The sequence below is a fragment of the uncultured Microbacterium sp. genome (assembly GCF_947488465.1).
GTDB lineage: Bacteria > Actinomycetota > Actinomycetes > Actinomycetales > Microbacteriaceae > Microbacterium.
Genome location: NZ_CANKZA010000001.1, coordinates 228,719 through 286,389 on the forward strand (window position 1 = coordinate 228,719; position 57,671 = coordinate 286,389).

Sequence of the window (57,671 nt, forward strand, 5' to 3'; positions counted from 1 at the left end):
GCTGCGAGCCGGCTGCGCCAGCGGGCTCGGGGGAGGTGGCGAGGTCGATGAGGAAGGCATGCTCGATGACCTCCGCGCCGCTCGCGCGCAGGCGGGCGACGAGCGCCTTCTCGATCGCGGTGCCGGTGGCGTCTCCGCCGGCGTGGAGGATGCGCGGGTAGGAATGCGCCGCTTCGAGACCCTTCACGTATTCGCCGTCGCTTCCGCGATCGAACGCGACCCCGAGGGCGACGAGCTCGCGAATCCGATCGGGGCCTTCGTCGACGAGAACGCGGACGGCCTCGCGGTCGCTGAGGCCGGCCCCGGCGACGAGGGTGTCGTGCAGGTGATCGTCGGCGCGATCGTCGGCGAACATCACGCCGGCGATCCCGCCCTGCGCGTAGCGGGTGTTTGCGTGTTCGAGGACATCCTTGGTGACGAGGGTGACGCGACACCCGGCTGCGACGGCGTGGAGCGCCGTGAGGAGCCCTGCGATGCCCGAGCCGACGACGACGACGTGCGGGACGGTCACGGCTTGGCCGCCAGCATCCGCTCGAGCGCGAGACGCGCAGGCCCCGCGACATCGTCCGGCACCGTGATGCGGTTGAGGACGTCGCCCGCGACGAGCGCCTCCAGCACCCAAGCGAGATAACCCGGGTGGATGCGGTACATCGTCGAGCACGGGCAGACGACGGGGTCGAGGCAGAAGATCTGGTGCTGGGGATGCTCCGCGGCCAAGCGCTGCACCAGATTGATCTCGGTGCCGATCGCGAAGGTCGTCGGCTCCGTGGCGGCCGCGATCGCCTTGCGGATGTAGTCGGTCGATCCGGCGTCATCGGCGGCATCCACGACGTCCATCGGGCACTCAGGGTGCACGATCACGCGGACGCCGGGGTGCTCTGCGCGGGCCTTGTCGATCTGGTCGACAGTGAAGCGGCGGTGGACGGAGCAGAACCCGTGCCACAGGATCACGCGGGCATCGGCGAGGGTCTCCTCGTTCGATCCGCCCAGGCTCTTGCGCGGGTTCCACATCGGCATCTGCTCGAGGGGCACGCCCATCGCCTTGGCGGTGTTGCGTCCCAGGTGCTGATCCGGGAAGAACAGCACGCGGCGGCCGCGGGCGAACGCCCACTCGAGCACCGTGCGGGCGTTCGACGACGTGCAGACGATGCCGCCATGCCGTCCGACGAACCCCTTGATCGCCGCGGACGAGTTCATGTACGTGACCGGGATCACCGGGACGAGCCCGTCGGCATCCGGCGTGTCGAGGTCGCCGTACACCTCGGCCAGCTGCTCCCAGCACTCCTCGACCTCGTCGATCGAGGCCATGTCGGCCATCGAGCACCCCGCCGCGAGGTTGGGGAGGATCACGGCCTGCTCGGGGCGGGAGAGGAGATCGGCGGTCTCGGCCATGAAGTGGACGCCGCAAAAGACGATCGCCTCAGCATCCGGGTGCTCCAGCGCGGCGTTCGCCAGCTGGAACGAGTCGCCGACATAGTCGGCGTGGAGCACCACCTCTTCGCGCTGATAGAAGTGGCCGAGCACCACGACCCGGTCGCCGAGAGTGGCTTTGGCGGCGCGCACGCGCTCGGCGAGTTCCGCTTCGGATGCTTCCCGGTACTCGACGGGCAGCTCACCCTGGCGGGGTGCACCGGTGGGGATCACATCGCCCATGGATGAGCCGGGGCCGTACCCCGGGCGCGCGTCGAAGTCCCACGGCCCGGCGGCGAGGTCGGTGTTGCACGTCTCTCCCGGGCCGGTACCTGTGACGATGGCCTGGATGCTGTGGTCGACGCTCGCGTCCCGCGGTCGAGGCTGCAGCGTGATGTGGGTGGCGGTCATGTCCGTGCCTTATCTAGCGAAGAGCGAGCGAGGGGTGAGGAAGCGGGCCGCGTTCGGCCAGCTCGACGTCGTGGTCGTAGCGGTACAGCCGTGCCGGCCGGTGCGGGCCGGTCCGGAAGTCTTCGGTCGGGATGAGGGTCCCTGAGTTTTCGACCTGACGGCGGAAGTTCGCGGGGTCGAGGGCGCGGCCGAGGAGCGCCTCGTACACTTCGCGGAGCTCGGCGAGGGTGAACAGTTCCGGCAGCAGCCCGTGTGCGATGCGGCTGTAGCCGACCTTGTTGCGGACGCGCCAGAGCGCGTACTCGACGATGTCGTTGTGGTCGAAGGCCAACTTCGGAAGGGTGACGGCGTCGAACCAGGCGACATTTTCCAGCTCGGACGCCAGCGTTGCATCTTCCCGTACGAGCGCCCAGTAGACGATCGAGATCGTGCGGGCGGGGGAGCGGCCGGTGTCGCCGAAGGCATACAGCTGCTCCAGAAAGCTCGGGGTGAGTCCGGTGGTTTCGGCGAGGGTGCGCGATGCGGCGGGCTCCAGGTTTTCCGTCGCGTTGAGCCAGCCGCCGGGAAGAGCCCACTGCCCTTCGTGGGGGTCGCGGGTCCGGCGCACAAGTGGCAGGACAACACGTGCCGGTTCACCCGCGCGCTCGCGGCGCAGGCTGAAGATCACCGTCGAGACGGCGACCCGGATCTCATCCGTGGGTGACTCTGTTTGTGTCATCATGACCATAACCTCGGGTCCATCTTAGAGTCATACTGACCCGAAGGGCAAAGCGCGGCATCCGCTCAGGATCGCCCGCGCCGCGGTTGCTAGCGTGACCGGCGGAGGTCCTTGTGCTCGTCATCGATATCGTCGCCGCCGCCGCTCTTGTGATCGCTTTCGTCACGGGACTCGCGCGGGGCCTCTTCGCGAGCCTCGGAACCGTCGTAGGCCTGGTTGCGGGAGCAGCTGCGGCCCTCTGGCTCGTGCCGCTCGCCACTCCGCTCATCTCGGACCTCGTACCGGAGGGCGGGTGGCGTACGGCCGCGCTCGCCGGTCTCGCGATCGCGATCGTGCTGGTGGTCACCGCGATCGGCGCAGCGATCGGTGCGACCGTGCGCCGTGGTGTCGATCGCACGCCGCTGCGGGGCCTCGAGCGTTTCCTCGGCGGAGTCACGAGTCTCGTGGCGACCGCCCTCGCGCTCCTCATGATCGCCACGGGCCTGAGCGCCGCGGGCCTCCCGGGAATTTCACCGGCCATCGCCTCGTCGCGGGTGATCGGATTTCTCGATTCGATCACCCCCACTCCCGTCGACGACGCGCTCGCCGCCGCGCGCAGCGCGCTCATCGAGGACGGGCTGCCCCGCCTCGAAGCCGTCATCGGCACGATCGTCACTCCCGAAGGCCCCGAAATCGCGCTCGACGACCCCGAGTTGCAGACCGCAGCCGCCTCGGTCGCGCGCATCAGCGGCACGGCCTACGCGTGTGGAGCGACGCTGACCGGCTCGGGCTTCGTCGCCGCCGACGATCTCGTCGTCACGAACGCGCACGTTGTCGCCGGTGTCGGCACCCCGATCGTCGAACTCCCCGGCGGGTGGGTCACCGAGGGGCGGATCGTGTACTTCGACCCGATCGACGACCTCGCCGTCATCGCGGTCGCCGGTGTGGATGCCGAACCCCTCCGCATCGCCGATCCCGCGGCGCCGGGCACGCAGGCCGCGTTCCAGGGATATCCGCTCGGCGGCCCCTTCCGTAGTGGGACGGCGGGTGTCCTTTCGGTCGGACCGGTCCCGGTGCCCGACATCTACGATGACTCCATCGCGCCGCGACAGGTCTATGCCCTCGACGCCGATGTGCAGCCCGGAAATTCCGGCGGACCTCTGCTGTCGGGGGATGGCGCGGTCATCGGAGTGGTCTTCGCGCGCGGCGCGGAAGGTGAGGGTCGTGGCTACGCCATGACCACGGAGGAGTTGCGTCCCGCGCTCACCGGCCTCGACGGTGGGTCGGCGCCGGTGTCTTCGGGTGAGTGCGTGCGCTGAGCGGGCGCTATGCTGGCAGGGCAACTGAAGACAGGCCGCATGACGTGTGCGGGAGAGCTCCGGCATCCGACCCTCGTGGGATGGCGCCGGGCACCGAAGGAGCAAGCCTCCCCGCCAATCTCTCAGGTCCGCGTACCGCTCACGTCCGGCCACTCTGAAAAGCGATGCTGCGGCATCCGCCGACGGTGAAAGCCCGCGCTCGCGCGGGTGAAACTCTCAGGCTCATGACAGAGGGGGAGTTCACGGATGCCGAGTCCTCGGCATCCGCCCGCCCGATCCCGGGAGAACTCGTGTCAGATCTTCGCTCCACCCCGCTCGCCTCGCGTCACGAGGCCCTCGGCGCCTCGTTCACGGACTTCGGTGGCTGGTCGATGCCGGTGCGCTATACCTCCGACCTTGCGGAGCACCACGCGGTCCGCACGGCCGCGGGCCTGTTCGACATCTCGCACATGGCCGAGTTCACGGTCGCCGGCGCCGGGGCCGGCGCGGTGCTCGACGCGATGCTCGCCGGCCGCATCTCCACCATGAAGGTGGGCAAGGCGAAATACTCGCTGTTGCTCGATGAGACAGGGGGCATCGTCGACGACGTCATCGTCTACCGGCGCGGCGCGGAGGACTTCCTCATCATCTCCAACGCCGGCAACCGCGCCAAGGTGGCCGCGGCGCTGAACCGGTTCTTCGGCGACATCGCGATCAGCGACATCACCGATGAGATGTCGCTGATCGCGGTGCAGGGTCCGCGCGCGCAGCAGATCGTCGCGGCGACTGAGGGCGTGATCGTCGACGGGCTCTCCGATCTCGGCTACTACGCCTGGCTCGGCGGCACCTACGCCCGCGAGGAGCTCTTCGTCGCCCGCACCGGGTACACCGGCGAAGACGGATTCGAGCTGATGGTGCCGAACGCCCTCGCACCCGCGCTCTGGGACGCGCTCCTGCAGGCGGGGACGCCGCTCGGCCTCGTCCCGGCGGGCCTCGCCTCCCGCGACACGCTGCGTCTCGAGGCGGGCATGCCCCTCCACGGCCACGAGCTCTCGACCGCGATCCTGCCCGCGCAAGCGGGACTCGGCCGCGTCGTCGCTATGGAAAAGGAGTACTTCACCGGCAAGGAGGCTCTCGCCGCTGCCCCGGACGGCCTCCCCGTACTCGTCGGCCTCGTCGCGGAGGGACGCCGCGCCGGTCGCGCCGGCTACGCCGTGGTGGATGCCGCGGGCGCTCCGGTCGGTGAGATCACCTCTGGCGCGCTCAGCCCCACTCTTGGCCATCCCATCGCGATGGCTTACGTCGCCCCCGAGCACGCCGCCGTGGGCACCGAACTTTTCCTGGATGTGCGGGGCACCCGCATCCCCGCCACTGTGACCGCACTGCCTTTCTACCGGAGGACGACATGACCGACCTGACTTCGCTTCACTACACCGACGAGCACGAGTGGATCGCCCTCGAGGGCGACGTCGCGACGATCGGGGTGACCGATTACGCCGCCGACAAGCTCGGCGATGTGGTCTTCGTCGAGTTGCCCGCCGTCGGCACGGCGGTCACCGCGGGCGACGTCTGCGGCGAGATCGAGTCGACCAAGTCGGTCGGCGAGCTGTACGCGCCGCTCACCGGTGAGGTGGTCGAGATCAACGACGCCGTGGTCGAAGACCCGTCGCTCGTGAACGCCTCCGCGTTCGGCGAGGGCTGGCTCATCAAGGTGCGTGTGGACGGCGCGGACATCGACGCTCTGATGGATCGCGATGCCTACGTCGCACTCACGGGCGGCGAGGCGTGAGCGCTCCGTTCGCAGAACGCCACATCGGGACCGACGCAGCTGCCCAGCGGCAGATGCTCGAGGCCCTGGACTACGACCGCGTCGAGGCGCTCGTCGAGCGGGCGGTCCCGGCATCCATTCATGTCGACCCGACGATCGACTCGGTTCTTCCGCCCGCGGCATCGGAGGCCGACACGCTCGCGGAGCTCCGCGATCTCGCGTCGCAGAATCGCGTCGCGCGTTCGATGATCGGGATCGGGTACTACGACACGATCACGCCGTCCGTGATCCAGCGGAACGTCCTCGAGAACCCGTCCTGGTACACGGCGTATACGCCCTACCAGCCCGAGATTTCGCAGGGGCGCCTCGAAGCGCTCATCAACTTCCAGACGATGGTCACCGACCTCACCGGCCTGCAGACCGCGAACGCGTCGATGCTCGACGAGTCCACGGCCGTCGTCGAGGGGATGCTGGTCGCCCGTCGCGCCTCGAAGTCGCGCTCGAACGTGTTCCTTGTGGACGCCGACGCGCTGCCGCAGACGCGCGCGCTGCTGGCGCACCGCGCGGCGGCCCTCGGGATCGAGATCGTCGTGACGGACTTCGCGGACGGCGCCGCCGCCGAGGCATTCGGCGCATTCATCCAATACCCCGGTGCGTCCGGACGGGTCTGGGATCCGTCCGACGTGATCACCGCGGTTCAGGCCCAGGGCGGCCTCGTCGTCGTCGCGGCCGACCTTCTCGCGCTGACCCTGCTGCGTTCACCGGGGTCGCTCGGTGCCGATATCGCCGTCGGCACGACGCAGCGGTTCGGCGTGCCGATGGGATTCGGTGGCCCGCACGCTGGATACATGGCCGTACGCGCCGGCCTCGAGCGTCAACTCCCGGGTCGTCTCGTGGGGGTCTCGGTGGATGCCGCCGGGCACCCTGCCTATCGGCTGTCGCTGCAGACCCGTGAACAGCACATCCGCCGCGAGAAGGCGACCTCCAACATCTGTACCGCACAGGTATTGCTGGCCGTCATGGCGTCGATGTACGCCGTCTACCACGGGCCCGACGGACTTCGCCAGATCGCGACCGATGTCGCCGGCAAGGCTGGGCTGCTCGCGCAGTGGCTCGCCGATGCCGGGGCTGAGCGTCTGCACGACGAGTTCTTCGACACGATCGTGGTCCGCACGCCCGGTCATGCCGAGCAGATCGTCGCCGCCGCGCGGGAGCGCGGCTATCAGCTGTGGTTCCGCGACAGCGACTCGGTCGGGATTTCGGTCGACGAGACGACCTCGGTCTCCGACCTCCACCACCTGGTGCAGGTCTTCGGCGGACCGGCCCAGCGGGCGTTCGGCTTCGTTGCCGGCGGGGGGCTCACTCACCTGCCCGACGCTCTTCGGCGGACGGATGAGTTCCTCACGCATCCGGTCTTCACCACGCACCGCTCGGAGACGGCGATGATGCGCTACCTCAAACAGCTCGCCGACCGCGACTACGCGCTTGACCGCGGCATGATCCCGCTGGGTTCCTGCACGATGAAGCTCAACGCGGCGACCGAGATGGCCGCCGTGAGCTGGCCGGAGTTTTCGCGCATTCATCCGTTCGCTCCGCTCGAGGACGTCGCCGGCTACCTCGTCATGATCGAGCAGCTCGAGTCGTGGCTTGCCGAAGTCACCGGCTACGACGCGGTGGCGTTGCAGCCGAACGCCGGGTCGCAGGGCGAGCTGGCGGGCCTTCTCGCGATCCGCGGATACCACCACGCGGCGGGTGACACGCATCGCGATGTCTGCCTGATCCCGTCTTCGGCACACGGCACGAACGCGGCATCCGCGGTCCTGGCCGGCATGAAGGTCGTCGTCGTCGCGTGCGACGAAGCCGGCAACGTCGATCTCGACGATCTGCGGGCGAAGATCGCGGTGCACGCCGCGAATCTCGCGGCCCTCATGATCACCTACCCGTCGACGCATGGCGTATACGAGCAGGGTGTGGTCGACATCACGACGGCCGTCCACGACGCGGGCGGTCAGGTGTATGTCGACGGGGCGAACCTGAACGCGCTTCTCGGCTTCGCCCGTTTCGGCGATCTCGGTGGCGATGTGTCGCACCTGAACCTGCACAAGACGTTCGCGATCCCGCACGGTGGCGGCGGCCCGGGCGTCGGTCCGGTGGCGGCCAAGGCGCACCTCGCGCCGTTCCTGCCATCGCATCCGCTCGCGCAGCGTGCCGAGCACGCGGGCGGGTTCGTGTTCGACGGCGGGCCGATCTCGGCCGCGCCGTATGGGTCGGCATCCATTCTGCCCATCTCGTGGGCGTACATGCGGATGATGGGCGCCGAGGGTCTGCGGTCGGCGACGGGCGCAGCCGTGCTCGCCGCGAACTACATCGCCGTGCGTCTTCGGGACCACTACCCGGTGCTGTACGCGGGGGAGGGCGGGCTCGTCGCGCACGAGTGCATCCTCGACCTCCGGCCGCTCCGGGAGGAGACCGGGGTCACGGTCGACGATGTCGCCAAGCGCCTGATCGACTACGGTTTCCACGCGCCGACGATGTCGTTCCCCGTTGCCGGGACACTCATGGTCGAGCCGACCGAGTCGGAGGACCTCGGCGAGATCGAGCGGTTCATCGAGGCGATGATCGCGATCCACGGTGAGGCTGTGGCGTTGGCCGGCGGACGCTGGCCCGCAGACGACAATCCGCTCGTGAACGCTCCGCACACGGCATCGGCGGTCATCGAGGGGGAGTGGGAGCATCCCTACACCCGCGCCGAGGCGGTCTACCCCGTGCACACCCTGGTGCGCACGAAGTACTGGCCCCCCGTGCGCCGCATCGACAACGCCTACGGCGATCGCAACCTGGTCTGCGCCTGCCCCCCTCCCGAGGCCTTCGCCTGACACCCCCCTGACACCCCCCTGGCACCCCCCTGGTCGCCGAGACACCCATCCTGCACCGAGACACGCGCGGGCATCCGGTGTCTCGGCGCACGGAAGGTGTCTCGCGGCCGAGGGAGGCAGGGTTCAGGGGGCGCCGCGGAGAGCGGCGGCGAGGGTCCGGAGGGGGCCCGCTGCAGCGGGGCGGATGATGGGCAGCCCGGCTGAGGCGAGGATCGTGCGGAGCAGGTCGGGCGCCACCAGATCTTGCCAACCCCAGTGTCGGATCGTCGAGATGCCACGACGCATCAGTCGCGCATCGCGAATGCCGCGGGCGCGCAGAGCCCCTCGCGCGTCCCCGAGCTCCCCGCTGTACTTGATCTCCCCATCCGCTTCACCCGCGATGCCCCACTGCGGCCACGCGAAATCGACGCGATCATCGTCTCCGCCGCCGCGGAACCAGACCTGACACTGCGGCGGCGGAAACCCCTGCCATTCGATGACGGCCAGGCTCACCGATTCCAAAGGTGACTCCGGTGTCGGCGAGGCGCGGTCCATCACCCAACGCGCACGCGCTCGCCCCCGCGACGATGGATGCGTCTCACTGAGCGCCCGCAACCTCCCGGTCGACAGGTCAGGTGTGCGCCGCAACGCCGCATCGACGATGGCAAGGCCGACGGCCGGATGCCGCAATCGAGCCGCGTCGATTGCGACTTCGGCCATCGTCGCGACCTCGATACCTCCCCGCTGTTCGTGCTGCGGCATCCGCTCGGCGGAATGGAAGATGACATCTCCCACCCGCCGGGTCGGTGCCGCCCCGGAATTGATCGCGTGCACCCAGGCGGGTTCGCCGAACACCGGTAGTCCCCGGAGTGCCGCTGCGGAATCGCGGACGAAAACCGCATGGGGATACCGCGAGGCGGCGGCGTGCACGCGGCTCAGATATCGGTCCCACGGCGGCAGGTTCGCCCAGAGCTCGCGTGGTGCATATACGCCGCGTGCCACGCGGGCGAGTTCGCCGCTGCGGACCGCGCGATCGAGGTGCGCGTGCTCGTCACGGCGCAGCAGCGGCACAGGCGAGGGGGTGATCTCTTCGACAGTGATGGTCGGCATCCTGCGATCACACCCGATCCCGTCCCCGCGCGGGCGCTCCACGCACCCTCTCGTGGACAACTCGCCGCAACCCGCCCCTGTGGATATCTCGGTCGGAGCACGTCGCCAGACTGCGAGACACCTTCTGTGCACCGAGACGTCCGTAGGTACCCGGTGTCTCGGCGCACAGAAGGTGTCTCGCGGACGGAGCGGGACGCGGCGGGGACGCGGCGGGAACGCGGGCGGGACGCGGGGGGCGGCGGCGGGGTGGGGGGATGCCGGTCAGAAGAGGGCGGGCCACCACTCGGCGGCGAGGGGGTAGCCGATGAAGGCGATGATGTCGATCAGCACGTGCGCGAGCACCAGGGGCATGACGCGGCCCCAGCGGTGATACGCCCAGCCGAAGACGATGCCCATCGCGACGTTGCCCACGATCGGTCCGAACCCCTGGTATGCGTGGTAAGCACCGCGGAGCGCGGCGGTCGACAGGATGATCGTCCACGTGCCCCACCCGAGTCGGCGGAGGCGGTCGAAGAGGTATCCGATGAAGATGACCTCCTCGGTGAGCCCGGCGCGGAGGGCCGCGAGGAGCAGCAACGGAATGGTCCACCACGACGGGTCGAGTGGGGATGCATCCACCTGCACCGTCATGCCGAGCGCCCGGCCGGCGGCGTACAACCCGAGCCCCGGGAGGCCGATCACGACCACCAGCAACAGCGCCCGCGCGAGGTCGGAGCCCACCCGGCGGAGGTCCAGCCCGATCCGGCGGAAAGCCGAGACCCCGGGCTCCCACAAGAAGTAGATCGCCAGCGCGATCGGCGCGAACGCGAACACCTGGCCGACGATCTGGTTCACGACGTCCCAGAAGGCCTGCGCGTTTGCCCCCGGATTCAGCGACGTCGACTGATCCCCGAGCGACTCCTCCCGGGTGAGCGCCTCCACGAGCGAGAGAACGGAGTACACCGCCGAGCGTCCCACCGACAGGGCGAGCACGATCGCGATCTCCCACCACAGCCGCGAACGTGAAACCGAAGAGGGATGCTGCTGCACCTTGTCAGATTGCCACACGAACGCGAGATTGAGTTAAGGGTATGTAACGTTCTGCGCGGGAGTTTTGACCAAGGCGCCGTAGATGCTTAGTGTTTCCCTATCCGCGCCCCAGCTTGTCCCTAGTTTGCTGTGGGCGCATCACCCTTGCACAGGAGGATAAGTTGAAGCGCAACAAGATCGCCCTCGCGGGCATCGCGCTGTTCGTGGCCGGAGGGCTGGCTCTCGCCGGCTGCGCCGGTACCGGCAGCAGCACCCCGAGCGCGTCGGAGGGCGGAGCCAGCACCGCCATCATCAAGACGAACGGTTCTGAGCCCCAGAACCCGCTCATTCCGACCAACACGAACGAGACCGGTGGCGGAAAGATCCTCGACGAGATCTTCGCCGGCCTGGTCTACTACGACGCTTCGGGCGAGCCCCAGAACGACATGGCCGAGTCGATCACCGTCGACGACGCGCAGAACCTGACGGTCAAGATCAAGGAAGGCCAGACCTTCACGGATGGCACCGAGGTCCAGGCCCACAACTTCATCGACGCCTGGAACTACGGCGCGACGCTCTCGAACGAGCAGCTCTCGAGCTACTTCTTCGAGGACATCGAGGGCTTCAGCTACGACGAGGACTCCGAGCTCACCGGCCTCGTCGAGGTGGACGACTACACCTTCACGATCGCGCTCAACAAGCCGGCCTCCGACTTCGCACTGCGCCTGGGCTACTCGGCCTTCTACCCGCTGCCCGACGTCGCGTTCGAGGACATGGCCGCATTCGGCGAGAGCCCGATCGGCAACGGCCCGTACAAGCTCGCGTCCGAGGATGCGTGGCAGCACGACGTCCAGATCTCGCTCGTCAAGAACGAGGACTACACGGGTGGCCGTACCGCGCAGAACGCCGGTCTCGACATCATCTTCTACGCCACGCAGGAAGCGGCCTACGCCGACCTGCAGGGTGGCAACGTCGACGTGATCGACGGCGTCCCGCCGTCTGCACTCGCGACGTTCGAGGACGAGCTGGGTGAGCGTGCGGTCAACCAGCCTGCCGCCATCTTCCAGTCGTTCGCGATCCCGGAGCGCCTCGCGCACTTCTCGGGCGACGAGGGCAAGCTGCGTCGCGCGGCGATCTCGATGTCGATCAACCGTGAAGAGATCACCGAGGTCGTCTTCCAGGGCACCCGTACCCCCGCCAGCGACTTCACGTCGCCGGTCATCGCGGGTTGGTCGGACAGCCTCGAAGGCGCCGAGGTTCTGGCGTACAACCCCGACGAGGCCAAGAAGCTGTGGGCCATGGCCGACGCGATCTCGCCGTGGACTGGTTCGTTCCAGATTGCGTACAACTCCGACGGTGGACACCAGACGTGGGTCGACGCGGTCGCCAACTCGATCAAGAACACGCTCGGCATCGAGGCGTCTGGCACTCCGTACGTCGACTTCGCGTCGCTGCGCTCCGAGGTCACGGGTCGCACGATCCAGACCGCGTTCCGCACCGGCTGGCAGGCGGACTACCCGGGTCTCTACAACTTCCTGGGCCCGCTGTACGCCACCAACGCCGGCTCCAACGACGGTGACTACTCGAACCCTGAGTTCGATGAGCTCCTGTCGTCGGGCATCTCGGCGACCGACCCGGAAGAGGCCAACGCCGACTTCCAGGAGGCACAGTCGATCCTGCTCGCGGACCTCCCGGTTCTGCCGCTCTGGTACTCGAACGTCTCCGGCGGTTTCGCCGAGGGCGTCGAGAACGTGGAGTTCGGCTGGAACTCGGTGCCGCTGTACCACCAGATCACCAAGTAATCCCGATCGCAGCCCGCGAGGCGGTGACTTCTGTCACCGCCTCGCGGTTTGTCCGGCCAGCCCTCGCGCGCACATCGCGGACGAGGGACGATACTTTAGAGGGCGCTCTTGGACGCGACGATCGCGTCGCGCAGCGCCCCATTGCGTGGAGGGAGAGAGGATGCTCGGTTACATCCTCAGACGCCTGTTACAGGTGATACCTGTGTTCTTCGGGGCAACGTTGCTCATCTATTTCATGGTCTTCGCCTTGCCCGGCGACCCGATCCTCGCCCTCTTCGGCGACAAGACGCCGAACCCGGCGGTGCTCGAGGCGATCCGTGAGCGCTATCACCTGGATCAGCCGTTCATCGTGCAGTACTTCTACTACATCACCGGGATCTTCCAGGGAAACCTGGGCATCACCTTCTCCGGTCAGTCCGTGAACGACGTGCTCGCCCGCACGCTTCCCGTCACCGGCCGACTCGCGATCATGGCGATCGCGATCGAGTTCACCCTCGCGATCATCATCGGCACCGTTTCGGCGCTGCGCAAGGGCAAGATCTTCGACAACACCATGCTGGTGATCGCGCTGTTGTTCGTCGCGATCCCGATCTTCGTCTTCAGCTTCCTGGCCCAGTATTTCTTGGCGATCCAGTGGGGCTGGTTCAAGCCCACGGTCGGCGCGCAGAACGACTGGGGTGATCTGTGGCTGCCGGCGATCGTCCTGGGCTTCAGCCTCTACGCGACGAGCATGCGCCTCATGCGCTCGTCCGTCATCGACACGCTCAACCAGGACTGGGTGCGCACCGCCTACAGCAAGGGCATGTCGCGCAGTCGCGTCATCCCCACGCACGTGCTGCGGAACTCCCTCATCCCGGTGATCACGAACTCCGCCACCAACTTCGGCGTGCTGCTCGTCGGCGCGACCGTCACCGAGGGCATCTTCAATGTCCCCGGTGTGGGCAACACTCTCTTCCAGGCGATTCAGAAGCACGAAGGTCCGACGGTCGTCTCGTTCGTGACCGTCTTCGTGATCATCTACGTGATCGTCAACCTGCTCGTGGACCTGCTCTACGGCCTGCTCGACCCGAGGATCCGCTATGTCAAGTGATGCGAACGACCCCACAGGTCGAAACCACTTCGTCGCCCCCATCAAGGATGCGACCCTGGTCGTGGACGCCGTGCGCGTCGATGAGAAGCCCTCGAACCTCTGGACGGACGCGTGGCAGGACCTGCGTCGTCGTCCCACCTTCTGGGGGAGCCTGGTCGTCGTCGCGATCGTGCTGTTGATGGCGGTCTGGCCCACGCTGTTCACCCAGACGCCGCCGAACGACAACTGCCTGCTCGCCAACAGCAACGGTGGGCCGGCTGAGGGTCACCCGCTCGGGTTCACGTTCCTCGGGTGTGACATCTGGGCGCGCATGGTGTGGGGTGCCCGCACCTCGCTCGTCGTCGGTCTGCTGGCAACCCTTATCGGAACGACGATCGGCCTCATCATGGGGGCGTATGCCGGTTTCTACGGGGGATGGCTCGATTCGCTGCTCTCCCGCATCGGCGACATCTTCTTCTCGATCCCCTACATCCTCGCGGCGGTCGTCGTGATGAGCGTCTTCTCGACGAACCGGAACGAGTTCACCCTCGCGTTCGCGATCGGCGGCTTCGCGTGGGCATCCACCGCTCGCGTCGTGCGCGCCGAAGTGCTGCGCGTGCGCCAGGCCGATTTCGTCACGGCGTCGCGGGCACTCGGACAGTCGCGGTTCATGACGATGGTCACACACGTCGTGCCGAACGCGATCGCGCCGCTGCTGGTCATCACGACCCTGAGCCTGGCGGGAGCGATCGTGGCGGAAGCCACGCTGTCCTTCCTCGGCGTCGGACTCGGTAGCGACGTCATGTCGTGGGGCAATGACATCAGCAATGCGCAGCAGTCGCTGCGCATCGCACCGATGGCGCTCATCTACCCGTCGATCATTCTGACCGTGACGGTGCTGGCATTCATCCTTCTGGGCGAGCTGATCCGCGATGCCCTCGACCCGAGAGCGAGGGCCCGCCGATGAGCGATACGACTCCCCGCGAGATCTCCCGTGAACCGCTGCTGAGCGTCCGCGACCTGCGCGTTGCGTTCAATTCTCAGTCCGGCACCCGCGAAGTGCTACACGGTGTCAGCTTCGACATCTTCCCCGGCGAGACGGTCGCCATCGTGGGGGAGTCGGGCTCGGGAAAGTCCACCACGGCATCCGCCGTCGTGAACCTCCTCCCCGGAACCGGTCATGTCACCGAAGGCAGCATTCTCCTCGACGGTGAAGAACTCACCGGGTACAGCAGGCGCCAGATGGAGTCGGTGCGCGGACGTGAGATCGGATACGTGCCGCAGGATCCGATGTCGAACCTGAACCCGGTGTGGTCGATCGGGTTCCAGGTGAAGGAGGCCGTGCGCGCCAACGGCATCGCCACCGGCAAGCGCGACATCGAAGCGCGGGCGGTCGAGGTGCTGAAGCAGGCCGGCCTCGCCGACGCCGACAAGCGGATGCACCAGTATCCGCACCAGTTCTCCGGCGGCATGCGCCAGCGCGCCCTCATCGGCATCGGCCTCGCCGCCGACCCGAAGCTGCTGATCGCGGACGAGCCGACCTCGGCACTGGACGTCACCGTTCAGCGCGTGATCCTCGATCACATGGCGAAGCTCACGCGTGAGAAGGGCACCTCGGTGCTCCTGATCACCCACGACCTGGGTCTCGCGGCCGAGCGCGCCGAGCGGATCATCGTGATGAAGGACGGTGAGATCGTCGAATCGGGTCCGAGCCGGCTGATTCTCCAGAACCCGCGTCACCCCTACACGCAACGACTCGTGGCGGCTGCTCCGTCGATCGCGTCGCAGCGGATTCAGGCGACAGCCGAGGACCGCGGTATCGAAACGACCGCCGATGTCGCCGGCATCCCGCCGACGCTGCGTGTGCGTGATCTGACGAAGGATTATCAGATCCGCCAGGGCAGTTTCCGGAGCACGCCGTTCCGCGCGGTCGACAGTGTGTCCTTCGACATTCCGCGCGGCAAGACGCTCGCGCTCGTCGGCGAGTCTGGCTCGGGCAAGTCCACGGTGGCCAAGATGGTGCTCGCGCTCGAGGCGCCGACGTCCGGCACGATCGAGATCGACGGCGAGAACGTATCGGGGCTGTCCAAGCGCGCGCTGTTCGACCTCCGCCGCCGCATGCAGCCGGTGTTCCAAGATCCCTACGGATCGCTCGACCCGATGCGCAATATCGGCAACACGATCGCCGAGCCGCTGAACATCCACAAGGTCGGTGACACCGCTTCGCGCCGTGCCCGCGTGCGGGAGCTGCTCGACCAGGTGTCGTTGCCGCAGGCGCTCGCGTCGCGATACGCCAACGAACTCTCCGGTGGGCAGCGACAGCGTGTCGCGATCGCCCGGGCACTGGCGCTGAAGCCCGACATCGTCATCCTCGACGAAGCCGTCTCGGCACTCGACGTGCTCGTTCAGGATCAGATCCTGGAGCTGTTGGCGGAGCTCCAGTCGGAGCTCGGACTGACCTACCTGTTCATCACGCACGACCTGGCCGTGGTCCGTGTGGCCGCCGACCTCGTGTGCGTCATGGAGAAGGGTCGCGTCGTCGAGCAGGGCACCGTGGACGAGATCTTCGCCCGACCGACCCAGGAATACACGCGGCGTCTCCTCGACGCGATCCCCGGAGCCTCGATCCCGCTGGGCGGGAACTGACTCGGTGAGCTCCGACGGACGGGATGTGCTGCGCGCGCCGTCCGGGACGATCGCGATGATCGTCTCGGGCGTCGTCGCGCTCTTTCTTCTGGGCGACGCGGTGCTTCGTGCCGGATGGGGGGAGACGCTCCTCCTTGCGCCGTGGGTGCTGCTGGCGGTGTGGTTCGTCTATCTGTTCGTGTACGCGTCGGTCATCGAGACGGATGCCGGTGCCGTGACCGTGCAGAACTTTCTCCGCCGTACCCGCGTGCCGTGGGGGACGGTGTCCGATATCCGCCTGCGATACCAGGTCGTCTTCGTCTTCGGCGAAGGGCGTGAGCTCAGGGCCTTCGGCGGTCCCGTCGCCGGCCGGCCAGGACGCCCCAGCCGCACGCGCGCCGATGGCGCCCGCCGGGAACCACCCGCGCTGCACGAGGTCGAGACGATCAAGCGACGGTGGGAAGCGGCGGTGGATGCCGGGGCCCCGAGCGGCGAGCCCACTCGTTCCTGGGACCTGCGGGGGCTCGTCGCCCTCGCGATCATCGTCGTGTGGGCGCTTGTCGCGGTGGTGATCACGGGCGGTCCAGCGTGATCGAACTGATGCCTGTGGCGCCGGAATCTCATGCATTTTGCGTGCAGGTCACGAAATGTTACGGTCCTGCAAAGACTCCCGATGGCTCGCGTTCACCGATGATCGCCGGGTTAGGGTCTATTCACCGGGTACATCAACCGGCGAATCACTGAGTCGCGGCCCACCAGGCGGCGACTGCTGGACGAAAGAAGATCCGTGCAGAGAACAGCCGCCGCTCCCGGGAACCCGGGTGCCGCCTCGTGACCCTCTACATCGTCCGCAGGTTCATCAATTACACGATCCTCTCGCTGGTCGCCACGTGTCTGGCGTACATCCTCGCGAGCGTCATCCTCGACCCGGCAGAGCGCTTCTACGGCATGAACCCGCGGCCACCGCAGTCCTCGATCGACGCATCGCTGAACGCGATGGGGGTCAACCCCGACGTCCCGGTTCTTGTGCGCCTCTGGGACTGGCTCGTGGGGCTGTTCACCCAGTTCTCGCTCGGCACCACCGTGGGCGGCCAATCGGTCACGGCAGAGATCGTCGCTCGGTCGGGGGCGAGCCTGCGCCTGCTGTTGATCGGTTCCATCATCGGCGCGATCCTCGGTGTCATCCTCGGCGTCTGGGGTGCGGTGCGGCAGTACCGCGCGAGCGACCAGATCGTGACGTACGCCTCGTTCCTCGTCTTCGCAATGCCGACGTTCGTCATCGGCGTGCTGCTCATGATCGCCGCTACCGCCTTCAACAACCTGATCGGATCGCAGGTGATCCGCTTCACCGGCGAGTACACGGCGGGTATCTCGGGGTCGTGGTGGGACCTCGCACTCGACCGCGCCATCCATCTCCTCTTGCCCACGATCGCCCTGGCACTGATCGGCGCGGCCTCGTACTCGCGCTATCAGCGCAGCGTCATGCTCGATGTGCTCGGGGCCGACTACATCCGGACGGCGCGATCGAAGGGGCTGCCGCGCAACACCGCCCTCGTCCGTCACGGTGTGCGCATCGCGCTCATCCCGATGACCACGTTCTTCGCCTACAGCTTCGGCACGCTCATCGCGGGCTCAGCGATGCTCGAGATCGTCTTCAGTTGGCGGGGCATGGGTCAATTCACGCTCGAAGCGGTGACCAAGAACGACATCAACGTGATGGCCGGGTCGACGCTCTACATCGCTGTGCTCGTGCTGTTGTCGTCGACGCTGTCCGAGATCCTCTATTCCGCGCTCGATCCGAGAGTGAGGAGCTGACATGACGATCGCACAAGAGGAAGCCGTCGAAGCGTCGCTCGACCCCGCGAACGACGTCGGCCCCGCTCGTCGTCCGATGTCGCGCAACCGACTGGTGTGGCTGCGCCTCAAGGGCATGCCGCGGTTCTGGGTCGGTGCCGCCGTCATCATCTTCATCATCGTGTGGGCCTTCATCGGCCCGGCGCTCTACGCATGGTCACCCACCGAGCGCGACCCGCTGAACATGAACATGGGTCCGACGATGATCCACTGGTTCGGCACGAACGCCATCGGCCAGGACCTCTACGCCCAGACCCTCTCCGGCTTGCAGAAGTCGCTCGTGATCGGCCTGATCGCCGGCCCCGCGGCGACGCTGATCGCCGCCGTCGTCGGCTCAACGGCCGGCTACCTCGGCGGCTGGGTCGACAAGTCCATCGGCTGGTTCGTGCACCTTCTGCTGGTGATTCCGTCCTTCTTCATCCTGGTGCTCCTGAGCCCCATCTATAAGGGTCTCTCGTGGGTCGCACTGACGATCTTCCTGGCGATCTTCAGTTGGATGATCATGGCGCAGGTCGTGCGCAGCCAGACGCGGTCGCTCCGCAACCGCGATTTCGTCCGGGCGGCGCGCTACATGGGCATGCCGACGGGGCAGATCCTGCGTCGCCACATCATCCCCAACATCGCGTCGCTGCTGATCATCGACGCAACCCTCGGCGTCGTGTCGGCGATCATGGCCGAGACATCGCTCAGCTACTTCGGTTTCGGCGTGCAGAAACCCGACGTCTCCCTCGGCACCCTGCTGGCCGACGGCACGGCGGCAGCCCTCACCCGCCCCTGGCTGTTCGTCTTCCCCGCCATGGTGCTCATCATCCTGCTGTTCGCGATCAGCCTCATCGGCGATGCGCTGCGCGACGCCATCGACCCCACGTCCGGAGTGAACCGTGGCTGAACTTTTCTCCCGTACCGGAACACCGCTCCTGTCGGTGAAGGACCTCAGCGTCACCTTCCCGCAACGCGGTGCCGACGCGGTCAAGGCCGTCCGCGGCATCTCGTACGACATCTTCCCGGGGGAGTTCCTGGGCATCGTGGGCGAGTCCGGATCGGGGAAGTCCGTGTCCTCGCTCGCCGTCATGGGGCTGCTGCCCTCGACGGCGCAGGTCGCCGGAGCGATCGAGTTCGAAGGTCGATCCCTCCTCGAGATGAACGATGCCCAGCTGTCCCGCGTGCGCGGCAAAGAGCTCGCCATGGTGTTTCAGGACCCCCTGTCGGCACTCACCCCGGTGTATTCGGTCGGTCAGCAGATCGGCGAGGCGTTGCGCGTGCACGACTCGAAACTCTCGGCGCAGGCCGCCGAGGCGCGGGCGGTCGAGCTGCTGAAGGTGGTCGGCATCCCCGATGCCGAGCGGCGCGCCCGCGCGTTCCCGCATGAATATTCCGGCGGAATGCGCCAGCGGGCCATGATCGCAATGGCGATCGCCAACGACCCCAAAGTGATCATCGCCGATGAGCCGACAACGGCCCTGGACGTGACGATCCAGGCGCAGATCCTCGACGTGCTCGAGCGCGCGAAGGAGATCACGGGCGCCGCGGTCGTCCTCATCACCCACGATCTGGGTGTCGTCGCCGGCCATGCCGATCGCGTCGGGGTGATGTATGCCGGCAAACTCGTCGAGATCGGTAGCACCGAGCAGATCTTCCACCAACCGCACATGCCCTACTCGATCGGGCTCTTGCGCTCCGTGCCGAACATGCTGACCGCCGGCAGTCAGCGACTGGTGCCGCTCGAGGGACGGCCGCCGTCTCTCAGCAGTCTCCCGCGTGGGTGCCCGTTCGCGGCGCGCTGCCCGATCGCCATCGACGAGTGCCGCACGATCGAACCCGACCTCGTCGCCTACGAACCGGGGGTGGAGCCGCCGCACCTGGCCGCCTGCATCCGCTCCGGCGAGATCGCGCGCGGTGAGCTCGACCGCGGCGACGTGTTCCCGCGACCCGAGCCGCTGCCGGCCGATGCACGCGCCGAGACCGATGACGCTCCCGTCATCGTGGTGGAAGACCTCAAGCGCCACTTCCCCCTCATGAAGGGTGCCGTGTTCCCGCGTCGCATCGGCACCGTCCGTGCGGTCGACGGTGTGAGCTTCTCACTGCGTCCCGGTCGCACGCTCGGCCTCGTGGGGGAGTCCGGCTGCGGCAAGACGACCACGATCCTCGAGATCATGGAAATGAGGGGCCCCCACCACGGGCGGATCACAATCCACGGCAAGGATGTCTCCTCGCTCTCGCGCAAAGAGCTGCAGGGCTTGCGCAAGGACGTCCAGATCGTCTTCCAGGATCCGATGGGCGCGATCGATCCGCGGCTGCCGATCGGGGAAGTCATCAGCGAGCCGCTCCTGGTCCAGGGCGCCTCGAAGCAGGCCCGCGATCAGCGTGTCGTGGAGCTCTTGGAGCTCGTCGGGCTCGACCCGGCGATGGCCGACCGCTATCCGCATGAGTTCTCCGGCGGACAGCGCCAGCGCATCGGCATCGCCCGGGCCCTTGCCACGGGTCCCTCGGTCATCGTCCTCGACGAGCCGCTCTCGGCGCTCGATGTGTCGATCCAGGCCGGAATCATCAACCTGCTCGAGGATCTCAAGGAGCGACTCGGCCTGTCCTATGTCTTCGTCGCGCACGACCTCGCCGTCGTCCGGCAGATGGCGGACGACGTCGCGGTGATGTATCTCGGCGCCGTCGTCGAGCAGGGTCCGATCGCCGAGGTGTTCGGGAGCCCGCAGCATCCGTACACCAAGGCACTCATCTCCGCGGCTCCCATTCCGGACCCGCGCATCGAGCGCGGGCGCGCCCGGATCTTGCTGCAGGGTGACCTTCCGAGTCCGACGCAGGAGATCACCGGATGCCGGTTCCGGACGCGGTGCCCGCTCTACGCACTGCTCGACGAATCCCGTCAGGCGCAGTGCCGCGATACCGATCCCGCCCTCGCGCCGCACCATGGTGTGCGGGTCGCGTGTCACCACGTCGAGAAGTCGGCGCTCGTCGACATCGCGGTGGCGCCGGAACCGGCCACCACCCCCTGAACTCCCTCCGCGCGCGGCACCACGCGCCGAAGGGCCCCCCAGAAACAATCGAGAGGAACGATCACATGAGAAATCGGAGTGCCAAGGCGCTCGGCTCTCTGGCGATGCTCGGCGCTGCGGCGCTCATCGTCACAGGCTGTGCAGCCGGCAACACGACCAGCCCCACCGGCGCACCGAGCGAGGCCGCGGAGCTTCCCGCGACCGCGTGGGTCCGCGCAGATGCCGCCGAGGTCCAGGATGGCGGCACACTGACCCTGGCGGTGGGCTCGCTCCCCGTGCAGTTCAACACCAATGAGGTCGACGGGAACGAGGCCGACACCGTCGACATCTCCGAGGCGACCATCGGCGGCCCGTTCAAGATCGGCGAAGACGGTACGCCGGTGCTCGATGAGAACTACGCCACCTCGGCGGAGATCACCGGCGACGACCCCCAGGTCGTCGAGATCAAGCTGAACCCCGAGGCCGTGTGGGAAGACGGCACGCCGATCACGGTCGCCGACTACCAGGCGTTCTGGGCGGCCCAGAATGGCACCAACGAGGCCTACACCCCGGCGTCCACCGCGGGATACGAGGACATCACCTCTGTCGAACAGGGCGCCGATGAGTTCGACGTCGTCATCACCTTCTCGCAGGTGTACGCGGACTGGCAGTCGCTGTTCGGCACGGTCCTGCCGGCGGCGATCTCCAGCGACCCCGAGGCCTACAACAACGGCTACCGCACGCAGGCCGTGCCTTCATCGGGACCGTTCCGCATCTCGAACATCGACGCGACCGGCCAGGTCGTCACCCTCGAGCGCAACCCCGCGTGGTGGGGCGAGACGCCCAAGCTCGAGACCGTCCTCTACAAGGCGGTGAGCCAGGACCAGCAGGGTTCCTCCTTCGCCAACAGCGAGATCGACGCGCTCTACATCTCGGCCAACGCCGACCTGTACGCCACCGCGCAGACCCGCTCCGACGCCGAGGTCCAGACCTCGGGTGGTCTCACGTGGACGCACGTCACGATGAACGCCAAGGAAGGCCCGCTGGCCGACGTCAACGTCCGCAAGGCCGTGGCCTCGATCGTCAACCGTGAGGGGATTGCCGCATCGGCGAACACCCCCGTCGGCGCCCCGCCGGTCACGCAGGGCGACTACATCTTCATGCCCGGTCAGAACGGTTACGAAGACAAGGCACTGCCCTACGACCCCGAGGCAGGCGCAAGCTTCCTCGAGGAAGCCGGCTACACGAAGGACGGCGAGTCGTGGACCAAGGATGGCGAGGCGCTCGAGCTCAGCATCACGGTTCCGGCCGACACCGCCACCAACATCCAGCGCTCCGAGCAGGTCCAGGCCGACCTCGGTGAGTTCGGCATTCCGGTGGAGCTGGAGACCGTGCCCGCGCAGCAGTACTTCAGCGACTACGTCATCCCGGGCAACTTCGAGATGGTGTCGTTCTCATGGGTCGGTACACCGTTCCCGATCTCCTCGTCCGAGGCGCTGTACTACCCGCTCGACTCCGAGTCGAACTTCACCGGCACGACCGACGACCGCCTCGGCGACCTGTACGACCAGGTCAACGCGGAGCTCGACCCGGACGCGCGCGTCGAGATCGCCAAGGAGATCAACGACGTGATCTGGGAGTACGTGCCCATGTTCCCGCTCGCGCCGCTGCCGAACGTCTACGCGGTCAAGGACGGTCTCGTCAACTGGGGCGCCACCCAGTTCGAGACGATCGACTGGACCACGGTCGGTTGGGCCACCAGCTGATCGACTGATCACGCGAGAACGCGGGGCGGGCTCCTTCGGGAGTCCGCCCCGTGCGCGTGTGTCCCGGCATCCGGGCGACCCTCAGGGAAGCCTGCGGTACGCTGAAGTGCGCATGTCTCGCGTTTTCCGCGGACAGCGATCGACTTTCTCTCCCCACTCGGCAAGGACACTTCCATGGCGCACGCCCTCCGTTCGGACCTCCGCAACGTCGCGATCGTCGCGCACGTCGACCACGGCAAGACCACGCTCGTCGACGCGATGCTGCGCCAGACCGGCTCTTTCGGCTCGCACGAGCACATGGAAGAGCGCGCGATGGACTCCAACGACCTCGAGCGTGAAAAGGGCATCACGATCCTCGCCAAGAACACGGCGATCACGTACAAGGGCAAGCACGCCGACGGCGAAGAGATCACCATCAACGTGATCGACACCCCGGGCCACGCCGACTTCGGTGGCGAGGTCGAACGCGGCCTGTCGATGGTCGACGGTGTCGTGCTCCTCGTCGACGCGAGTGAAGGTCCGCTTCCGCAGACCCGCTTTGTGCTGCGCAAGGCGCTCGAAGCGAAGCTCCCCGTCATCCTCCTGGTCAACAAGACCGACCGCCCCGACGCCCGCATCGCGGAGGTCGAAGAGGAAGCCCATGACCTGCTGCTGGGCCTGGCATCCGACCTTGTCGACGACGTGCCCGACCTCGACGTCGACGCGCTGCTCGACGTGCCCGTCGTCTACGCCTCCGGCCGCGCAGGTGCCGCCTCTGCCAACCGGCCCGAGAACGGCGCACTGCCCGACAACGACGACCTCGAGCCGCTGTTCGAGGCGATCCTCCAGCACGTGCCCGCGCCCTCCTACGACGACGAAGCGCCGCTGCAGGCCTGGGTCACGAACCTCGACTCCAGCCCGTTCCTCGGTCGCCTGGCACTCCTGCGCGTCTTCAACGGCACGCTGAAGAAGGGCCAGACGGTCGCCTGGGTGCGCGCCGACGGCACGACCAGCAACGCGCGGATCACCGAGCTGCTGAAGACCCGCGCGCTCGAGCGTTACCCCGCCGAGTCGGCAGGCCCCGGCGACATCGTCGCCATCGCCGGCTTCGAGAACATCACGATCGGTGAGACGATCGCCGACCCCGAGGACGTGCGCCCCCTCCCGGCGATCACGGTCGACGACCCGGCCATCTCGATGACGATCGGCACGAACACCTCGCCCCTCATGGGCAAGGTCAAGGGCCACAAGCTCACGGCGCGCATGGTCAAGGACCGCCTGGACAAGGAGCTCATCGGCAACGTCTCGCTCAAAGTCGTCGACATCGGACGCCCCGACGCGTGGGAAGTCCAGGGTCGCGGTGAGCTCGCGCTCGCCATCCTGGTGGAGAACATGCGTCGCGAGGGCTTCGAGCTCACCGTCGGAAAGCCCCAGGTGGTCACGAAGAAGATCGACGGCAAGACCTACGAGCCGTTCGAGCACCTGACGATCGACACTCCCGAAGAGCACCTGGGTGCGATCACGCAGCTCCTCGCGAACCGCAAGGGTCGCATGGAGAACATGACCAACCACGGCACCGGCTGGGTGCGGATGGAGTTCATCGTTCCGTCGCGCGGGCTCATCGGATTCCGCAGCGAGTTCCTGACCACGACCCGCGGCACGGGCATCGCCAACGCGATCTCGCACGGGTACGAGCCCTGGGCCGGTCAGATCACCACGCGTCAGAACGGTTCGATCGTCGCCGACCGGATGGGTGTCGTCACTCCGTTCGCGATCATCGGCCTGCAGGAGCGCATGTCGTTCTTCGTGCAGCCCACGCAGGAGGTCTACGAGGGCATGGTGGTCGGCGAGAACTCGCGCGCCGACGACATGGACGTGAACATCACGCGTGAGAAGAAGCTCACCAACATGCGCGCCGCGAGCTCGGACTCCTTCGAGTCGATGACGCCGCCGCGTCTGCTGACGCTCGAGGAGAGCCTCGAGTTCGCGCGCGACGACGAATGTGTCGAGGTGACGCCCGAGGTCGTCCGCATCCGCAAGGTCGAGCTCGACGCGACGGTCCGCGGACGCAACGCCTCGCGACTGAAGCGCCAGGACGCCAGCGCCTGACCCACCTCGCCTCCGCCGCGAGCCGCATAGTTCTGCGCGAGCCGACGAGATCCGTACGCAGGGATCTTGTCGGCTCGCGCGTGTCTTGTCGGCTCGCGGGGGTCGGGCGGGTGGAGGGGGTCAGGAGCGGAGGATGCTCGCCATCTTCTTGCCCCGCGCGACCTCGTCGACCAGCAGGTCGAGATAGCGGATCTTCTGCATGAGCGGATCGTCGATCTCCTGAACACGGATGCCGCAGATCACTCCGGTGATCAGCGGCGCGTTCGGGTTGAGGTTCGCCGCGGCGAAGAAGTCCTCGAACGTGGTGCCGTCGGCGAGGTGTGCCTCGAGTTCGGCGGGGGAGAACCCCGTGAGCCACCGCGTGACCTCGTCGACCTCGTCCTTCGTGTGGCCCTTGCGCTCAGCCTTGGCGACGTAGTGGACGTACACCGATGCGACGCTCATCCGGAAGATCCTGCTCATGCGAGCCAGAGTACCCGCCGACACTAAGCTCGGGCAGGTGAGTCAGGATGCCGCCGCGCGCCGCGCATGGCGCGATGGACTGGGCGTGGCGTTCGCGACGAGTGCGTACGGGATCTCCTTCGGTGCCCTCGCGGTGACCTCGGGCCTCGACATCTGGCAGACCTGTGTGCTCAGCCTCGTGATGTTCACCGGCGGCTCGCAGTTCGCCTTCGTCGGGGTGATCGGGGCCGGAGGCCTCGCCGCCGCGCCTGCCGCCATCGCCTCGGCCGGGCTCCTCGGGGTTCGAAATGTGGCGTACGGGCTCCGGATGGCGCCGGTCGTCGCCGGCGGCCCGCTCCGGCGTGTCGCGGCGATGCACTTCACGATCGACGAATCGACGGCCGTCGCACTCGCGCAGACGCATCCGCGCGCGCGGGCGATCGGCTTCTGGGTCACCGGGATCGGGATCTATGTCGGCTGGAACGTCTCCACCTTGGCGGGAGCATTGCTGGGCGATGTCCTGGGCGATCCGCGCGCGTACGGGCTCGACGCCGCCGCCGCCGCGGCGTTCCTCGCACTCCTGTGGCCGCGCCTACGTCAGCGACAGGCCATCGCGGTGGGCGTGGCCGCCGCGGTCATCGCCGCGGTGCTGACCCCCGCGATCATGCCCGGGCTCCCCGTACTCGTGGCTGCGCTCGTGGCGGTCATCGTCGGGTGGACCAACGGGCTCGGCGTCGCCTCATCGGTGCGCCCCGTGTCGGGCTTCGACGCCGAACCGGATGATCTTCCCGAGCGGGAGGGGCTGCCGTGACCCTCTGGACGGCGGTGCTGCTGGCATCCACACTCTGTCTGGCGCTGAAAACGCTGGGGTACCTGATTCCTCCGCGGTGGTTCGAAGCCCCGGCGCCGTCGCGGATCGTCGACCTGCTGACGGTCGCGTTGTTGGCCGCTCTCGTGGCCGTGCAGACCGTCGGCGCGGGTCAGGCGATCGTGATGGACGCCCGCGTACCCGCCCTCGTGGTCGCCGCGGGGCTCCTGATCGTCCGCGCCCCGTTCCTCCTCGTCGTGATCGCCGCCGCGGTCGTGGCGGCCCTCCTGCGTCTCTCGAACCTCGCCGCCTGATCCTGCCCGCGCCCTCGCCGAGACGGCACATCGCCGGTGAGACGGGACGCCTCGCATGTCGTCTCAGCGCGGATGCCGCGTCTCACGCGCGGTGTGGGTGGGCGCCTAGACTTCGGGGGTGGAGTTTTCTTGGGCACGCTTCGGGACATGGGCTGTCGCCCTCGTGATCGGCGTTGTCTACGGCGTCGCCGGCACGATCGGTCAGGCCGCATCGTGGGGATGGATGCCGCTCGGACTCCTCGTGGCCGTCATCGGGGTGGGCGCGCTCCTCGCGGCCGTCCGGCTGCTGACCGCAGACCGCTGGGCGGCGTTCGCGACGGCGATGGGCGTGATGACCGCGACCCTCGTGTTCTCGGGACGCGGTCCGGGGGGATCGGTCGTCGTGCCGGCGCCCGAGGAGGGGGCCCTGTCGACCGGGATCTTGTGGACCATTGCGGTTCCGATCATCGCCGCCGTCGTGATCGCATGGCCGTCGGTGCCCGCGCGAGCCGTCGCCGATGCGTCGGATGTTCCGGACACGCCCGAGGAGGGTCGGCCCACGATCTAGACTGGATGCGTGACGTATGTGATCGCGCTTCCGTGTGTGGATGTGAAAGACCGAGCCTGCATCGATGAATGTCCCGTCGACTGCATCTACGAGGGCGAGCGGTCGCTCTACATCCACCCCGACGAATGCGTCGACTGCGGTGCGTGTGAGCCGGTGTGTCCCGTCGAGGCCATCTACTACGAGGACGACCTCCCGAACGAGTGGCAGGACTACTACACCGCGAACGTCGAGTTCTTCGAAGACATCGGTTCGCCCGGCGGCGCCGCGAAGGTCGGCGTGATCGCGAAGGATCACCCCGTCATCTCGGCTCTGCCCCCGCAGTCGCACTGATGGCCGTTCGCGACCTCGACGACTACCCGTGGGATGCCGTCGCACCCTACGCCCAGACGGCCCGAGCGCACCCTGAGGGAATCGTCGATCTGTCGATCGGCTCACCCGTTGACCCGACGCCCGACGTTGTCGTCGAGGCGATCCGTACCGCGACCGATGCGCACGCATACCCGCAGACGGTCGGGACACTCGCCCTGCGGAAAGCGATTGTCGCCTGGTACGCGCGGCGGCGCGGTGTCTCCGGTCTGTCGGCCGACGACGTGCTGCCGACCGTCGGCTCCAAAGAACTCGTGGCGCTCTTGCCGCTCCTGCTCGACCTCACCGCGGGCGACATCGTCATCCACCCGCGCGCGGCGTATCCGACCTACGCGGTCGGCGCGAAGCTCGTCGGTGCGACACCCGTCGCATCCGACGATCCCGCGCAATGGCCCGAGGGGACGAAGCTCATCTGGCTGAACTCGCCGGGTAATCCCGATGGCCGCGTGCTCGGGGTGCGTGACTACCGCGTGGCCGTCGAGCGCGCACGCGAGCTCGGAGCCGTGATCGCATCGGACGAGTGCTACGCCGAACTCGGCTGGGATGGAGAGTGGGCCGCCGCGCCGGTCCCCAGCATCCTGGACCCGCGGGTCACGGACGGTGACATGTCGGGCTTGCTCTCGGTGTATTCGCTCAGCAAGCAGTCGAACCTCGCCGGCTATCGGGCGGCGTTCGTCGCGGGGGATGCCGGCCTCATCGCCCGACTGCTGACCGCCCGGAAGCACCTCGGACTCATGGTGCCCGGCCCCGTGCAAGCGGCGATGACCGCCGCGCTCGATGACGACGCGCACGTCCAGGCTCAAAAGGAGCGGTACCGAGCCCGCCGCGAGATGTTGCGTCCCGCGCTCGAGGCGGCGGGTTTCCGCATCGATCACTCCGAGGGTGGTCTCTACCTCTGGGCGACCGAGGGGGAGGACGCCTGGGTCAGCATGGGACGGCTCGCGGAGCGCGGCATCCTGGCTGGTCCGGGACACTTCTACGGCACACACTTCCCGCAGCACGTGCGGTTCTCGCTGACGGCGACCGACGAACGCATCGCCGAGGCGGCGCGACGACTCACCGATTCGTAGGCTTCCTCCTACCGAATCCGGCATCCTTTGGCTCGGATCGGAGTAGGCCCGAGGGGCCACTAGGCTGTAGGAACCCCCAAAGAACGCAAGGAGGCTTCGTGAGCGATACGGGAAACCCCCAGATGGCCACCGTCACCGTTGGTGACCGGACTGCCCAGCTGCCGATCCTGGCAGGTACCGAAGGGGTCCCGAGCGTCGACTTCTCGACCTTCACGAAGCAGACCGGTCACACCACTCTGGATTACGGCTTCGTCAACACCGCGGCGACCAGATCGGCGATCACCTACATCGATGGCGATGAGGGCATCCTCCGTTACCGCGGCTACCCGATCGAGCAACTCGCCAAGAGCAGCACGTATCTCGAGGTCGCCTGGCTCCTGCTCTACGGCAACCTGCCGACCGCCGACCAGCTCGGCGAATGGGACGACAAGATTCGTCACCACACGCTGCTCCACGAGGACCTCAAGCGCTTCTTCTCGTCGCTGCCGCACACGGCCCACCCGATGTCGGTGCTGTCTGCGGCCACCGCCGCGCTGTCGACCTACTACGAGGGTCAGTCCGACCCGAACAACCCCGAGCACGTCGAGCTCAACACGATTCGCCTGCTGGCAAAGCTCCCCGTGATCGCGGCCTACGCGCACAAGAAGAGCATCGGGCAGGCGTTCCTCTACCCCGACAACACGCTGAGCTTCGTCGACAATTTCTTGAAGCTCAACTTCGGCAACCTCGCCGAGGTCTACCAGGTCAACCCGGTCACCTCGCGCGCCCTCGAGCGGCTTCTGATCTTGCACGAAGACCACGAGCAGAACGCGTCGACCTCGACGGTGCGTTTGGTCGGATCGACGGGCGCCAATCAGTTCTCGTCGATCTCGGCGGGCATCAACGCGCTGTACGGACCACTGCACGGCGGTGCGAACGAGGCCGTTCTCGACATGTTGGCCCGCATCCGAGACTCCGGCGAAAGCGTCGAGCGCTTCGTCGAGCGCGTGAAGAACAAGGAAGACGGTGTGAAGCTGATGGGCTTCGGACACCGCGTCTACAAGAACTTCGACCCGCGCGCCAAGCTCGTCAAGGAGTCGGCCGACGAGGTGTTGACGGAGCTCGGGGTGCACGACCCGCTCCTCGACCTCGCGAAGGAACTCGAAGAGGTCGCGCTGAGCGACGACTACTTCCGGGAGCGCCGCCTGTATCCGAACGTCGACTTCTACACCGGCGTGATCTACAAGGCGATGGGCTTCCCGACGCGCATGTTCACGCCGCTGTTCGCGATCGGTCGTCTGCCGGGATGGCTCGCGCACTGGACCGAGATGCAGAACGACCCGCAGACGAAGATCGGCCGCCCGCAGCAGCTGTACATCGGCTCCGGCGCCCGGGACTACCCCGGCACGGTCTGACGCCCGGCGCGCAGCCGGCCCTCCGCACGGCGCGCTCTCTGCGCGCACGTGGCCTCTGCGCGCACCTGGGCTCTGCGCGCACCGCAGATTCGGACAATGTCATCAGATTCGGATGCGGGAGCGCTCCCGCATCCGAATCTGTTCACTCCGTCCGATTCCGGTCCCTCGATCCACATCCGGGGACGGCGGACGGTCCCTCGTTTCATGGCAGGATCGCGGAATGAGTGATGACCTCCTCGCCGGGCCCCGCGGACGCAGGATCTGTCTCGAGCTGGCGCGAGAGGTCGACGAGCGCGCGCGGCACGCGCTGTTCGAGCTGGAGTACAACGCGGATGTCGCCGCCGGGGCGTCGATCGTGCGCTTCGGGTGGACCGACGACGGCGGCACGTTCGAATCCCGCGGTCCGATGGACACAACGGCATCCACCGGCGACCTCGCCGCGCTCATCCGCTCGCTTCCGCCCGTCGAGCTGACCGCGCCCGTCATCGACGAAGCGCTGCGACGCTCGGTGGACTTCGCGCGGTACTGGCAGCCGCCCGACGGCGCCGACCTCGTGGCCGCCGATCCCGACGTCTGCGCCGCGCTCACCGCGATCGCGGCGCAGGTGACCTCCCATCCCGCGGCCGAGTGGTGGACGCGCGACCGGACCGAGAGACAGTGGGCCGTGGAGTTCGACTCCGCCGGAGACCTCTCGCCGTTCGCACTCCCGGTGGATGCCGCGGCGCGGTGGAGCGACTCGACCCGCGCCGAGGAGGAACAGGCGGCGCGGGAGCGGCCGACCGACCCGGCGGCGAACGTCAGCGGCCACTGGTGGTCGCACCCCTGGGGAGCGCCGCACACGACGGGGGAGCGCCCCGATGGAGTGCCCACCGGCATCCCGTACATCGAAGACGGCTTCGGCTGGACGCGTGCCGTCGCGATGCCGGTCGCGGGCACCGGCCGCACTTACGAGATCCGCTCCGAGCGCGACTGGGCGGAGCTCTGCCGCCGGTATCCCCTGGAAGTCACCGCGAGTCGCCGCCACGATTGGTATCGCACGACCGGACGGGCGGGCAGGTGGCTCTTGCCGGACTGGGGCCGCGTCGCCGGTGAGTGGGATGCCGTGCACCTCACCGCGTGGGCCTATCTGACCGCCGCGACCCGTGAGATCGTCGTCGACGACGAGTACTCCTCCGTCATCGGGGGCTGGGCGCCCGACGAGACGTACTGGCTCACCGGACTCGTCCGCCCGGGATCCGGGACGCACGTGGTGTGGACGGCCGAAGACCCGGTCGGCCCCTGGCGCCGCGAGGCGTAGCGGATTCGGACATTGTCACCAGATTCGGATGCGTGATGCCCTCGCCATCCGAATCCGCGGCATCCCTCCGAATCCGGTGCCCGAGGGGGAGCGCAGGGAGCCGACCTACCCGGCGGCGATGAGCTCTGCGGCGTAATCGGGCACGTAGTTCTGCGCCTCGCGCGGCGGACGCTCGTATCCCCCGGAAGCCGGGCGCGGCGGAATGTCGATCGGCTCCCGCTCGACCAGCTCGTACGGCACCTGGGACAGCAGATGGTGGATCATGTTGATCCGGCCGCGACGCTTGACCTCGTTGTCGACCTCGTGCCAGCGCGCCTCGGGGATGTCGGTGTGCACGAACATCGTGTCCTTCGCGCGGGAGTAGTCCTCCCACTTCGTGATCGAGAGGACATCATTGGGGGAGAGCTTCCACCGGCGCATGGGGTCGTCGTTACGCGAGCGGAATCGCTGCTCCTGCTCGACGTCGGAGACGCTGAACCAGTACTTCAGCAGAATGATGCCCTCTTCGACCAGCATCCGCTCGAAGATCGGGGCCTGGTGCAGGAACCGGTGATACTGCGCGTTCGTGCAATAGCCCATGACGTGCTCGACACCGGCCCGGTTGTACCAGGACCGGTCCATCAGCACGATCTCGCCCGCGGCGGGCAGGTGCGCGATGTAGCGCTGGAAGTACCACTCGGTCTTCTCGCGCTCCGTCGGAGTGGGCAGCGCGACGATGCGCGTGACGCGGGAGTTGAGATATTGGGAGACGCGACTGATGGTCGAGCCCTTGCCGGCGGCATCCCGGCCTTCGAAAATGACCACGACGCGTGCACCGGTCGCCTGCACCCAGGCCTGCATATCGACCAACTGCGCTTGGAGCGCGGTGATCTCCCGCTCGTAGAGTCTCTTGGGCATGCGCTTGCTCATCCGGTCAGCATACGGCTACGTCCGGATGCGCGCTTCGAAGGGGGTGGCGTGATGTGCTGCCTCGGCGTGGAGATCCGGGCGCATTGCGCCACCTTGTCCACGCGGACCGAAAGGAGGGGGCGCGATCTGTGGTCGCAGATGCCCACAGGGGGCGGATTGCGCCACCTCGTCAGGTGACACGGACGAATCCGGCTCAGGCGTGCAGGGCTTCGTTCAGTGTCACACCGGCGCCCGCACGCCGCACGGCTTCGATCGCGCCGCTCAGCGAGTTGCGACGGAACAGGATGCCGTTCTGCCCGGAGAGCTGAGCGCCCTTGACGACCGGGCGCGTGCCGTCATGGAGCGGCGGCTCGGACGGGAGGGAAATCTTCGAGCCGGCCGTGACGTACAGACCCGCCTCGACGACACAGTCATCGCCGAGCGAGATGCCGATACCGGCGTTCGCGCCGAGCAAAGTGCGCGACCCGATCGACACGCGATGCGCGCCGCCGCCGGAGAGGGTGCCCATGATCGAGGCGCCACCGCCGATGTCGCTGCCATCGCCCACGACGACTCCCTGCGAGATCCGCCCCTCGACCATCGAGGCACCGAGCGTCCCGGCGTTGAAGTTGACGAAACCCTCGTGCATCACGGTCGTTCCGGGAGCGAGGTGCGCGCCCAGGCGCACGCGCGACGCATCCGCGATACGCACGCCCTCCGGCGTGACGTAATCGGTCAGTCGCGGGAACTTGTCGAGGCTCTGCACCTGGATGCCGGCGCGCAGGAGGGCCCCGCGCAGACGGCGGAGGTCGTCCGGGTGCACGGGACCGGCGTTGGTCCATGCGACATTCGGCAGGTGCGCGAAGATGCCGGTGAGATTCAGCTCGTTCGGGGCGACGAGCAGGTGCGACAACGCATGCAACCGGAGATAAGCATCGCTCGTGCCGGTGGGCGCGGCATCCAGATCGATGTCGACGATCACGACCTCGGTGCGCACGGCGCGGCGTTCATCATCGCCGACGAGCGCGTCGAGCTGCGCTGTGTCGACCTCTTCGGGGGAGCGGCCGAGTGTCGGCTCCGGGAACCACGTATCCAACACGGTGCCGTCCTGCGACATCGTCGCCAGTCCCGCACCCCATACCCATCGCTGCTCAGTCACCCCACCAGGCTAGCGGGCGCGGCGGCTCGGTAGACTCGGGCCCATGCCTGCGCTGGATCTGACCTCATCGTCCGCCGACCTGACCCGCACGATCTGCGACATTCCGAGCGTTTCCGGTGACGAGAAGGTGCTGGCCGATCTCATCTTCGACGCCATGACGGCGCTTCCTCACCTCGAGGTCTTTCGCGACGGCGACACGATCGTCGCGCGCACTCAGCTCGGGCGCGCGCAGCGCGTCGTCATCGCGGGGCACATCGACACCGTGCCGATCAACGCGAACCTGCCGACGCGCGATGTCGTCATCGACGGGGAGCCGTACATCTGGGGGCGGGGCACGGTCGACATGAAGGCCGGCGTCGCGGTGCAGCTGAAACTGGCCGCTGAGCTCGTCGATCCCCGCGTCGACATCACCTGGATGTGGTACGACCACGAAGAGGTGGATGCCGACCTCAACGGCCTCACGCGTCTCGCGGCGACGCGGCCCGATCTGTTCGCCGGGGACTTCGCGATCCTGGGCGAGCCATCGAACGGGCAGGTCGAGGGCGGCTGCAACGGTAACCTCCGTGCCATCGTGCGCACACGCGGGGTCCGCTCGCACAGTGCGCGCTCGTGGATCGGCGAGAACGCGATCCACAAGGCTGCACCGATCCTCGCCCGGCTCGCGGAGTATCGGGCGAGCGAGATCGACGTCGAGGGTCTCGTCTATCGCGAAGGGCTCAATGCGGTCCGCATCACCGGGGGGATCGCCGGTAACGTCATCCCCGACCTGTGCGAGGTCGAGGTCAACTACCGGTTCGCGCCCAGCCGCACCGTGGACGAGGCATCCGATCACGTCCGCGAGGTGTTCGCGGGATATGACGTCGAGTTCGTCGATCGGGCCGCGGGCGCGCGACCGGGGCTCGACGCTCCGCTCGCGCAGGAGTTCGTGGCCGCGGTCGGCGCAGAGCCGCGACCGAAGTACGGGTGGACCGACGTCGCGCGCTTCTCGGCGATGGGCGTCCCTGCCGTGAATTACGGCCCCGGCGACCCGCATCTCGCACACCACGACGAGGAGCGCGTTCCGGTGGCGCAGATCGAGGACGTCGAACGCGGCCTGCGCGCGTGGCTGGGCAGGTGACCGCTCGCGCAGCGCGCGGTCGAGCTCCGGTCGCGCTGCGCGTGGCGATCGTCTACGTGATCGCCCGTCTCGTCACGACGGGGTTCTTGCTGATCGCCGCCGCGATCTCGGGCCCGGACTCGCGCTTCGGCGCCGACGCCACCCTGGGGTCACTGTCGATGGGGTGGGACTCGCAGTGGTACTGGCTCGTCGCAACCACGGGCTACCCGAGCACACTTCCGCTGGACGACGCCGGCAACGTCACCCAGAACACCTGGGCGTTCATGCCGATCTATCCTGCGCTGTCGCGGGCTCTGAGCGTGGTGCTCGGCGGTTCCTATCCGCTTGCCGCAGTCCTCCTCGCCCTGATCGCCGGATACGCGGCGTGCCTGGCGCTCTTCCACCTGCTGCGTGAGCGCATCGATGCCACCTCGGCGCTCTGGGCCGTGGCGCTATTCACCGCCGGCCCGCTGGGTGCGCTCTTTCAGATGGGGTATGCGGAGACCCTCTTTCTCGCTCTGCTCTTCCTGGCGCTCTGGGCGCTCGTGCGCCGGCGCTTCTTCTGGCTGTATGCCCTCATCCCGCTGATGGGATACACGCGACCCGGGGTCTTGGCGTTCGCGCTGCTGCTCGGTCTCTACGGGATCTTTCGCTGGTGGCGCCGGCGCGTCGACCCGTTGCCGGTGCGGGAGATCATCCACATCGTCGCGCTCGGCCTCGTGGCGACGGCGGTCGGCTTCTCCTGGCAGCTGATCGCAGGAGCGGTCACCGGTGATCCGTCGGCCTACATGGACACGGAGCTCTCGTGGCGGCAGGGCTGGACGGGAGACCGGGAGAGTGGCTTCGTCCCCTTCTCCGGCTTCATCCAGGCCGCCGCGATCTGGTTCCGCCTGTGGGGCCTGCCGGAAGCGCTCGGCTACCTCGCTCTCGCACTGGTCGTCCTCGCTGCTGGCGCGACGCTCCTCTTCTCCCGGCACGTGCGCCGGCTCGGGCCCGAGATCCGGCTGTGGTCGGCCAGCTACATGCTCTATCTGTTGGCGGTGTTCTTTCCGCAGTCGAGCATCTTCCGCTTGCTGATGCCGCTGGCGCCGCTGTACGGAGCTCTGGCACTCCCGAGGTCGACGACGTGGCGCGTCAGCATGCTGATTCTCGGTCTCGTGGGGCAGGGGTGGTGGATCCACCAGATGCTCGCGCTCGGCAACACCTACGCGCAGATCCCCTGACGTGCACGGCGGGAGCGGTCCCGTGAGCGTCGGGTGTCTCCAGGACCGGGTAAAGTTGTCCAGTAGTACTCTGACGAAAGGGAGCCCGCAATGGCAGCCATGAAGCCGCGCACCGGAGACGGACCGATGGAGGCCGTGAAGGAGGGGCGCCTCATCATCGTGCGCGTCCCGCTAGAAGGTGGCGGACGCCTGGTCGTGTCGGTCAACGACGACGAGGCCAAAGAACTCCACGGCGTCCTTGCCGGGGTCGTCGGCGCAGCCTGACCCCGCATCGCCGAAACGGCCGGTCCTGACGGACCGGCCGTTCGTCGTTTCCGCTTCAGATGACGCGGGGATCCCGCGGTGCGTGTCAGCGACTGCCGGTGGTCGTCAACTGCAAGAGTCCCTCGCCCACGATCGACAGGGCGCCGAGGACCGCGGGGGAGGACTGCGTCTCCTGGATCAGGGAGCGATAGGCGTTCGTCTGGGCATCGCGGCGAACCGGGTCGGCGACCGCGCCGCCCGCGAGAACCCGCGGGACCAGGACGGTGCCGCCGGCGCGGACGAGGCGAAGTCCGTGCTCGACGTACTCGATGACGCCCTCCGCGTCAGCGTCGACGAGGACGATGTCATACGACGCTTCGTTCATGCGAGGAAGGACATCCGCCGCACGGCCGGTGATGAAACGCGCGCGCGCGGGCGGGATCTTCGCATCGGCAAACGCGACGCGAGCAGCGGCGAGGTGCTCGGGTTCTTTGTCGATCGTCGTGAGCGTCGCCCGCGGGGAGCCATGCAGAAGCCACAAACCGGATACTCCGCCGCCGGTGCCGATCTCGACGATGTTGAGAGCTGCGGTCGTGGCGGCCAGCACAGCGATCTGCGCGCCGACGGGTGCGCTGATCGGGTCGGCGCCGAGCTCGACGGCATGCGCGCGCGCACGCGCGATCGACTCGGGCTCTGTCGTCACTTCATCGACGAACCTGCGGATCGCGTCGTACTCGGCCATAGTGGTCCTCCTCTGCCAGCGTACGGTGCGGTGGGTCAACCCTGCGCCAGGCGCACGGGTAATCTGGACCCATGTTCTTCGGGATCGACGGGGACAAGCTCCTGCTCATCGCGATCGTCGCGGTGCTCCTTGTTGGCCCCGAACGCCTCCCCAGGTACGCCGAAGCTTTGGGACGATTCACTGTTCGCGCGCGCGAATGGCTCGGCGGAGCCAAGACCCGCGTGAAAGAGGAAATGGGCGAAGACTTCGACGACATCGAGTGGCGAAAGCTCGATCCGCGTCAGTACGATCCACGCCGGATCATCCGCGACGCCCTGCTGGAGGATGCTCCCGTCCCGACCGTCCAGGCAGCCGCGGCGGGCGCGGCGATCGCCGCCACATCGCCGACGATGCCGATGACGACGATGGATCGCACGCTTCCGGTGCCCTTCGACTCCGAAGCCACCTGACCGGGAGCTCAGGCGAGGGTGACCGGAAGCGCGCGCCCGGCGAGGCCGCGCGCGGCGCGCGCCAGCTGATCGGCCACCGCGCTGATCGCCTGCGCCGCCGCGTCTTCCGGCGCGCTGACGACGACGGGCGCTCCGGTGTCGCCGCCGGAGCGGAGGGCGATGCTCAGCGGGATCGAGCCGAGCAGGGGCACGGCGGCTCCGTCGGTCGACAGCGCTGCGGCGACGGTCTGACCGCCGCCTGATCCGAAGAGATCGAGCGTGCTGCCGTCGGGAAGAGCGAGGGCCGCCATGTTCTCGATGACGCCGATGACACGCTGACCCGTTTGGCGCGCGACGAGCCCGCTGCGAACGGCGACATCGGCGGCCGCGACCTGCGGCGTCGTGACGACGAGGACCTCCGCGTGCGGCAGGAGTTGGCCGACCGAGATCGCGACGTCACCCGTGCCCGGGGGCATGTCGATCAACAGAACGTCGAGATCGCCGAAGAACACATCGGTGAGGAATTGCTGCACGGTGCGGTGCAGCATCGGGCCACGCCAGGCGACGGCGGATGCCGCCTGATCCCGCGGCAGGAACATCCCGATCGAGATCGTCTTCACGCCGTGCGCGACCGGCGGCAGCATCAGGTCGTCGATGCGTGTCGGCTGTGGGGGGAGGCCGTCGGGTTCGATCAAACCAAGGAGCGCCGGGATCGAGAATCCGTGCACGTCGGCGTCGATGAGGCCCACAGCGAGGCCGCGCGCCGCCAGGGCGACGGCCAGATTCGCGGTGACGGTGGACTTCCCGACACCGCCCTTTCCGCTCGTGACCGCGATGACACGGGTGAGCGAGTCCGGCCCGAAGGGCATCTCGCGACCGCGCCCGCCGCGGAGCCGTTCGGTGAGAGCGGCACGCTCGGCCGGGGTCATGACCCCGATGGTCAATTCGACCTCGGAGACGCCCTCGACCGATGCCGCGGCATCCCGGACATCTCGGGCGATGCGATCGGCCGCCGGGCACCCGACGATCGTCAGCGCCACTTCGACATGGGCGGTCGTGCCCTCGACCTCGACCGTGCGAATCATGTCGAGCTCAGACAGGGGACGGCGTAGCTCGGGGTCGGTGACAGCGCCGACGGCGCCCCGCACCGCATCGGTGAGGGTCATGAGTCGCCGCGTTCCTCGCGCTCGTCGAGGTGCTCCAGAAGTGCGCGCAGCTCTTGGCGGAGCATGTCACGCGTCATGACCTGCTCGGTCATGTCGGTGAGGGCCATGCGCAGCGCGACGACTTCCCGCGCGAGATATTCGGTGTCGGCGAGGTTGCGCTCGGCGCGTTGACGATCCTGCTCGATCTGCACGCGGTCGCGGTCGTCCTGACGGTTCTGCGCGAGGAGGATGAGGGGCGCGGCGTACGATGCCTGCAAGGACAGCATGAGTGTGAGCGCCGTGAACCCGAGGGCCGCGTCGTCGAAGCGCACGGAGTCCGGCGCCATCGTGTTCCACGTGATCCAGGCCACGCAGAACAGCGACAGGATCAGCAGGAATGTCGGCGTGCCCATCGCGCGGGCGATCCACTCGGTGAACCGGCCGAAGCGGTCCCGCGACGGCTGGGGTGTGCGGGGAGTGCGAGCCAGGACGCTGGAGCGACCGCGCGGGTCTTCGAGCGTGACCTTCGAGGCCCGCGCCATCATCGCCGCACCCCCGCGGGCGTCACGTCGGTGTCATCGCCGTCGTGCGAACGCCAGTCCTCGGGCAGCAGATAGTCGAGCACGTCATCGACACTCACCGCGCCGACGAGGCGGTGGGCTTGATCGATGACCGGCAGGGAGACGAGGTTGTAGCTGGCCAGCATCCGCGCGACCTCCGCCGCGGATGCCGTCGCCGCCACAGCGTCGATCGTGTCGTCGATGATCGCGCCGAGGCGCTCGTGCGGCGGATAGCGCAGCATCCGCTGGAAGTGCACGGTGCCGAGCAACCGCCCGGTCGGCGTCTCGTAGGGCGGGAGCGTGACGAACACGGCTGCCGCGAGGGCCGGATGCAGCTCGTGTCGCCGGATGAGGGCGAGCGCCTCGGCGACGGTCGCGTCGGCCGAGAGCACGATCGGCTCGCTCGTCATGAGGCCGCCAGCCGTGTCGGGGCTGTACTGCAGAAGTGCCCGGACATCCTCGGCCTCTTCGGGCTCCATGAGCTCGAGCAATTCTTCGCGCTGGTCCTCGGAGAGCTGCGCGAGCACGTCGGCCGCGTCGTCGGGCTCCATCTGATCGAGGATGTCGGCGGCGCGCTCGTCGCCCAGCGCCTCGAGAATGTGGACTTGGTCGTCTTCCGGCATCTCCTCGAGAGCATCGGCGAGGCGCCCGTCGGAGAGTTCTTCCGCCACCTCGAGCAGACGCTCGTCGGGCAGATCGAGCAGAGTGTTGGCAAGGTCGGCCGGCTTGAGCTCGGAATAGGTGGCCACGAGTTGCTCTGCCGACTGCGCCTGTCCGGGGGACTGCTCCTCACGGACGTCCGACCAGGCAGCAAACGTCGTCGGCCCCTTCGCGAACGGAGTCGCGCTCGTCTTGGGCTTGCGGAGGAACAGCTGACCGATGTCCCACTCACCGAGTCGACTGCGCTCGATCGCGACGTCCTCGATGACGGCGTGGCCGGAGCCGTCGCGGAAGTAGACCTTGCGGCCGAGGAGCTCTGCCATGACACGCACCTCGCCACCGCGCGGCTGGAAGCGGCGCACGTTGATCAACCCGGTCGTGATGACCTGGCCCGTCGCGATCGAGGTGACCCGACCGATCGAAAGGAAGACGTTGCGGCGGCCGGGAATCTCCACGACGAGCCCGACCACCCGCGGCGGATCGTCCTTGCGGTAGATGACGACGACATCCCGGACCTTGCCGAGCCGGTCGCCCGCGGGGTCGAAAACGGTGCAGCCGGTCAGGCGTGCCACGAAAACCCTCTGCGTACTCACGTCTCCAGCGTAGTGCGCGCGCTCTCCCGTGGCCCGGCCACTGGCGGTGTCGGGCGTGCGTGACAAGATGGATCAATGAGCATGATCGGCGGCACCCCGCAGGAGCACGGCGAGAAGATCGCCGAGCACGCGACCTACCAGGGCGCTCAGAAGAGCGTGTCGCAGCTGATCGAGGCCGACATTCCGGCGAAAGACATCGCGATCGTCGGTCGTGGCCTGCGATCCGTCGAAAGCGTGACGGGTCGACTGGGGTACGCCGCAGCCGCCCGCTCGGGCGCGATCAACGGCATCCTGCTCGGCCTGCTGTTCTCGGCGATCTTCGTGCTCGGCACCCCGAACGCTGCCATTCAACTGTTCGTCGGCGTCATGCTCGTTGGCATCGCGGTCGGCATGCTGCTGAGCATCATCACGTACACGCTTGTGCGCCGCCGCCGCGATTACACGTCGATCACGCAGGTCATCGCCGATCAGTACGAGGTGACGGTGCTTCCGCGGTCGATTCAGCGAGCTCGAGAGATCATCGGTCGGCCGATGCCGCCGCAGACATCTGGTCTTCCCGCACCGGCCGTGCCGCCGGCATCCGAACAGCCGGAGTACGGTGAGCGGGCCCGTCCCGTCGCCCCGCCGCAGTACGGTGAGCGGGTGGACCCGGCCGCACCGCCCGTCGGGGAGCGCGTAGACCCCGCTCCCGAACCGGTTGTGCCGGAACGTGTTGATCCGCTGCCCCCGCCGCAGTACGGTGAGCGCGTCGATCCGGCACCGCAGCCGCCTGCCGTTCCGCCCGGGGAGGGTGCGGACGAGCAGTCCCGGTGATGATCGAGGTCTCCGTGCCGTCGGGGACGGTCGAGGTCTCCATCGCGCTCGACGCTCCCGCACATCCCTGGGCCGCGCTCGCGCTCGCGCATGGCGCGGGAGCCGGGATGGATCATCCGTTCCTCCGGGGAGCGGCCGAGGCCTTCGCCGCCGAGGGGGTCGCGGTGCTGCGTTTCATGTTCCCGTATCGAGAAGCGGGCAGACGGATGCCGGGGCCCGCGGCGCACGCCGTCGCGACGTGGGTGGCGGCGATGGCTGCCGTTGCGGCACACGTGCCCGGTGTCCCGTCATTCGCGGCGGGGAAGTCCTACGGCGGACGGATGGCTTCGATGGCCGCCGCCGAGGGTGCGATCAGTCCGGCGGGGCTCATCTATCTGGGGTATCCGTTTCATCCGCCGGGCAAGCCGGAGGCCTCGCGCGCCGAGCACCTGCCTCTTATTTCTGTGCCGCAACTCTTCGTCGAGGGTACGAACGATCCGTTCATCCAGCCGATCGCGCAGTTCGAGGCCGCAGTCGCGACGTGTCAGGATGCCGCCGTGCTCTGGACCGCCGGCGGCGGACACTCCTTCGACGTGAAAGGTGCCCGCCGTGCGCCGGAGGCCATCGGTGCCGACATCGCGGGGTCCGTCATCCCGTGGCTCCGTGCGCGTGTGTAACCTGCCGGGGAGGGGCGGTCAGCGGGCGAGGCGGGCGATCCAGGCCTCGACCTCGTCGGCTGTGCGCGGGATGCCGGCCGAGAGGTTCTCGGGGCCGGCCGCGGTCATCAGGATGTCGTCCTCGATGCGCGCACCGATCCCGCGATACTCCTCGGGCACCGTGAGATCGTCGATCTGGAAGTACAGCCCCGGCTCGATCGTGAAGACCATTCCGGGCTCCAGGATGCCGTCGTAGTACATGTCACGCCGCGCCTGCGCGCAGTCGTGCACGTCGATCCCCAGGTGATGGGAGGTGCCGTGCACCATGTAGCGGCGGTGCTGACCGCCGCGGTCGGCTTCCAGGGCTTCCTCCGCGCTCACCGGGAGCAGGCCCCACTCGGCGACGCGCGTGGCGATGACACGCATCGCCGCTTCGTGGACCGTGCGGAACTTCACTCCGGGGACGGCGGCGGCGAAGGCGGCGTCGGCCGCTTCGCGCACGGTCTCATAGATCTTGCGCTGCACCTCGGTGAAGGTGCCCGACACGGGAAGAGTGCGGGTGATATCGGCGGTGTACAGGCTGTCGACCTCGACACCGGCATCCACCAGGATCAGATCGCCGGGCACAACCGCACCGTCGTTGCGGGTCCAGTGCAGGTAGCAGGCGTGGGGTCCGGAGGCGGCGATCGTGTCGTAGCCTTCGCCGTTGCCTTCCGTGCGCGCGCGGTGGTGGAACACGCCTTCGACGGCGCGCTCACCGCGCGGCGTCGCGATGATGCGGGGGAGGTCGCTGACGATGTCGTCGAATCCACGTGCGGTGACCTCGACGGCCAGTCGCATCTGCTCGATCTCGTACGCATCTTTGACAAGGCGGAGTTCGGAGACGAACCGTCCGAGCTCGGCGTCGTCATCGGCGGCGCGGTCGCCGTCGGTAGCGGTGAAATCATCCAGGTGCGCGGTGGCCACGCCGAGGTCCTGCGCGACATCCTCCATTGCGGGGCGCGGGCCGATCCAGAACTCGCCCACCGTCGCATCGGCGTAGAACTCGGTCGTGGTGCGGTCGGCTCGATCACGCAGGTGCAGAGTCACGTCGTGACCGGATGCCGTCGGCTCGAAGACGAGCACCGAACCGGGCAGGCTATCGCTGGCCCACCCGGTGAGATGCGCGAACGCGGAGTGCGCGCGGAACGGATAGTCGGTGTCGTTGGAGCGCTGCTTGAGTGATCCCGCCGGGAACACGAGGCGCTCACCGGGGAATGCTGCCGAGACGGCGTCGCGCCGTGCCGCGGTGTAGGCAGCCTGTGCGCGTGGGGGCGGAGACTGCTCGGGACGCTCGGCCCATCCGGTGGAGATCGTGTCGAGGAAGCCCTGCGGGAAAGGCTGCTTCCGATTGGTGTTCTCCGCGGGGATGGTCTCGGTACTGGTCTCGGCGATCGTGTCGCTTTCGCTCGTGCTCATGGCATCCAGTCTCTCAGGTCGCGACATTCGTGTCGCTATGCGGCGGGTTCGAGCTGCACGACGAGGGGGCGATGATCGCTCCCGCTGTCATCGAGCGACGTGAGGATGACCGAGCCGGTCGCCACCCAGCCCGAGGTCGACATGACGTGGTCGATCGGGGTGCCGAGCAGTGACGGCACGCTCGTCGACCAGGTTCCGACTCCGCCCGTCCCGCTGCGGGCTGAGCCATCGTGGCACCGCCCCAGATCGGCACCGGCGACACCCAGATGCGCCATGTGGTCGAGGGTCGCGTTGAAATCACCGGCCATGATCACGTTCTCGGTCGCGCACTGATCGGCCAGCCATTGCAGGTCGCTGCGCCACTCGTCCATGTAGGCAGCGCGGGGCGCCACGGCATGGACGGCGACGACGATCGGTCCCTCGCCGTCCACCGGCATGGCGACCACACTGGGCACCTCTGAGGTGTTCGTCGTTCCGTCGACGGTGGACTCGACGACGGCATAGTCGCCGAGGTCGGGGGAGATGAGCAGGCTGGTCCAGTTCGCGTCCCATCCCTCGTAATTCTCGTTGTGGACCCACATCGGTGCCCCGAGCTCGCGCATCGCGACGGCGACAGCGACGCCCACCTCCTCGGTGGTCTCGGGTAGCGAGACGATGTCGGCCTGCATGGCGACGGCAGTGCGCGCGATCGTGTTGGCGTCCGCGGCGGCACCGGCAGTGTTCCAGGTCATGACGCGCACGCTGGCGTCGGTCGTCTCGGGGAGACCCCCCGCACCCAGGCCGCGCGAGAACAGGATGCCGCCGCCCACGGCGGCTCCGATGAAGACGATCGCGGCCATCGTGCCGGCGAATGCGCGGAGCGGTCGGGCCAGGCACAACAGGAGCAAGAGCACGCCGGCTGCCGTGAGGAGGAGGATGGTGACGGCCCGCAAGGACACGATCTGCGCGATCGGAAACGTCCGCTCGAGGCGGAAGAACTGGGGCCACGTGAGGATCGCGACGACGATGGCCGTGAGCACGGTGATCAGAAGTCCCAGCAGGCGAAGCACGTCGGCGACTCTATGTCAGCAGGCTGAGAGAAGGGCGGATACCGGGCCCGACGCCAGTACGCTCGGAGCATGGTGGATGAACGCTTTCGCGGCGCACAGGCGTTCGCGGGTCCGAGCGATCTGCACCTGCACTCGGATCATTCCGACGGCACCGAACCGCCCGCCGAAGTGATGGCCGCCGCCCACCGGGAGGGCCTGCGCACCGTCGCGCTGACCGACCATGACACGACATCGGGATGGGCCGAAGCGGCCGAGGCTGCGGGCTCGCTCGGGATGACATTGCTTCCCGGGATGGAGTTGTCCGCGCGGCACGAATGGCGCAGTGTCCACGTGCTGGGCTACCTGTTCGATCCGGATGATGCGGGCCTCCGCGCGCTCACCGACCGCATCCGCACGGCGCGACTCACTCGTGCCCGCACGATGGCCGATCGTATCGGTCGGGATTACGACCTGACGTGGGAGGACATCCTCGCCCAGACCGCCGACGGCGCCACGGTGGGCCGGCCCCACCTCGCCGATGCACTCGTGGCGAAAGGGCACGTGCGCGATCGTGGCGAGGCGTTCGCGGGCATCCTTCATCCCGGCAGTGACTATTACATGGCGCTCTATGCGCCGGATCCGGTGACGGCGGTCGCAGCGATCGTCGGCGCTGGCGGAGTTCCGATCGTCGCGCATCCAGCCGGGCGCGCGGGTCTTCTGCCGCCGGCTCTTGTCGACAGGATGCTGGAGGCGGGTCTCGCCGGGTTCGAACTCGGCCATCGCGAAAATGAAGAACCTGCGCTGTCGCAGCTGCGCCGGCTCGTCGTCGCGCGCGACCTCATCGTGACGGGCTCAAGTGATTACCACGGTCGCGGCAAGCCGAACGTGCCGGGGGAGAACACCACCGCAGACGACATGGTCGCCCGCATCATCGCCCGTGCACCAGGAAGCGCCCCCGTCCGCCCCTGAGGGCGATCTGACGGATGTCGTCGTCCTGCGCGGCGCGGTAGTGCGAGGCGGCCGCAACCTGGCGCTCGCTCATGCCGCGGCCGCGGGCAATGAGGGAGATGAGCGCCGTGACGATCGGGAAGAAGATCCAGACCGCCTTCCAACCGCCGCCGAGCGTGGTGTCACGGAAAATATCGCCGATGATCGCGAACAGCGCGAACAGGTACGAGATGAAGATGAAGGCCCACAGGAACCACGCGACGATCAGGCGCCCGCGATGGGCGCTCCTGCTCCACCCGATCCACCGCGACGGCGACGACGGCGACGCGCGGGCGCGGGCTTGCCGTCGTGGTGCTCTTTGCCGGCTCCGTCGTGGGTGCCCGCTCCGTCTGCTCCGCGTTCGGCGGTGGTGTTCGTCCCGGCGGGGGCGGATCCCGCATCCGACTGCTCGGTGAAGCTCGTGCCGACCGGTTCCTGTCCTCCGCGGCGACGGCGGCGACGGGTGGTCCCGGCCTCCGTGCCCTCGGCGGCGACGTCGGTGGCGCGCGCCGGGCGCTGCGTGCGCACGGCAGCGGTTTTCGGCGCCGTCGCGATTCGCCCCTTCGTCCCGGCGGGGATGTCGAGATCGGTGTAGAGGTGCGGGCTGGAGGAGTAGGTCTCGACCGGTTCCGGTTGACCGAAATCGAGCGCCCGGTTGATGAGCGCCCACTTGTGCAGGTCGTCCCAGTCGACGAACGTCACCGCGATGCCGGTGTTGCCGGCGCGACCGGTGCGACCGACGCGGTGGAGGTAGGTCTTCTCGTCTTCGGGAATGGTGTGGTTGATCACGTGGGTGACGTCGTTCACATCGATGCCGCGCGCGGCGACGTCGGTCGCGATCAGGACGTCTTTCTTGCCCGCTTTGAAGGCCGCCATCGAGCGTTCGCGGCTCTCCTGACTCATGTCGCCGTGCACGGCGCCCGCGCTGAATCCGCGGTCACTGAGCTCGTCGACCAGCTTCTGCGCGGCGCGCTTGGTGCGGGTGAAGATCACGGCCTTGCCGCGGCCCTCGGACTGCAGGATGCGGGCGATGACCTCATCCTTGTCGAGCGAGTGCGCACGGTAGACGAGGTGACGGATGTTGGCCTGCGTGAGGCCCTCATCGGGGTCATTGGCCCGCATGTGGATCGGGTTCGTCATGAAGCGGCGCGCGAGGGCGACGATAGGCCCGGGCATCGTCGCGGAGAACAGTTGCGTGTGGCGCACCTGTGCGACCTTCTGGAAGATCTTCTCGATGTCGGCGAGGAACCCGAGGTCGAGCATCTTGTCGGCTTCATCCAGGACCACCTCGGTCGCGTTGGAGAGGTCGAGGAGTCGCTGGTTGTTCAGATCGATGAGGCGTCCCGGGGTGCCGACGACGATCTGCGCTCCGGCTTTGAGCTGTTCGATCTGACCCTCGTAGGCCTTGCCGCCGTAGATCGCCACGACGCTCGTGGCGCGGTTCTGCGTCAGCATGTCGATGTCTTCGTAGACCTGGACGCAGAGTTCGCGGGTCGGGACGACGATCAGCGCCTTGACTCCGGGTTCCGGGTTGAGCCCGAGTCGCTGAACGACGGGGATGCCGAAACCGAAGGTCTTGCCGGTTCCGGTCTTGGCCTGGCCGATGATGTCCTGGCCGGGAAGACCGAGCGGAATCGTCTGCTCCTGGATCGGGAACGCGTCCACGATGCCCTTTGCCGCGAGTGCATCGACGATGTCCTGGTCGACGCCGAGTTCGGCGAAAGTCGTCATACTGTCATGCCTGTCTGGCGGTGAGAAGCCGCCGGTGAAGAGATCCACGCCCTTCACTCAGCCACAGGCGCGGTGGCCCCGATCCGTCGCCGGGACGGCATCAGCCTACCCGAGCGCGCCGGGCCGTCCCGGGAATGGAGGGCGGTGGCGTTTATGCTGTCCTCGTGGTGACCTGGCCCTGGCAGCGCGATCGCGCCGCCGCTCGAACATTGAAGCTCCGCTCGCGTGGGGACTTCGGCGACGTCAGTCGCGTCGATTTCGAAGAGCTCGCGCCCGACATCGACACGTTCCTCGGACAGGCCGCCTACCTGCAGCTCGGTTACTTCGAGACGCTGAGTCAGTTGATCGCGCCGACTCCGGAGCTCTCCCACAAAGAGTCACTGTCGCGGGCAGCCGGTGCGGCGCTGATCAAGCACCGAGGCCTGGTGTCACTCATCCGCGACCGACACGACGACCCGCTGGAGATCATGCTCCCGTTCCGGGAGCCGTTGGATGCGTTCCGTCGCGAGACCCACGGAGCCAGACCGCTCGAGACGATGCTCACCGTGCACATCACCGCGGGGATGCTCGACGACTTCTATCTCGCCCTGGCGGCCAGCTACGGCGCTACCGGCGAGCGTGCGGCTGAGATCCTCCGGGCCGATGATGATCGTCAGGCACTCACGCAGATCATCGCCGATGCGATCGCGTCGGACCCCGAGTGGAAGTCGCTGCTGGCCTTGTGGGGGCGGCGGCTGGTCGGCGACACGCTTCTCATCGCGCGGGGTGCGCTTCGTCCGCAGACGCTGGATGCCGCCGAAGAAAAGAAAGTGGATCCGGTCTTCACCGGACTGCTCGCGGCACATTCGCGGCGGATGGCCGCGATCGGGCTCGACGCCTGATCAGGCGATCTTCAGCCGCAGGCGCTCGTTCGCGTCGTGGGTGGCGCGGGTGCGGGTGAGAACGCTCAGCACGAGCGGAACCACGACCGCCGGCACGACGATCGACAGAACCCAGATCCACGGGTTGTCGGTACCGATGCCCGCCCAGGTGAGGACGAGCCAGGTGATTCCGCTGACGGCGGCGCCGAGGGTCGGCGCCAGCGCGACACCGCGGGCGTCGCGCCCGGGCTGCAGGAAGTGCAGGACGCCGCCGATGGTCGCTCCGAAGATGAAGCCGAGCAGGATCTCCACGCCGGAGCCGCTCAGGCGACGAAGCCCACGCGGCGGGACTCTTCGGTCCCGACCTCGATGAATGCGATCCCGGCCGTCGGCACGATGTAGGAGTTGCCCTTCACATCGGTGAAGGTGACAGCTGCGGTGCCGCCCTCGATCGCCGCCGTCACGGACGCCTTGACGGAGTCGGCCGATTCTGCCGACTCGAAACTGAGCTCGCGAGCGGTGTTCGCAATGCCGATGCGGATCTCCACGGTGGTGCCACGTCCTTCTTGCCGATGGGGGAGCCCGCGGGAGCGGGCGCATCTCGACTCTACGACACGGCGCCGACCGACCGGCCGCCCGGGACAGGTGGCCTGCACGCTGTCGGCGAACGCGCCGCGGAACGGCGGTGTCGGCGCGGCCGGTTAGCGTGGAAGCATGTCTTCGGTGCAGCCCGACTCCGCGCAACAGACGGTGATCGATCTGGACGTCACGGCATCCGGCGTGGTGGTGGGAGCGCCCGGGAGCGGCAAGACGACGGCGATCATCGAGCGGGTCGCGGCGTTGCTTGCGCGCGACGTGCGGCCCGAGGAGATCCTCGTGCTCACGCCCACGCGTCAGGCGGCGACGGTGCTGCGTGATCGTCTCGCCCTCCGCGTGCGGGTGGCAACCCCGGGCCCGCTGGCGCGATCGGTCGCAGCATTCGCCTATCAACTTGTGCGTGCGCACGCCGTGTCGGCCGGGCTCGAACCGCCACAACTGCTCACGGGACCGGACGAGGACCGCATCGTGCAGGACCTCCTCGACGGTGATGCCGACGACGAGATCGCCGGGATCGCCGGGCGGTGGCCCACGTGGCTCACCCCCGACATCCGCGCCACTCGAGGGTTCCGCACGGAGGTGCGTGCCTTCCTGGCGGAATGCACGACCTTGGGGATCGAACCCGCCGCTCTCGACGCGCTCGCGGAGCGCGAAGACCGCGAGATCTGGGCGTCGCTGGCGACGTTTGCTGCGGAGTACCGCGCGGTGCGCGCCGACATGCGCGGCGCGCACCGCGACGCTGCCGGGCTCGTGCGCGAAGGAGTGGGCCTCGCGCGCACGGCGGGGCCGGGCACACCCGGCGCACTGGCGACGCTGCGCGTACTGATCGTGGACGACGCGCAAGAACTCACCCTCGGTGGTGTCGAACTGCTCGAAGCCTGTCGTGCGCGTGGGATGGCGGTGCTGGCGTTCGGCGACCCCGATGTCGGCTCCGGGTCGTTCCGCGGCGCGACGCCGCAGAACTTCGCCCGGTTGGCGCGCGGTCTCCCGCTGCACGTGTTGGGTGCGCCCCACCGGGGAACCCCCGCGCTTCGCGATCTCGCCGCACAGGTCACCAGTCGTATCGGCGCGGTCGGAGTGGTCTCGCACCGTCGGCCCCCCGAGGCTGCGGAGCCGGATGGGTCGGTCCGAGCCTTTGCGTTGCGCTCGGCGGGGGAGGAACTGGACACGATCGCGCGGCTGCTGCGGGAGCGTCATGTCCACGACGGGGTGCCCTGGGAGGGCTGCGCCGTGATCGCGCACGACAGTCGCCAGGTCCTCGCTCTGGAGGCCGAACTCTCCGCGCGTGACGTGCCGACGACGGCAAGCGGGCAGGGGCGCACGCTCGGGGACACACGTGCCGTGCGGGAGTTGTTGCTCCTGATCGATCTGGCGGCCCGTGACGAGTGGCAGGACGATGAGCCCGCGGAGGCGCTCCGCCACGGTGGACTCGACGGCATCGAGTTGCGCAGGCTCCGCACGGCGCTGCGCCATGATGCCCTCCGGCAACACACGGATGAAGACCGACCCGTCCCCTCGGCCAGGGACCTGTTGGCGTCGGGGCTCCGGCATCCGCTCGAGTTCGAGCTGCTCGACACGCGCGAAGGACGACGCGCTGCCCGCATCGCGGAGACGGTGACCATGCTGCGGGCACAGATCGCCGAGGGCGCCACCGCGCACGAACTGCTGTGGACGACCTGGGAACGGTCGGGACGCGAGCGTTCGTGGCGCGAGGCGGCAGCCGGCCACGGCCCGCTGGCCGATCAAGCGGGGCGTGACCTCGATGCCGTCGTCGCGCTCTTCCAAGCCGCTAAACGGCACGGCGAGCGTGAGGACGGCACGGCACCGATCGCATTCCTCCGCGGTGTCCTCGCTTCTGATGTCGCCGAGGATCGCCTCAGTGCGCCCCTGCCGACCGGTGTCGTGTCCGTGCTCACTCCCGCCGGCGCGCTCGGCGGCGAGTTCGACACCGTCGTGATCGCCGGAGTGCAGGACGGCGTCTGGCCGAATCTCCGCCCACGCGGAGGCCTGTTGGAGACGTGGCGTCTGGCGACGGCCGGGGATGACCAGCCCGCCGATGCACTGGACCTGCGACGCGGCGTTCTCCACGACGAGTTGCGTCTGTTCGTACGTGCCGTCTCGCGCGCGCAGTCGCGCGTGGTCGTGACGGCGGTCGACGACGACGATACGGGACCGAGTGTGCTCTTCGAATTCCTCCCGCCGGTCGAACCGGCACCACGCAGTGCCGAGCATCCGCTCTCTTTGCGCGGACTTGTGGCCCAGTACCGACGTGCGCTCACGGACGTGCGCGCATCGGCGACTGCACGCGCCGACGCGGCCGGTCAACTGGCTCTCCTCGCCGAGGCTGGCGTCGCCGGCGCCGATCCGCAGGAGTGGTACGGCATCGCTCCGCGGACGTCGGAAGGCCCGCTCATCGATCTCTCGCGGGAACAGGCGCGCGTGTCGCCGTCGAAGCTCGAGGCGATCGACGTGTGCCCGTTGAACTGGGTGATCGGTGACCTCGGCGGGGATGCGGGCAGCGTCGGGGCCGGCCTCGGCACACTGATCCATGCCGCGCTCGAGCACGCTGAAGGAGCAGACGAAGCCGACCTTTGGCGCACGGTCGAGAGTCGGTGGTCGGAGCTCGAGTTCGAGGCGGTGTGGATCGAGCGCGCCGAGCGCACCCGCGCGCGAGATCTGGTTGCGCGACTGAGTCGCTATCTCCGCGACGCGCAACACGCCGGCACGACACTGTTGGGAGCAGAGCCTCGATTCGAACTGAGCGTGCCGGTGGACGGCGCCGCGATGCCCTCCCTCATCAGCGGCACGATCGACCGGGTCGAGCTGACCGCCGAAGGGACCGTGGTCATCGTCGACCTGAAGACCGGCCGCACCCAGTCCACGAGTGCGACCGCCGCCGCAGAGAACCCCCAACTCAGCGCCTATCAGCTCGCTTTCGAGCAGGGGGCGATTCCGGCAGCGACGGGTCATCCGTCCGGTGGGGCCAAGCTCCTCGTTCTGAAGCAGAATCGCGGAGGCGTCTACGCGACGCCGCTCCAGGACCCCTTCGACGACGAACGGCGCACGGCGTTCGTCGAGCGGATCGGGGACGCGGTGCGGGTCATGGGCGGACGGGAGTTCCTTGCGCCCTACGAGGCGCACTGCCGGGACGACCACACGCACGCGCTGTGCCGCATCCACACGATCGGGCCGGTGAGTCGCTCATGACGACGGCGCAGACGACGACGCTGATCTCGCCCGAGGCGATCGCCGCCGCGCTCGGGCAGTTTCCCCCGACCGCCGAGCAGTCCGCGGTGATCGCGGCGCCACTCACCCCCGCCCTCGTCGTGGCGGGCGCGGGTAGCGGGAAGACCGAAACGATGTCGGGGCGGGTTGTCTGGCTCGTCGCGAACGGTCTTGTCCGGCGCGACGAAGTTCTCGGGCTCACCTTCACCCGCAAAGCGGCGGGGGAGCTCGCCGAACGTATCCAACGTCGCCTGAACCGGCTGGCGGAGTTCGAGCAACGGGGGCTGTTGCCGGTGATCGAACAGGGCTATCGCGACGGTCGACTGGACATGTTCGGTCGCATCGAGCGCGAGATGACCGGCGTGGCCGCCGACGTCGCGCGCCGGGCCGCGCTCGACGCGCTCGCCGAGGGAAGAGCGCCTCACCCGGCCGACCCGGACGCGCTGCTGCACCGTCCGACGGTGGCGACCTACAACAGCTTCGCCGACCAGCTCGTGCGGGAAAACGCGGTTCGCATCGGGCGCGATGCAGAATCGGTCATCCTCAGTGAGTCCGCCGCCTGGCTGCTCATGCGCAGTGTCGTCCATTCCTCCGACGACCCGCGGCTCGAGACGATCACGTATCGACCCTCCACCATCATCGATGCGGCCCTGCGGATCGCCCGCGACGGCGTCGACAATCTTGCCGACCTCGACGAGATCGCCGCGCTGCCGTCACGCCTCGCTCAGGTGCGGGAGCGCCCGTCGACCCGCAAGGGCACGACGGTCTACGCCGACGTCGAGAAGGCGCTCGTCGCCGTCGGCGGGCTCGAAGTGCTCACGACTCTGGCGCGCGAATACAACGCGCAGAAGCGTCGGCGCGGCGTCATCGACTTCTCCGATCAGGTCGCCGGGGCCCTGCAGATCGTACGGGCACACCCGGCGGTGGCCGTCGAGGTGCGCGAGCGCTATCGCGTCGTTCTTCTCGACGAGTACCAAGACACGTCGGTGGTGCAAAGCGACTTGCTGGCGGCGCTGTTCGCCGACTCGGCGGTGATGGCCGTCGGCGATCCACACCAGTCCATCTATGGCTGGCGTGGCGCGAGCGCCGGCAACCTCGGGGGGTTCGCGGGGGCGTTTGCGGCATCCGGCGTCGCGGAGAATTTCTCTCTCGTGACGAGTTGGCGCAACAGCGGGCGCGTGCTGGGTGCCGCCAACGCTGTCCTGGCTCCGCTGGCTCCGCGCGCGCCCGTGCGGGTCGACGCGCTCCGGCCACGGCCCGCGGCGCCCGCAGGAGACGTCACGGTCACGTTCGAGAGTGACGTCGACGGCGAAGCAGAGCGGGTGGCCGAGTGGTTCGCCGAGGTCAGAACGGAGCGCGCCCGCGGCGGCGCTCCCACGACCGGCGCGATCCTCTTCCGTGCGAAGAAGCACATGGTGCGCTTCGCCGATGCGCTCGCTCGCCGCGGCATCCCGCACCGCATCTTGGGTCTCGGCGGACTGCTGTCCACTCCGGAAGTCGTCGATGTCGTCGCCGCGCTGCGCGTCAGCAGCGACCCACGGGCGGGATCTGCGCTCATCCGTCTCCTGAGCGGTCCGCGCTGGGGGATCGGCCTTCCCGATCTTCGCGCGCTTGCGGCGCTCGCGCGACGCATCGGGCGCAGCGACGCGACGCTGCACACGTTGGATGCCGACGTCCTCGCGCACCTGCGCAGTGCCGGCGAGGACAGCGCCTCCCTGGTCGACGCCCTCGACTTCGTCGGTCGGCAGAGCGACGATCACGGCTGGCTGACCGAGTTCACCGCCGGAGCGCGTGCGCGCCTGCGGGAAGCGGCGGCGGTCTTCGCTGGCCTGCGGCGCGCCGCCGGCATCCCGGTGCCGGATCTCGTGCGGCTGATCGAGGTCGAACTTCGCCTCGACATCGAGTTGGCAGCCAACGACGCACGCGGACCGGCGCGGGTCGCGGGTGATCAGCTGCGCGCTTTCGTCGACGAGCTGCACGGCTTTCTCGCGGCGGATGAGAGCGGCTCACTGCCCGCCGTGCTCGCGTGGCTGGATCGGGCGGAGCGCATGGACGAGTTCGCACCTCGCACCGAGCCGCCCGAAGACGATGTCGTGCAGCTGTTGACGATCCATGGGTCGAAGGGTCTCGAATGGGATGCCGTGGCGGTCGTGCGCGTCGTTGAGGACGAGTTGCCCGCCAAGCCTCGCGAAGGTCTCGGCTGGCTCCGGTTCGGGGTGCTGCCGTATCCGTTCCGCGGCGACCGCGCGTGGCTGCCCCGACTGGCGTGGGAAGAGGACGAAGCACCCACCCAGCAGGATCTTCGCGCCGCTCTCGCCGACTTCGCGACCGCACTGAAAGACCGACAACTCGATGAGGAGAGACGCCTCGCGTACGTCGCTGTCACTCGGGCTCGTGACCACCTCCTGCTGAGCGGATCGGCGTGGGCCGGGACGAAGACCCCTCGGGGGCCGAGTCCGTTCCTCGTCGAGGTCGCCGAGGCGCTCGCGCTTCCGCTCGATGTCGCTGATACGGGCGAGGACCCGTACCTCGATCAGAGCCGGCTGTTGTCGTGGCCGATCGATCCGCTCGGAGCGCGCCGAGCCGCCGTCACGGCGGCCGCGGCCCGCGTCCGGGCGGCAGCGGAGGGGCCGCCCGCACCGGCATCCCGTGATCTCATCCTCCTGCTCGCCGAACGCGCTGAGCGGGCCACGGGGGTGCGGGCCGTCGCGCCGGTGCGCGTGCCGGCCTCGCGCTATAAGGACTTCGTCAGCGACTACGCCGGGACCGTGCAGGCGATCGCCCGTCCGCTGCCCGAACGCCCGTACCGCCAAACCCGTCTCGGCACACTGTTTCACGCGTGGGTCGAGGAACGGTCGGGTCTGACCGGCGCGGGCACGTCGGCCGATGACGCCCTCTGGGAAATCGACGAAGACCAGGCCGGCGGTCCCGATGCCGACGCACATGCACTCGACGATCTCAAGGCTCGATTCCTCGCCTCAGAGTGGGCGACGCTCGCCCCGATCGAGGTGGAGGTCGAGATCGACGTCGCACTCGACGATCTTCTCGACGACGGGCGCCCGCACGTCGCCATCTGCAAGCTCGATGCCGTTTACCGGCGGGGGGAGCGGATCGAGATCGTCGACTGGAAGACCGGGCGCCCGCCGCGAACGGCCCGCGAACGGGAGGATCGCCTCCTGCAGCTGCGCCTGTATCGTCGCGCCTATCACGAGCGCAGCGGAGTTCCGCGTGAGCAGATCGACGTGGTGCTCTACTACGTCGCGGACGACGTCATCATTCGCGACTGAGGCGCGCTCAGGCGGAGTCGGTCCAGCGCCGGAGCGCGTTGCGGGCAGCGGCGTCGGGGTCGTCATCGGTGTGATCGTCGCTTGCGTCGCGCACGGCGGCAAGGTCGCCGCTGTCGCCGCGCAGCGGCGCCCAGTCCGACATGTCGATCGGTGTGGTGGGGATACCCGCAGCATCCAGCTCTTCCGCGCTGAACGACGCGAGCGACTCTGCGTCGAACGCGTCGGTCTCCATCGAGATATGTCCGAGGTCACCCGTCGTCGCGGGAACCCGACCGAGAACCGCGATCGCGTCGTCGACCGAGACGGTCTCGTGCGCGAGCGGCGGTTCGTCCTGGACACTTTCGTCCAGCGCCGTCAGCAACGCGACCGCGTCGGCGACGACCGATTCCGCGCCGGCAGAGTGTCCGTGGACGAGCCACTTCGCGAACTCCAGCTCGGCATGCAGGCGGGCCCGCGCCACGAGCAGTCCATCGGGCGCGCGGTGCGACAGGCGGGTGTACGTGTCGACGACATCCCCGCGGGCATCGGGCGCCGAGGACGTCCAGCGCAGATCGACTGCGGGGTCGCCCACGCTCAGCCCGCCCCAGGAGAGCAGTCCGGTCACGTGCGGTGCGCCGTCGTCATCGTCTTGCAGGACGAAGGATGCCGGGTCGACCCCGCCGAGGGTGACGGTCGTCTCGAACCGCCAGAGCGCTTCGGATCCGAGTGCCGTACTCCAACGGCGGAGCAGTCCGAAGGGGAGATGTCCGGTCGCCTCGGCGCGGTCGAGGAGCCGTTCGGCGTCATCGCGTACCTGGGCGGCGGTCTGAACGGGAAGCCCCGCATCGCGGATGACCGTCACCGGCAGGTCGTGGACGCGCGCGATCGCCGCGGCAAGTGCGGTCGCGACGCCGGCGCCGGCGGGCACGTGCATCGCGTCGACGCGATAGCCGGGGAGGAGAGTCTGGACGACCGCATGTACGCCGTCGACAGCGGTCTCGCCGAGCACGTCGGGCGCGCCGAAGGGAAGCACGCCGCGCACGCCAGCGGTGAGCGCCTTCAGCGCGTGGGCCTCGGCGCGAAGCGCGACATCGGCGTCTCGGTCGGTGGGGACGCGCACGACGACGCGTCGTCCGTCGTCGAGCGTCGCGATCGCGCTGTCGTAGCGACCGGTCGTGCCCTCGGTCAGCGGACCGACGCCGACCACGGTCGCGCGGGGCAGAGCGGATGTCACCGACGCGGCTAGAGTGAGGGGTGAGCGTGCCATGACCCCAGGGTAGGCGCGCGGCGGCGTGAAGTATCCGTGCCACGCCCGGCATTCGCACCGTGCCTGGTGAGAGAGGTTCGCGATGACACCCCCGGACGATCTCCGACTTCCGGCGTTAGCGCGCGCGACGATTGATCGGGCAGCCGACGAACGCACGCACGAAGGCCTCCTGGAAGCGTTGCGGGCCGATCCGACGACGCGAGTCGTTGCGTTGCACGGCGACCAGGCCCCGCTGCAGCCCGGCGGGGGCGCGTCGGCACTCTTGCTGGTTTCTCCGTCGGTGATCGCGGACGGGGCGCAGTGGGCGTTCTTGGGTCGCGATGACGATGGCTCCGCGCGACTCGTGGCCGCCGTCGCGGCCGCAACCGAACGCCCCGTCGATGCCGAGGACTGGGGAAGTCTGCGGGTCGTCGGTGGTGAGCTCTCACCAGTCGAATCGGGCCTTCTGGTGGAGGCCGTCGCGCTCGGCCGCTGGTTGCTCGACGCTCCGTTCTGCCCCGCGTGCGGCGGACGCACGATCATCCGCACGGCGGGCTGGTCTCGGAGCTGTCCCGACTGCGGGCGCGCCCACTTCCCACGCACCGACCCGGCCGTCATCGTCGCGGTCGCCTCAGCCGACGGCTCCCGACTGCTCCTCGGGAAGAACGCGATGTGGAAGGACCGCAACGTCTATTCGACGTTCGCGGGTTTCGTGGAAGCCGGAGAGTCCGCCGAAGCGACGATCATCCGCGAGGTGCATGAAGAGGCCGGCGTCACGGTCGACGGCATCCGCTACCGGGGGTCGCAGGCCTGGCCGTACCCGCGCTCGCTCATGTTGGGCTTCCACGCGTCCGCGGTCGACGATGCGGCGGCCCGTCCCGACGGAGAGGAAATCGTCGACGTTCGGTGGTTCTCGCGCACCGAGCTCACGGCGGCCCTGGCCGGAGAGGCCGACTTCGCGTTGCCCGGGACGGCATCCATCGCCCGTCGACTCATCCTCGACTGGGTGGAGTACCCGGCGTGAACGATCGCGCGCTCGCGGGTCTGGATGACCAGCAGCGCGAGGCAGCGTCGCTGCTCCGCGGGCCGGTCTGTGTGCTCGCGGGTGCCGGCACCGGCAAGACCCGGGTCATCACCCACCGCATCGCGCACGGCGTCGACACCGGCGCGTACTCCCCGGGTCGTGTCATGGCGGTCACCTTCACGACCAAGGCCGCTGGTGAAATGCGCGGTCGCCTCCGCGCGCTCGGGGTCGACGGCGTCGCCGCCCGCACGTTTCACGCGACGGCGCTGGCACAACTGAACTTCTTCTGGCCGCAGTTGGCGGGCGATGTGGCCCCCGCCATCATCGACAACAAGGTACGGGTGCTCGGGCAGGCCGCCGACAGTCTGGGACTGCGGCTCGATGCTCCGACACTGCGCGATGTGGCCGGGCGCATCGAGGCACGGAAAGTCCGGATGCTCTCGATCGAGCGCGACGCCGCCGCGCATCCGACGGGACTTCCCGGCCTGGACGTGCAGGCCCTCGTCGACCTCCAGGGAGCGTACGAGAAGGTCAAGGACGAGCGGCGTCAACTCGACTTCGAAGACGTGCTGCTGGCGTGCGCGGGAATGGTGGAGGCCGAGCCTCGCGTGGCGGCGGCGGTGCACGAGCAGTACCGGCACCTGACGGTCGATGAGTACCAGGACGTCTCGCCGGTGCAGGCGCGCCTGCTCGACCTGTGGCTGGGAGACCGACAGGATCTCTGTGTCGTCGGCGACGCGAGCCAGACGATCTACTCTTTCGCGGGGGCCGATCCGCGGTACCTGCTCGATTTCGCCGACCGGTACGACAACGCGCAGATCGTGCGCCTCGAACGCAACTACCGGTCGGATGCTGCGGTGCTCGCCGTCGCCAACGAGCTCATGCGGGGGCGCCCCGGTGCGCTCGTGCTCGAGCCCTCCGCTCTCCCTGACGGTTCGCGCGGCCCGTCACCGCAGCCGAGCGTCACGGCCTACCCGGACGACACGGCCGAAGCGGAGGGGGTTGCGGCCCTGATTGCCGCACAGCTGAGTTCCGGGACACGCGCGCAGGACATCGCGGTTCTGTACCGCGCCAATGCG

General features: G+C 68.3%; 51 protein-coding genes and 1 riboswitch (2 of these 52 running past the window's edge). Of the genes, 33 read left to right on the forward strand and 18 right to left on the reverse strand.

Annotation, left to right across the window (positions count from 1 at the left end):
* The 3 genes in view from nadB to Q0653_RS01085 are tightly spaced (at most 13 nt apart) and all read right to left on the reverse strand, a layout consistent with a single transcriptional unit that may run on beyond the window.
* Nucleotides 1-511, reverse strand: partial view of an L-aspartate oxidase gene (gene nadB / locus Q0653_RS01075; protein ID WP_298941974.1) — the beginning only. The gene continues 1,235 nt to the left of window position 1, outside the view; only the first 511 of its 1,746 coding nucleotides appear in the window; the start codon lies at nucleotides 509-511; its stop codon lies off the left edge, out of view.
* Nucleotides 508-1,821 carry a quinolinate synthase NadA gene (gene nadA, locus Q0653_RS01080; RefSeq protein WP_298741760.1) on the reverse strand — a complete coding sequence of 438 codons (1,314 nt, stop codon included), beginning with the start codon at nucleotides 1,819-1,821 and terminating at the stop codon, nucleotides 508-510. The genes nadB and nadA overlap by 4 nt, the downstream gene beginning before the upstream one ends.
* 13 nt (nucleotides 1,822-1,834) lie before the next feature.
* Entirely contained in the window at nucleotides 1,835-2,539 is a 705-nt protein-coding gene (locus Q0653_RS01085) for an NUDIX domain-containing protein (protein ID WP_298943085.1), read from the reverse strand.
* A gap of 113 nt (nucleotides 2,540-2,652) precedes the next feature.
* Between Q0653_RS01085 and Q0653_RS01090 the strand changes: the two genes are divergently transcribed.
* The 4 genes from Q0653_RS01090 to gcvP all read left to right on the forward strand — a co-directional run bounded on the left by Q0653_RS01090 (nucleotide 2,653) and on the right by gcvP (nucleotide 8,460).
* On the forward strand, nucleotides 2,653-3,837 hold the full coding sequence (locus tag Q0653_RS01090) for a MarP family serine protease (RefSeq protein WP_298941977.1): 1,185 nt from the start codon (nucleotides 2,653-2,655) through the stop codon (nucleotides 3,835-3,837).
* A gap of 39 nt (nucleotides 3,838-3,876) precedes the next feature.
* Nucleotides 3,877-3,985, forward strand: a riboswitch (glycine riboswitch).
* 142 nt (nucleotides 3,986-4,127) lie between these two features.
* Complete coding sequence (gene gcvT / locus Q0653_RS01095; RefSeq protein WP_298943086.1) at nucleotides 4,128-5,225, forward strand: glycine cleavage system aminomethyltransferase GcvT; 1,098 nt, start codon at nucleotides 4,128-4,130, stop codon at nucleotides 5,223-5,225.
* Complete coding sequence (gcvH, locus tag Q0653_RS01100; RefSeq protein WP_298941979.1) at nucleotides 5,222-5,605, forward strand: glycine cleavage system protein GcvH; 384 nt, start codon at nucleotides 5,222-5,224, stop codon at nucleotides 5,603-5,605. The genes gcvT and gcvH overlap by 4 nt, the downstream gene beginning before the upstream one ends.
* Nucleotides 5,602-8,460 carry an aminomethyl-transferring glycine dehydrogenase gene (gcvP, locus tag Q0653_RS01105; protein ID WP_298941981.1) on the forward strand — a complete coding sequence of 953 codons (2,859 nt, stop codon included), beginning with the start codon at nucleotides 5,602-5,604 and terminating at the stop codon, nucleotides 8,458-8,460. The genes gcvH and gcvP overlap by 4 nt, the downstream gene beginning before the upstream one ends.
* Before the next feature lie 123 nt (nucleotides 8,461-8,583).
* Here gcvP and Q0653_RS01110 read toward each other — a convergent pair whose 3' ends face one another.
* Nucleotides 8,584-9,549, reverse strand: coding sequence for a hypothetical protein (locus Q0653_RS01110; protein ID WP_298941983.1), 966 nt, complete (start codon nucleotides 9,547-9,549; stop codon nucleotides 8,584-8,586).
* A 261-nt stretch (nucleotides 9,550-9,810) separates the two neighbouring features.
* A complete protein-coding gene (locus Q0653_RS01115; RefSeq protein ID WP_298941985.1) occupies nucleotides 9,811-10,578 on the reverse strand; it encodes a CPBP family intramembrane glutamic endopeptidase in 768 nt (255 codons plus the stop codon).
* A gap of 161 nt (nucleotides 10,579-10,739) precedes the next feature.
* On the opposite strand from Q0653_RS01115, the gene Q0653_RS01120 reads away from it, so the two are divergent.
* The 10 genes from Q0653_RS01120 (at nucleotide 10,740) to typA (ending at nucleotide 24,748) form a co-directional block, all read left to right on the forward strand.
* Nucleotides 10,740-12,359, forward strand: a complete 1,620-nt coding sequence (locus Q0653_RS01120; protein WP_298941987.1) for an ABC transporter substrate-binding protein — start codon at nucleotides 10,740-10,742, stop codon at nucleotides 12,357-12,359.
* 160 nt (nucleotides 12,360-12,519) lie between these two features.
* The gene (locus tag Q0653_RS01125; protein ID WP_298741745.1) at nucleotides 12,520-13,449 is read left to right on the forward strand and encodes an ABC transporter permease; all 930 of its coding nucleotides are present in this window, start codon (nucleotides 12,520-12,522) and stop codon (nucleotides 13,447-13,449) included.
* A complete protein-coding gene (locus Q0653_RS01130) occupies nucleotides 13,439-14,395 on the forward strand; it encodes an ABC transporter permease (RefSeq protein WP_298741743.1) in 957 nt (318 codons plus the stop codon). The genes Q0653_RS01125 and Q0653_RS01130 overlap by 11 nt, the downstream gene beginning before the upstream one ends.
* Nucleotides 14,392-16,074, forward strand: a complete 1,683-nt coding sequence (locus Q0653_RS01135) for an ABC transporter ATP-binding protein (RefSeq protein WP_298941990.1) — start codon at nucleotides 14,392-14,394, stop codon at nucleotides 16,072-16,074. Before Q0653_RS01130 ends, Q0653_RS01135 begins: the two co-directional genes overlap by 4 nt.
* Before the next feature lie 4 nt (nucleotides 16,075-16,078).
* A complete protein-coding gene (locus Q0653_RS01140; protein ID WP_298741740.1) occupies nucleotides 16,079-16,645 on the forward strand; it encodes a PH domain-containing protein in 567 nt (188 codons plus the stop codon).
* A 239-nt stretch (nucleotides 16,646-16,884) separates the two neighbouring features.
* Nucleotides 16,885-17,868 (forward strand): ABC transporter permease, encoded by a 984-nt coding sequence (locus Q0653_RS01145; protein WP_298941993.1) that lies wholly within the window; start codon nucleotides 16,885-16,887, stop codon nucleotides 17,866-17,868.
* Nucleotide 17,869: 1 nt separating this feature from the next.
* Complete coding sequence (locus Q0653_RS01150) at nucleotides 17,870-18,796, forward strand: ABC transporter permease (protein ID WP_298941995.1); 927 nt, start codon at nucleotides 17,870-17,872, stop codon at nucleotides 18,794-18,796.
* The gene (locus Q0653_RS01155; protein WP_298941998.1) at nucleotides 18,789-20,915 is read left to right on the forward strand and encodes an ABC transporter ATP-binding protein; all 2,127 of its coding nucleotides are present in this window, start codon (nucleotides 18,789-18,791) and stop codon (nucleotides 20,913-20,915) included. Before Q0653_RS01150 ends, Q0653_RS01155 begins: the two co-directional genes overlap by 8 nt.
* A 65-nt stretch (nucleotides 20,916-20,980) precedes the next feature.
* The gene (locus Q0653_RS01160) at nucleotides 20,981-22,660 is read left to right on the forward strand and encodes an ABC transporter family substrate-binding protein (RefSeq protein ID WP_298942000.1); all 1,680 of its coding nucleotides are present in this window, start codon (nucleotides 20,981-20,983) and stop codon (nucleotides 22,658-22,660) included.
* A gap of 174 nt (nucleotides 22,661-22,834) precedes the next feature.
* Nucleotides 22,835-24,748 carry a translational GTPase TypA gene (typA, locus tag Q0653_RS01165; RefSeq protein WP_298942002.1) on the forward strand — a complete coding sequence of 638 codons (1,914 nt, stop codon included), beginning with the start codon at nucleotides 22,835-22,837 and terminating at the stop codon, nucleotides 24,746-24,748.
* A gap of 120 nt (nucleotides 24,749-24,868) precedes the next feature.
* Here the strand turns inward: typA and Q0653_RS01170 are convergent, their stop codons facing one another.
* Nucleotides 24,869-25,210: a DUF2200 domain-containing protein gene (locus Q0653_RS01170; protein ID WP_298741733.1), complete on the reverse strand. Its 342-nt coding sequence runs from the start codon at nucleotides 25,208-25,210 to the stop codon at nucleotides 24,869-24,871.
* Here Q0653_RS01170 and Q0653_RS01175 point away from each other — a divergent pair.
* The 7 genes from Q0653_RS01175 to Q0653_RS01205 all read left to right on the forward strand — a co-directional run bounded on the left by Q0653_RS01175 (nucleotide 25,209) and on the right by Q0653_RS01205 (nucleotide 30,985).
* Nucleotides 25,209-26,000: an AzlC family ABC transporter permease gene (locus tag Q0653_RS01175; RefSeq protein WP_298942005.1), complete on the forward strand. Its 792-nt coding sequence runs from the start codon at nucleotides 25,209-25,211 to the stop codon at nucleotides 25,998-26,000. The genes Q0653_RS01170 and Q0653_RS01175 overlap by 2 nt on opposite strands.
* Entirely contained in the window at nucleotides 25,997-26,311 is a 315-nt protein-coding gene (locus Q0653_RS01180) for an AzlD domain-containing protein (protein WP_298942007.1), read from the forward strand. The genes Q0653_RS01175 and Q0653_RS01180 overlap by 4 nt, the downstream gene beginning before the upstream one ends.
* 118 nt (nucleotides 26,312-26,429) lie before the next feature.
* Entirely contained in the window at nucleotides 26,430-26,858 is a 429-nt protein-coding gene (locus Q0653_RS01185) for a histidinol dehydrogenase (protein WP_298942009.1), read from the forward strand.
* A gap of 9 nt (nucleotides 26,859-26,867) precedes the next feature.
* Nucleotides 26,868-27,188 (forward strand): ferredoxin, encoded by a 321-nt coding sequence (gene fdxA, locus Q0653_RS01190; protein WP_298741725.1) that lies wholly within the window; start codon nucleotides 26,868-26,870, stop codon nucleotides 27,186-27,188.
* Nucleotides 27,188-28,294: a succinyldiaminopimelate transaminase gene (dapC, locus tag Q0653_RS01195; protein ID WP_298942011.1), complete on the forward strand. Its 1,107-nt coding sequence runs from the start codon at nucleotides 27,188-27,190 to the stop codon at nucleotides 28,292-28,294. Before fdxA ends, dapC begins: the two co-directional genes overlap by 1 nt.
* Before the next feature lie 98 nt (nucleotides 28,295-28,392).
* On the forward strand, nucleotides 28,393-29,688 hold the full coding sequence (locus tag Q0653_RS01200; RefSeq protein ID WP_298741720.1) for a citrate synthase: 1,296 nt from the start codon (nucleotides 28,393-28,395) through the stop codon (nucleotides 29,686-29,688).
* 220 nt (nucleotides 29,689-29,908) lie between these two features.
* The gene (locus Q0653_RS01205) at nucleotides 29,909-30,985 is read left to right on the forward strand and encodes a hypothetical protein (RefSeq protein ID WP_298942012.1); all 1,077 of its coding nucleotides are present in this window, start codon (nucleotides 29,909-29,911) and stop codon (nucleotides 30,983-30,985) included.
* Nucleotides 30,986-31,090: 105 nt separating this feature from the next.
* Here Q0653_RS01205 and ppk2 read toward each other — a convergent pair whose 3' ends face one another.
* Nucleotides 31,091-31,882: a polyphosphate kinase 2 gene (gene ppk2 / locus Q0653_RS01210; protein ID WP_298942014.1), complete on the reverse strand. Its 792-nt coding sequence runs from the start codon at nucleotides 31,880-31,882 to the stop codon at nucleotides 31,091-31,093.
* Nucleotides 31,883-32,087: 205 nt separating this feature from the next.
* Nucleotides 32,088-33,032, reverse strand: a complete 945-nt coding sequence (gene dapD, locus Q0653_RS01215) for a 2,3,4,5-tetrahydropyridine-2,6-dicarboxylate N-succinyltransferase (RefSeq protein WP_298942016.1) — start codon at nucleotides 33,030-33,032, stop codon at nucleotides 32,088-32,090.
* Nucleotides 33,033-33,075: 43 nt separating this feature from the next.
* Here dapD and dapE point away from each other — a divergent pair, with 43 nt between their 5' ends.
* From dapE to Q0653_RS01230, 3 genes are all read left to right on the forward strand, one after another.
* Nucleotides 33,076-34,149 (forward strand): succinyl-diaminopimelate desuccinylase, encoded by a 1,074-nt coding sequence (gene dapE / locus Q0653_RS01220; protein WP_298942018.1) that lies wholly within the window; start codon nucleotides 33,076-33,078, stop codon nucleotides 34,147-34,149.
* Nucleotides 34,146-35,351 carry a hypothetical protein gene (locus Q0653_RS01225; protein ID WP_298942020.1) on the forward strand — a complete coding sequence of 402 codons (1,206 nt, stop codon included), beginning with the start codon at nucleotides 34,146-34,148 and terminating at the stop codon, nucleotides 35,349-35,351. The genes dapE and Q0653_RS01225 overlap by 4 nt, the downstream gene beginning before the upstream one ends.
* Before the next feature lie 90 nt (nucleotides 35,352-35,441).
* Nucleotides 35,442-35,615 (forward strand): DUF3117 domain-containing protein, encoded by a 174-nt coding sequence (locus Q0653_RS01230; RefSeq protein ID WP_261605945.1) that lies wholly within the window; start codon nucleotides 35,442-35,444, stop codon nucleotides 35,613-35,615.
* 85 nt (nucleotides 35,616-35,700) lie between these two features.
* Here the strand turns inward: Q0653_RS01230 and Q0653_RS01235 are convergent, their stop codons facing one another.
* On the reverse strand, nucleotides 35,701-36,336 hold the full coding sequence (locus Q0653_RS01235; protein WP_298741709.1) for a class I SAM-dependent methyltransferase: 636 nt from the start codon (nucleotides 36,334-36,336) through the stop codon (nucleotides 35,701-35,703).
* 71 nt (nucleotides 36,337-36,407) lie between these two features.
* Between Q0653_RS01235 and Q0653_RS01240 the strand changes: the two genes are divergently transcribed.
* A complete protein-coding gene (locus Q0653_RS01240; RefSeq protein WP_298741707.1) occupies nucleotides 36,408-36,785 on the forward strand; it encodes a twin-arginine translocase TatA/TatE family subunit in 378 nt (125 codons plus the stop codon).
* A gap of 8 nt (nucleotides 36,786-36,793) precedes the next feature.
* On the opposite strand, the gene Q0653_RS01245 is transcribed toward Q0653_RS01240, so the two are convergent.
* From Q0653_RS01245 to Q0653_RS01255, 3 genes are read right to left on the reverse strand one after another with little or no spacing between them, the layout of a single operon-like run.
* The gene (locus Q0653_RS01245) at nucleotides 36,794-37,930 is read right to left on the reverse strand and encodes an Mrp/NBP35 family ATP-binding protein (protein ID WP_298942023.1); all 1,137 of its coding nucleotides are present in this window, start codon (nucleotides 37,928-37,930) and stop codon (nucleotides 36,794-36,796) included.
* Nucleotides 37,927-38,451: a DUF1003 domain-containing protein gene (locus Q0653_RS01250; protein ID WP_298741941.1), complete on the reverse strand. Its 525-nt coding sequence runs from the start codon at nucleotides 38,449-38,451 to the stop codon at nucleotides 37,927-37,929. The genes Q0653_RS01245 and Q0653_RS01250 overlap by 4 nt, the downstream gene beginning before the upstream one ends.
* A complete protein-coding gene (locus Q0653_RS01255) occupies nucleotides 38,451-39,722 on the reverse strand; it encodes a CBS domain-containing protein (protein ID WP_298942027.1) in 1,272 nt (423 codons plus the stop codon). The genes Q0653_RS01250 and Q0653_RS01255 overlap by 1 nt, the downstream gene beginning before the upstream one ends.
* 75 nt (nucleotides 39,723-39,797) lie before the next feature.
* Here Q0653_RS01255 and Q0653_RS01260 point away from each other — a divergent pair, with 75 nt between their 5' ends.
* Complete coding sequence (locus Q0653_RS01260; RefSeq protein WP_298741701.1) at nucleotides 39,798-40,535, forward strand: general stress protein; 738 nt, start codon at nucleotides 39,798-39,800, stop codon at nucleotides 40,533-40,535.
* A complete protein-coding gene (locus Q0653_RS01265; protein WP_298942030.1) occupies nucleotides 40,535-41,191 on the forward strand; it encodes an alpha/beta family hydrolase in 657 nt (218 codons plus the stop codon). Before Q0653_RS01260 ends, Q0653_RS01265 begins: the two co-directional genes overlap by 1 nt.
* Before the next feature lie 18 nt (nucleotides 41,192-41,209).
* Here Q0653_RS01265 and Q0653_RS01270 read toward each other — a convergent pair whose 3' ends face one another.
* A complete protein-coding gene (locus tag Q0653_RS01270; RefSeq protein WP_298942032.1) occupies nucleotides 41,210-42,628 on the reverse strand; it encodes an aminopeptidase P family protein in 1,419 nt (472 codons plus the stop codon).
* A gap of 35 nt (nucleotides 42,629-42,663) precedes the next feature.
* The gene (locus Q0653_RS01275; protein WP_298942034.1) at nucleotides 42,664-43,677 is read right to left on the reverse strand and encodes an endonuclease/exonuclease/phosphatase family protein; all 1,014 of its coding nucleotides are present in this window, start codon (nucleotides 43,675-43,677) and stop codon (nucleotides 42,664-42,666) included.
* A 69-nt stretch (nucleotides 43,678-43,746) separates the two neighbouring features.
* Here Q0653_RS01275 and Q0653_RS01280 point away from each other — a divergent pair, with 69 nt between their 5' ends.
* Nucleotides 43,747-44,625 (forward strand): PHP domain-containing protein, encoded by an 879-nt coding sequence (locus Q0653_RS01280; RefSeq protein ID WP_298942036.1) that lies wholly within the window; start codon nucleotides 43,747-43,749, stop codon nucleotides 44,623-44,625.
* Nucleotides 44,626-44,868: 243 nt separating this feature from the next.
* Here the strand turns inward: Q0653_RS01280 and Q0653_RS01290 are convergent, their stop codons facing one another.
* The gene (locus Q0653_RS01290; protein WP_298942038.1) at nucleotides 44,869-46,374 is read right to left on the reverse strand and encodes a DEAD/DEAH box helicase; all 1,506 of its coding nucleotides are present in this window, start codon (nucleotides 46,372-46,374) and stop codon (nucleotides 44,869-44,871) included.
* A gap of 164 nt (nucleotides 46,375-46,538) precedes the next feature.
* Here Q0653_RS01290 and Q0653_RS01295 point away from each other — a divergent pair, with 164 nt between their 5' ends.
* On the forward strand, nucleotides 46,539-47,255 hold the full coding sequence (locus Q0653_RS01295; RefSeq protein ID WP_298741689.1) for a ferritin-like fold-containing protein: 717 nt from the start codon (nucleotides 46,539-46,541) through the stop codon (nucleotides 47,253-47,255).
* Here the strand turns inward: Q0653_RS01295 and Q0653_RS01300 are convergent, their stop codons facing one another.
* Nucleotides 47,256-47,546, reverse strand: coding sequence for a hypothetical protein (locus Q0653_RS01300; RefSeq protein ID WP_298741687.1), 291 nt, complete (start codon nucleotides 47,544-47,546; stop codon nucleotides 47,256-47,258). It abuts the gene before it with no gap.
* Nucleotides 47,547-47,557: 11 nt separating this feature from the next.
* Nucleotides 47,558-47,782: a DUF3107 domain-containing protein gene (locus tag Q0653_RS01305; RefSeq protein ID WP_298942041.1), complete on the reverse strand. Its 225-nt coding sequence runs from the start codon at nucleotides 47,780-47,782 to the stop codon at nucleotides 47,558-47,560.
* A 166-nt stretch (nucleotides 47,783-47,948) separates the two neighbouring features.
* Here Q0653_RS01305 and Q0653_RS01310 point away from each other — a divergent pair, with 166 nt between their 5' ends.
* Entirely contained in the window at nucleotides 47,949-51,038 is a 3,090-nt protein-coding gene (locus Q0653_RS01310; protein WP_298942043.1) for an ATP-dependent DNA helicase, read from the forward strand.
* Nucleotides 51,035-54,343 carry an ATP-dependent DNA helicase gene (locus tag Q0653_RS01315; protein WP_298942045.1) on the forward strand — a complete coding sequence of 1,103 codons (3,309 nt, stop codon included), beginning with the start codon at nucleotides 51,035-51,037 and terminating at the stop codon, nucleotides 54,341-54,343. The genes Q0653_RS01310 and Q0653_RS01315 overlap by 4 nt, the downstream gene beginning before the upstream one ends.
* Before the next feature lie 7 nt (nucleotides 54,344-54,350).
* Here Q0653_RS01315 and Q0653_RS01320 read toward each other — a convergent pair whose 3' ends face one another.
* Nucleotides 54,351-55,589, reverse strand: a complete 1,239-nt coding sequence (locus Q0653_RS01320; protein ID WP_298741678.1) for a phosphotransferase — start codon at nucleotides 55,587-55,589, stop codon at nucleotides 54,351-54,353.
* A gap of 82 nt (nucleotides 55,590-55,671) precedes the next feature.
* Here Q0653_RS01320 and nudC point away from each other — a divergent pair, with 82 nt between their 5' ends.
* Complete coding sequence (nudC, locus tag Q0653_RS01325) at nucleotides 55,672-56,592, forward strand: NAD(+) diphosphatase (RefSeq protein ID WP_298942048.1); 921 nt, start codon at nucleotides 55,672-55,674, stop codon at nucleotides 56,590-56,592.
* Nucleotides 56,589-57,671 carry the 5' portion of an ATP-dependent helicase gene (locus tag Q0653_RS01330; RefSeq protein WP_298942050.1) on the forward strand. It continues 648 nt past the right edge of the window, so only the first 1,083 of its 1,731 coding nucleotides appear in the window; it begins with the start codon at nucleotides 56,589-56,591; its stop codon lies off the right edge, out of view. The genes nudC and Q0653_RS01330 overlap by 4 nt, the downstream gene beginning before the upstream one ends.

What these genes read in the sequence shown, in the direction of transcription:
- nadA (WP_298741760.1), bottom strand. Translation starts at nt 1,821, where the DNA reads ATGACCGCCACCCACATCACGCTGCAGCCTCGACCGCGGGACGCGAGC.
- Q0653_RS01085 (WP_298943085.1), bottom strand. Translation starts at nt 2,539, where the DNA reads ATGACACAAACAGAGTCACCCACGGATGAGATCCGGGTCGCCGTCTCG.
- gcvH (WP_298941979.1), top strand. Translation starts at nt 5,222, where the DNA reads ATGACCGACCTGACTTCGCTTCACTACACCGACGAGCACGAGTGGATC.
- Q0653_RS01110 (WP_298941983.1), bottom strand. Translation starts at nt 9,549, where the DNA reads ATGCCGACCATCACTGTCGAAGAGATCACCCCCTCGCCTGTGCCGCTG.
- Q0653_RS01125 (WP_298741745.1), top strand. Translation starts at nt 12,520, where the DNA reads ATGCTCGGTTACATCCTCAGACGCCTGTTACAGGTGATACCTGTGTTC.
- Q0653_RS01130 (WP_298741743.1), top strand. Translation starts at nt 13,439, where the DNA reads ATGTCAAGTGATGCGAACGACCCCACAGGTCGAAACCACTTCGTCGCC.
- Q0653_RS01135 (WP_298941990.1), top strand. Translation starts at nt 14,392, where the DNA reads ATGAGCGATACGACTCCCCGCGAGATCTCCCGTGAACCGCTGCTGAGC.
- Q0653_RS01150 (WP_298941995.1), top strand. Translation starts at nt 17,870, where the DNA reads ATGACGATCGCACAAGAGGAAGCCGTCGAAGCGTCGCTCGACCCCGCG.
- Q0653_RS01160 (WP_298942000.1), top strand. Translation starts at nt 20,981, where the DNA reads ATGAGAAATCGGAGTGCCAAGGCGCTCGGCTCTCTGGCGATGCTCGGC.
- typA (WP_298942002.1), top strand. Translation starts at nt 22,835, where the DNA reads ATGGCGCACGCCCTCCGTTCGGACCTCCGCAACGTCGCGATCGTCGCG.
- Q0653_RS01175 (WP_298942005.1), top strand. Translation starts at nt 25,209, where the DNA reads ATGCGAGCCAGAGTACCCGCCGACACTAAGCTCGGGCAGGTGAGTCAG.
- Q0653_RS01170 (WP_298741733.1), bottom strand. Translation starts at nt 25,210, where the DNA reads ATGAGCAGGATCTTCCGGATGAGCGTCGCATCGGTGTACGTCCACTAC.
- dapC (WP_298942011.1), top strand. Translation starts at nt 27,188, where the DNA reads ATGGCCGTTCGCGACCTCGACGACTACCCGTGGGATGCCGTCGCACCC.
- Q0653_RS01205 (WP_298942012.1), top strand. Translation starts at nt 29,909, where the DNA reads ATGAGTGATGACCTCCTCGCCGGGCCCCGCGGACGCAGGATCTGTCTC.
- ppk2 (WP_298942014.1), bottom strand. Translation starts at nt 31,882, where the DNA reads ATGCCCAAGAGACTCTACGAGCGGGAGATCACCGCGCTCCAAGCGCAG.
- dapE (WP_298942018.1), top strand. Translation starts at nt 33,076, where the DNA reads ATGCCTGCGCTGGATCTGACCTCATCGTCCGCCGACCTGACCCGCACG.
- Q0653_RS01230 (WP_261605945.1), top strand. Translation starts at nt 35,442, where the DNA reads ATGGCAGCCATGAAGCCGCGCACCGGAGACGGACCGATGGAGGCCGTG.
- Q0653_RS01235 (WP_298741709.1), bottom strand. Translation starts at nt 36,336, where the DNA reads ATGGCCGAGTACGACGCGATCCGCAGGTTCGTCGATGAAGTGACGACA.
- Q0653_RS01240 (WP_298741707.1), top strand. Translation starts at nt 36,408, where the DNA reads ATGTTCTTCGGGATCGACGGGGACAAGCTCCTGCTCATCGCGATCGTC.
- Q0653_RS01245 (WP_298942023.1), bottom strand. Translation starts at nt 37,930, where the DNA reads ATGACCCTCACCGATGCGGTGCGGGGCGCCGTCGGCGCTGTCACCGAC.
- Q0653_RS01250 (WP_298741941.1), bottom strand. Translation starts at nt 38,451, where the DNA reads ATGGCGCGGGCCTCGAAGGTCACGCTCGAAGACCCGCGCGGTCGCTCC.
- Q0653_RS01260 (WP_298741701.1), top strand. Translation starts at nt 39,798, where the DNA reads ATGAGCATGATCGGCGGCACCCCGCAGGAGCACGGCGAGAAGATCGCC.
- Q0653_RS01265 (WP_298942030.1), top strand. Translation starts at nt 40,535, where the DNA reads ATGATCGAGGTCTCCGTGCCGTCGGGGACGGTCGAGGTCTCCATCGCG.
- Q0653_RS01270 (WP_298942032.1), bottom strand. Translation starts at nt 42,628, where the DNA reads ATGAGCACGAGCGAAAGCGACACGATCGCCGAGACCAGTACCGAGACC.
- Q0653_RS01280 (WP_298942036.1), top strand. Translation starts at nt 43,747, where the DNA reads ATGGTGGATGAACGCTTTCGCGGCGCACAGGCGTTCGCGGGTCCGAGC.
- Q0653_RS01290 (WP_298942038.1), bottom strand. Translation starts at nt 46,374, where the DNA reads ATGACGACTTTCGCCGAACTCGGCGTCGACCAGGACATCGTCGATGCA.
- Q0653_RS01310 (WP_298942043.1), top strand. Translation starts at nt 47,949, where the DNA reads ATGTCTTCGGTGCAGCCCGACTCCGCGCAACAGACGGTGATCGATCTG.
- Q0653_RS01315 (WP_298942045.1), top strand. Translation starts at nt 51,035, where the DNA reads ATGACGACGGCGCAGACGACGACGCTGATCTCGCCCGAGGCGATCGCC.
- Q0653_RS01320 (WP_298741678.1), bottom strand. Translation starts at nt 55,589, where the DNA reads ATGGCACGCTCACCCCTCACTCTAGCCGCGTCGGTGACATCCGCTCTG.
- nudC (WP_298942048.1), top strand. Translation starts at nt 55,672, where the DNA reads ATGACACCCCCGGACGATCTCCGACTTCCGGCGTTAGCGCGCGCGACG.